Genomic DNA, 57,309 nt, shown 5'->3' with positions numbered 1-57,309 from the left:
GGAGGAAGATGCGCTGCGCGACCGCCTCGCCCTCGGGGTGCGCGACGTGGACGCCGGGCGCCGTGCGGAGCAGGTCGGCGGCGCTCGCGTGCGGCGCGGCGGTGAGCGCCGCGCGGCCGATCCGGAAGTCGCTCGTCGCGCGCCGCGGCGGGTTCGGGCGGCCCTGCACGTGGATCTCGATCGGCTTGCCGGGCTCGGCCACGGCGTGCGGGCCCGCGACGCCCCCGGCGAACTCCACCGGCTTCGGCGCCGGCGGCGCGGGCGGCGGGGGCGCCGCCGGAGCGTCGGGCGTCGCGGGCGCCGGCTCGGGCGGCGCCTCGTGGGGGCCGGGCGCGAAATGGAACGGCACCCGGATCCGCGCCCGCACCGGCGCGCCGCCGCGCATCGCCGGCGAGAAGCGCCACCGCCGCACGGCGCTCATGGCCGCCTCGTCGAAGCCGGCGCCGCCGGACTCGGCCACGGCCGCGTCGCTGACAGTGCCGTCCTTCTCGACCGTGACGAACAGCGTGACCGTCGTGTCGACGCCCTCGGCGAGCCGCTCGGGCGGGTACACCGGGTCCACGTGCTCGAGGATCTGCGGCGCCACGGCCGCGTCGGGCGGCGGCTCGGGCTGCGCGAGCGCCGCCGGCGCGGCCAGCGCGGCGAGCGCGTGGGTCGACAGGCAGCAGGCGAAGAGCCAGCGGGGCGCGCGCATGGGCACTTGAGCCCCAGGCGACTACCACGGCGCACAGCGGCGCCGCAAGCGACGCCCCGCTGCGCCCGGCGCCTCGGAGCGGGCGCGAGCGACGGCGACGGATGCGCACGGAAGAGGCCGCGAACGACGGCGACACGACGGCGGCGAAACGGCGGACGAATCGCGCAGGGCGCGCGTGTGCGAGCGACGGCGACGGACGCGCGACGGACGCGCGCGGCGCGCCGGCGGTGCAGCGGCGGCCTCCCCGCGGGGCGCCGGCCCGTGTATCGTCTCGTCATGGCGAATGAGGCGCTCGTTCAGGCGGTCAAGTCCATCGTCACCCACGCGCGTGGGGGCAATCTCGACGCTGCCTACCGGGGTTACCGCGATCTCTTCCAGAAGCCGGAGTTTCTCAAGCACCGGCCCGAGGACCAGCGGCAGGTCCTGCGGCTCATGATCCTCGCCAAGGGCGTCCCGTCGACGCCGACCGAGGCGATGATCGAGGCCCACCGCGCCGCGGTGCCCGCGTTGACCGAGCTCGTCTCGATCCACGGCGATCCCGGCGATCACGAGCTCCTCGGGCTCTGCCACGTGGTGCTCGGCAACCTCGAGAGCGCCGACAAGATCTTCCGCGCCGGCCTCGCGATCGAGCGCGAGCGCAACCCGCAGAGCGATCTTTGCGGCACGCTGATGAAGCGCATCTCGCTGCTCTAGCCCCTGGCGGCGTCCGTCCTGTTAGGATGCCCCCTGGGCGCCGGCACTGCGCGCCGTCGGGGAGTCCATGTACGTCATTGCGGTCGCGAGCCAGAAGGGCGGCGTGGGGAAGACCACGATATCCCTCAACCTGGGGCTCGCCCTTGCGCGCGCGGGTCACCGCGCGCTGATCCTCGAGCTCGACGCCCAGGGGAGCCTCGGGCTGTCGCTGGGGCTCGCCGACCGCGCGCGACCGGGCGTGGCGGAGCTGCTCACGGGCGCCGAGCGCCTCGAGTCGGTGCTGCTCCGGACGCGCGATCCGCAGCTCCAGGTGCTCACGGTCGGCCGGGTCGACCCCACGACGGTCCCGGGCTTCGAGGACGCGCTCGCCCGCGGGCCCGTGCTCCCGAGCGTGCTCGCGAGGATCGCGCCGGATTTCGACCTCGTGGTCGTGGACTGCCCCGCGGGGCTCGGCAAGGTCACGACGCGCGCGCTCGAGGTCGCGACGCACGCGCTCCTGCCGCTCCAGGCCGAGCCGCTCGCGCTCCGGTCGGTCGGCCAGCTGCTCGCGGTGATCGATCGCGTCCGCGCCGAGAAGAACCCGCGGCTCTCGCTGCTCGGCATGGTGCTGTCGATGTTCGATCGGCAGGCGCCCGCGTCGCTCGACGTCGCCGAGGCGCTCTGGACCCGGTTCCCCGACGGGATCATCCTCGATACCGTCATCCCGCGCGACGAGGCGTTCCTCGAGGCGTCCCTGCGCGGGGCGCCGCTCCTGCTCATGCAGAAGCGGCCTCCGCCGCTCGCGCGCGTCTTCGACCAGCTCGCGAACGACGTGCTGGTTCGCCTGGAGCCCACCTCGCCGGACGATGACGATGGCCCGATCTCGCTCCTCCTTTGACCTCGACGGCGCCGTCCTCACCGCGGCGGCGCTCGTCAAGCAGCCGAAGCCGCGGAAGCGGCAGGCGCCGCCTTTCGCCCCCGCGGGCGCGCCGCTCGTGTCGTTCGACTCGCGGCCGCCGCCGACCGCGCGCGCGGACGTGGAGCCGGTGTCCGCGGCGCCGCTGTCGCCGTCGTTCGAGGAGCTCGCGCCGTCGAGCGACCTCTCGCCGATGTCGAGCGTGGGCGCCGGCGGCGCGCTCGGCCTGCGCAGCGCGCTGCCCCCGTCGGCCGACGACGGCGACGCGCGGCAGGCGCTCGACCTGCCGTCGCCCGCCTCGTCGGCGTCGTTCGTGGCGGCGCGCGAGCCGCTCGCGGACCGGCTCGACCTCGCCGTCGAGGCGCTCGCGGCGGGGCGCGCGGCGCCGCGCTTCCCGGACCTCGCCGCGGCGGGCGGGCCGCTCGCGCGCTGCGAGAAGGTGGTCGAGTGGATCGCCGAGGCGACCGGCGCCACCGACGTCTTCCTCGCGGACGCGGCCGGCCTCCCGTTCGCCGGCGCGATCCGCGACACCGAGGCGCGGCTCGCCGCCTCGGGCCTCATCGCGTCGGCGATCGGCTCGCTCGTGGCGGCGCTGCCGGGCGCGCCGTCGCAGCGGTTCGAGCTGTGCGTCGGCGACGGGCCGTTCTTCCAGCTCATCGGGTTCCAGGCGCGCTCGGCCGCGTACATCGTCGGCCTGATGCGCGCGGTCCCGCTCATGCCGCGCGAGGCGCACGCCGTCCGCATCGCGTGCCGGCACGCGCTCGACGCCGCGGTCGGGGTCGTCGGGTGAGCGAGGAGTACGGCGAGGCCTCGCTCGACCGTGAGGTCGCGGCCGTCGCGGGCGCGCTGGACGACGACGATCCGCTCGCGCCGATCGCGCTCGACAGCATCGGCTACGGCGTCGACGGCCTCGACGCGATCGTCGTGTTCCACCTCAGCGACGCGCGCGTCCACGCCCTGTTCGTCCGCGAGGGCGCGGCCCTCTCGCCGGGCGACGTCGCCGCGGGGCTCCGCGACGCGTACCTCGGGAGCCAGCTCGCCGCGCAGCGGCTCGTCCCGGAGCGCGAGGCGTCGGCCCGCTCGAGCCGCGGCCGCGGCGCGCGGTCGTCGAGCAAGCCGCCGGGCTCGCACGGCCGCGGGGAGGAGCTGCCGGACCCGGTGGTCACCCTGGAGCTGAGCGGCCGGACCGTCCTCTTGCGCCGCGTCCGCGCGTGCGTGGTCGCGAGCCTGTTCGACGCCACGATGCCGCTCGGCATGGCGCGGCTCGTGGCGCAGCGGCTGGCCGCGTCGCTCGCGCCCGAGCTGCCGCTCGAGGAGCCGCCCGAGGAGATGCTGAGCGACCCGCCGGGGCTGTTCGAGGAGGCGCTCAGCGCGGACACGGTGGACGATCTCGTGCGGGGCGTCGCGCGCTCCGCCCCGCCGCGGGGCTCGTCGAGCATCCCGGCGCGCCGGACCGGGGGGACGCCGCCGCCGGCGGACCCGCCGTCGGCCGAGGCCGCGCGGATCGAGCGGCTGCTCGCGCTGCTCGAGGCTCGCGCGCCGGAGCCGCACGTCGCGCGGCTGCGGCTCGCCCTGCGCGCGGGGCTGACGCCGCTCGCGCTCGATCACCCTGGCGAGCTGGGTGCGGAGGCGACGGTGCTCATCGAGACGGCGGTGGCGGACATCCTGGGCCTGGAGCGCGCCGCGCTGCGGAGGCTCCTGTGACGGCGCTCCGGCGCGGCCTGCGGGGCCGCATCGACGGGCCGCTCGGCGATCTGCTCGGGCCGATCGCGCCGCACTGCCTGCTCCACGTGGCGGACCAGCTGGTGATCGCGCACTCGCACCACTTCGCGCTCTTCCTGGAGCAGACGATCTTCGACGCGCTCGGCGGCGAGAGCCGCGGCGTGCGCCGGCAGGCGGCGTTCGAGGCGGCGCACGCGCTGCTCGGCCCGCTGTACGCGGCGCGCCACGGCGCCTCGCCGGAGGAGAAGCTCGAGCTCGCGGCCGAGCTGTTCGCGGCGATGGGGCAGGGGCGCCTGCGCTTCGAGCTGAGCGCCGAGGGCGGCGCGGTGCAGGCGGAGGCGCTCTTCCACGGCACGAGCTTCCACGCGAAGTACGGCGGTCGGATCCAGAACCGGCTGGCCGTGGACGCGTTCGCGTCTGGCTACTGTTCGGCGGCGGCGAGCCTCGCGTTCCCGTCGGACTGGGGTCGGCTCGACGCCGAGGAGGTGACGTGCGTCGCGCGGGGCGATGCGGCCTGCACCTTCCTGCTGGCGCGGCGCTCGGAGCGGCCGCGCTTCGGCGAGGCGCTGACGCGCAAGGTGGTCGAGTCGGCGCGGGTGAGCTGGGAGCCCGAGAGCGGCCCCGAGGCGCGGGCGCAGCGCACGGGGGACGCGATGCTGGAGGAGCTCGGGGCGCAGCGGTCGGACGAGCGCGGGCTCATCTCGGCGTACGGCGTGAACCTGGCGCTCTTGCCGGTGGGGTACATCGATCAGAAGACGTTCGACACGGTGCACCTCATCGAGCGGCGGTCTCCGGAGCTGGTCCCGGTGTTCGAGGCGCTGGTGCGGGAGGCGGCGCAGACGGGCGCGTTCCATCTGCTCGGGGGGATGCTCGCGTCGGCGTCGTTCGAGGCGATGTGCGGTCCGGTGGGCCGGGATCAGCACGGGCGCCTGGAGCAGCTGCTCGGGCTCGCCCGCGCGCTCGGGTGGGGGGCGCTCTCCGCGCCCGAGTTCCAGCCGGGCCGGGTGCTGGTGTTGCGGGCGCCGATCACGCACGAGAGCGCGTATTACGCGATGAAGCACGGGTCCACGGCGCGGCCGCGGCTCCTGTTCCAGCAGGGGACGGCGCTCGCGATCATGCAGCTGCTGCACCGCGTGGATTTCGGGACGGAGCGGCCGATCGACGCGGAGACGTACGGGGGGTTGTTCAAGATCGGGACGCGGTTCCGGGTGCAGGAGACGAAGTCGCCGCTGCGGGGGGACGACGCGTGCGAGGTGCGGGTGGAGGCGATCGAGGACCGGTGGTGATGGCGGCTCGCGCGGCGCGCGGCGCTGGCTGAATGGAGCAGAGGACGTCGCGCCTCGGCGGGCTGGAGCGGTATTTCGCTGGGACTGAGACACCGTCCTCCGTCTCTCGTCCCCGTCTGCCGTCTCCGTCTTCCGTCTCCGTCTCTCGTCTTTGCTCTTCCGTGCGCGTGCGCGCTGATTCCGGGGAATCGCGCCTGCGCACGCGCACGAAGGACGCGCACGAAGACGGAAGACGGGGACGAGAGACGGGGACGAGAGACGGAAGACGGTGAACGGTGTCTCGGTCGCAGCCGAGAACCGCTCTGGAACACCGCTCTCGATGACCGACCGAGAAATGAAACGCCAAGAACGCCACGATAGAGAACAAGATCTCGGCGTCCCTGGTGCCTTGGCGGCTCGACTTTCTGCTCCGTTGTATGCCGCCCGGGCCGCGTCGTCCCGGCAGAGCGCTCCGGCGCGCGCGCCCGCAGCGGCTGCGGAGCAAGGACGCGCGCGGGCGCGCGTCGACCCGATATGCTATACGCGCCATTGAAGATGAGCCTTGCTGTGTCAGGTCTTCCTCTATCGCTAGCCTTCCTTCTCTCGGCGCTCGCGCTCGCCGCGTGCACCGCGACCCCCGAGATCATCGGGAAAACCATCGACCTCTCCGGGACGGGGGGCGGCTCCTCCGGGACCGGCCTGGGCGGCGACTTCTCGCCGGCCGGCGGCGGCTCCTTCCCGGGCGCGTCCTCCTCGAGCGGCGGGCAAGCCGGCTGCGCGCCGCGGCTCGAAGGGGTGGTGCGCGATTTCAAGGCCTTCGACACGCCCGGCGGGCACCCGGACTTCGAGCACTTCGAGGGCACGGGGTTGCCGGGGCTCGTCGAGCCCGTGCTCGGCCCTGACCAGAAGCCGGTGTACGCCCACGCGGGGGCCACGGAGTACACGACCGGGCCCGAGTACTTCGATCAATGGTTCCGGGACGTCCCGAGGGTCAACCGTTCGATCCGGTTCGTCGTCCCCCTCGACGTGAGCGATGGCGAGTTTCGTCTCTTCTCCAGCAGGGAGTTCTTCCCCATCGACGGCAAAGGCTGGGGCAACCAGGACAGGGACCATAATTACGGCTTCACGTTCGAGCTCCACATGAATTTCAGGTACAGGGGCGGGGACGACTTCATCTTCGGCGGCGACGACGACATCTGGGTGTTCATCAACAATCAGCTGGTGATGGATCTCGGCGGGGTCCACGGCGCCATGTTCGACACCCTCGATCTCGACGCGATGGCCGAGGATCTCGGCCTCGATCTCGGGAAGGACTACCCGCTCGACATCTTCTTCGCGGAGCGCCGCAGCGGCGGATCGACGTTCATGATCTCGACGCTCAAGTACACGAACTGCGAGCCGATCATCCTGTAGCGGCAGGGCCGCCGCCGGCAGCACCGGAGCACCTCGGCGAGATCGATCTCGCCGAGCGGCGGCGCGGGGCTGGGCTCCTCGTCCCTCCGTGCACGCGCCCAGCGCGGCGTCGGGTGACGCTGGCCCCCGGCGATGTGGTAGATTGCGCCGCCTGCACGTCCGATCCGCGGAAGCGTTCCGAACGCAGAGCACGTCGACGCGAGGCTGGAAGGAAGCAGATGACGCCGATCCTCTTCAGAAACGTGACGGTCGTGGACGGCACGGGCGCGCCGCCGTATCGCGGTGAGGTCCTGATCGAGGGCAACCGGATCCAGGCGATCTCCCGGACGGCGGGGGCGCTGTCCGCGCCCGGCGCCGAGGTGATCGACGGCGGAGGCGCTGCCCTGATGCCGGGCATGGTCGAGGCCCACGCGCACCCGAGCTTCGCCAACACGTCGGACCTCGCGTCGCTCGGCGATATCCCGCCGGAGGAGCACACGCTGCTCACGATGAAGCACGCGCGCGTGCTCCTGGATCACGGCTTCACGAGCATCCTGAGCGCCGCGTCGGCGAAGCCGCGGCTCGACGTCGTGATCCGCAACGCCATCAACGCCGGGGAGATCCCGGGGCCGCGCATGCTCGCCGCCTCGCCGGAGATGACGGTCACCGGCGGCCTCGGCGACGTCCGGCTCCACCACCTCCACCGCGAGAGCTTCGCGCTCATCGCCGACGGACCGGACGAGTTCCGCCGGGCCGCGCGCCATTTCGTCCGCGAGGGGGTCGATACCCTCAAGATCAACCCCTCGGGCGACGAGTTCGTGCCGAGCGCCAGGGCGATGCACACCGTCATGAACGAGGCCGAGGTGGCCGCCGTCTGCGAGGTGGCGCGCTCGCGCGGCAAGCGCGTCGCCGGCCACGCGCGCAGCGCCGAGAGCGTGAAGATGTGCCTGCGCAACGGCGTCGAGATCCTCTATCACGCGACCCTCTCGGACGCCGAGGCGCTCGACATGCTCGAGGCCGCGAAGGACAGGATCTTCGTCGCGCCGACGCTCGGCATCACCTACACGTCGCTCCACGAGGCGAAGGATTACGGCGTCACGCCTCCCCCGGACGTGGCGCGCGCGCTCGAGGTCGAGCTCTCGCTCGGCTGCGAGAACATGAAGGCGCTGCGCCGGCGCGGGGTCCGCATCCTGCCGGGCGGCGATTACGGCTTCACCTGGAACCCGATCGGCCGGAACGCGCGCGATCTCCAGCACTTCGTCGACCTGCTCGGCTATACGCCGATGGACGCGATCGTCGCGGCGACCCGGCTCGGGGCGCAGCTCATGATGATGGGCGACGAGCTCGGGCAGGTCAGGGAGGGGTTCCTCGCCGATCTGCTGCTCGTCGACGGGGATCCGTCGAAGGACGTTCGAATCCTGCAGGACAGCGGCCGGCTGCTCGCGATCATGAAGGACGGCCAGCTCCACAAGCGACCGCCCGCCGCGCGGGGCGCTTACGCGATCGCGGCGGAGTGACCGCCCGCCGGCGCCGCGCGGCGGTCCGGCTCCCCGGCGGGCGGCGCGGCGCTCGCTCGCGCCGCCGGTGGGCTCAGTGGGCGGCCGCCTGTCGTTGCGGCCTCGCGTTCCACACGCGCGTCGCCAGCGCGAAGCCGACGAGGGCGACGGGGAGCATGGCGACGGGCCATGGCATCCAGTTCCCCGGGTCCTTCGCCGCGTCGCCCGAGGGCAGGATGCTGGCGTAGAGGAACGACTGCGCCGCCGTGCCCAGATAGACGAAGCCGTCGATGATGCCTGTCGCGACGCCGGCGTTCTTCTTTCCGCCGAAGTCCATGCTCGCGGTCCCGGAGAGCATGCCGTGGACGCCGATCACGCACAGGGACATGAACACGACGGTCCACCCCGCGATGGGCAGGCTCAGCGTGAAGATGACGATCACCGCGCCGATCACGAGCCCTGCGTACAGCACGGAGGCCACGGGGCCGCGGCGCGACTCGAACACGTGGTCCGAGATGAAGCCGGCGAAGACGCCGCCCAGGATGCCGGCGATGCAGAGGAGCACGCCCCAGTGCGTCGACACGAAGCCCTTGAGGCCGGTCTTGTCGGCGAAGATGAGGTACCACTTCATGACGGCGTTGCGGAGGAAGCCGCTGCAGAACTCGATGGCGACGATGATCCAGATGACTCTTTGCGAGAACATGCGCCGCGCGACCTCGATCGCGCCGAGGCGCTCGCCGGTGTCGCCCGAGGAAGCGTCGGCCGTATCGAAGTCCTGGAAGCCCGCCTGGCCAGGCGTGTCGCGGATGACGAAGAAGTCGAGCACGAGGAAGCCGAGCAGCAGCAGGGCGGGGACGTAGAAGACCCACGGCATCGGCAGGTGTTTGGCGATGAATCGACTCCAGTCGTAGGCGAAATAGAGCCCCAGCGAGATAAGGATACCGAAGACGCCGCCGAGCATCCCGCGCTCGCGGACGTGGAACCAGGGCGCGTTCACCTTGACGATGGATACGGCGCCGAAGCTCTGGAAGTACATGTTGCCGGCGAAGAGCGCGGTCATGGCGGTGACGGCCGCGTCGTGGCCGAGCTGTCCATCCTGGGCGAGGCGGACGGCGCCCCCCATGAGCAGGTTCATGAGCGCGGAGCCGCCCGCGGCGAGCAGGATGGTGGCGCGCCCGCCCCACCGGTCGGTGAGCGGCCCGTTCAGCAGGAAGGCGACCCCGTAGACGGTCGAGCCCCAGCCGTCGATGTTCCCGAACTCCTGCTTGCTGACGAGCTGCATCGCGTCGAGCGCGGACGCGTTGGCGGAGAAGTTGTACCGCCCCATGTAGAGGAAGGCGTAGGTGAGCCCGAGCGGAAACCAGTTGAAGAGCCGCCGGCGCTTGAACTCCTCCGAGTGTCCGAGGTCGATCTTCGGCAGCCGCCGCATGACGACCGCGATGGCCGCGAGCAGCAGAAGGATCGGCAGCAGCTGATTGAGCCAAGCAGGCATGGATCGCCCTCCGGCCGCCGACGATAACGGCCCCCCGCACCAGCGGCTACGCCTTCGCGCCCGCCCGCTTCACCGAGAGCCGCCGCACGAACAGCCGTCGCTCTCCAGCAAACCACCACTCTCCAGCAAGCCGCCGCGCAGCGCCTCCTTGGCGGCCTCGAGCCGCCGGAGGGGGCAGGGAGCGCGTGCGGCGCGCGTGGGGACGGGCCGATGTCTGAGCACGCGCCCTGGGCCTTACCCGCAGGGTAAGGTTCAGGGCGCGTGCGAGTCCGGCGGGGCCCCGCGCGCGCCGCACGCGCTCCCTGCCCCCTCCGGCGGCCCCTGCGGTTCAGATCCCCGCTGCCCCCCGGATCACCCCCCGCGCCCGCGGAAAATCGCGTGCCGGAAGTAGTTGATCTGGCTCTTGGCGAACTCCTTGGCCGCGTCCAGCCGGTCCCCGTCGCGCGACGAGCTCCGGATCAGGAGCTCCCCGTTCTCGTAGAGCTCCCGCGTCTTGCTCCGCTGGAGCTTCCCGCTCGACGTCTTCGGCAGCACGCCTGCCCCGACCGCCACCACGTCGTCGACCGTGAGCCCCATGGCCTGCTGCACCACGCGGCGCACCTCGCCTCTCAGCGATTGCTTCTCCTGCTCGTCCGACGCCGTCGTCTCGAACACGATGACCACCCGCTCGCGGTCGTTGTGCGGCTTCATCGTCCCGAACGCGATCACGTTCCCCTTCCGGACCCCGGCGACGCGGCTCGCCTCCCACTCGAGATCCTGCGGGTAGTAGTTGCGCCCGTTGACGATGATGACCTCCTTCGAGCGCCCGCAGATATAGACCTTGCCCTCCGCGAGGTACCCGAGATCGCCCGTCCGCAGCCAGCCGCCCGCGAACGCCTCCTTCGTCAGGTCCGGCTCGTTGAAGTACCCGGGCATCACGCTCGGCCCCCGCAGCCGCAGCTCCCCGACCTCGCGGTCGCCGAGCGGGCGCGCGCTCTCCGCGTCGTCCGACGCGAACACCGCGATCTCGTGCCCCTCGAACGCCGACCCGCACTGCACGAGCGACGACGCCCCGTCGCTCTCGGCCGGCACGGGCACCGCCTTGCCCTCCTTCCAGAGCGTCTCGCCGTCCACCGCGTCGGTCTGCAGCCCGGTCCCGAGCGCGCTGAACGACACCGCCAGCGTGCTCTCGGCCATGCCGTACGAGCAGACGAACGCCTTCTCGTCGAACCCGACCGGCGCGAACTTCTCGGCGAACGCGCGCAGGTTGTCCGCCCGGATCGGCTCGGCGCCGCAGCCGGCGACCCGCCACGTCGACAGGTCGAGCCCCGCCATCTCCTGCTCCCGGATCCGCTTCACGCAGAGCGCGTAGGCGAAGTTCGGCCCGAACGACACGTTGCCCCGGTGGCGCGTGATCGTCTCCAGCCAGCGCACCGGCCGCTTCAGGAACAGGAGCGGGGGCAGGAACGTCACCGTGTTCACGTGGTAGAGCGGCGCGATCACGAAGCCGATGAGCCCCATGTCGTGGTAGAGCGGCAGCCACGACACGCCGGTGTCCACCGACTCGCGCACCGCCAGCCCGAGCTCCACGATCGCCCGCACGTTCGCGGCCAGGTTCGCGTGCGTGAGCACCACGCCCTTCGGCCGCGACGTCGAGCCGCTCGTGAACTGCAGGAAGCACACGTCGTCGAGCTCGACCTTCACCGGCTTGAGCTCCTCGCGCGAGCCCCGGATGCCCTCCACCGCCACGATCTGCTGGAGCTCCGGCGCCTGCGCCTGGATCGTGCCGAGCATGCGCTTGATCTCGCCGCTCGTGAGCAGGACCTTGGCCCCGCTCTTCGCGACGATGTGCAGCGTGTTCTCGAGGTAGCCGGTCAGCTTGCCGAGGCCCGTCGGCGGGTAGATGGGCACCGGGATGACGCCCGCGCGGATCGCGCCCAGGAAGGCGAAGATGAAGTCGGCGTTGTCCGGCAGGATCAACGCGACGCGATCGCCCTTCTCCAGCCCGAGCGCCTGGAGCGCGCCGCCGATGCGCGCGCTCGCCCGCTCGATGCCGCCGTGCGTGAAGAACGGCTCGTTCTCGCTCGACTCCTCGATGAAGCGATAGCCCGTCTTCGTGCTCGCCGCTGCGTCCTCGATCGCCTGTGCGACCGTCCGCGCTTTCCAAACAGCCGTCATCCCGAGAGCCTTCCTTCGTTCTTGAGCCGGAGCTCGATGGCCTTGACGACGTCGGCGACCGTGTCGACCTCGCGCAACATGTCGTCGGGGATCGAGAGGTCGAACTTATCCTCCATATCCGCGACGATCTCCATCACCCCGAGCGAGTCGAGGCTGAGATCGGCGACGAGATGGCTCGACTCCTCGATCTTCACCTCGCCGGCCGTGTGTCCCTCCAGGAGCTGGATGATCTCTGCCCGCAATGTCTCCCGTGTCCACGTCATCATACGGTCCTACCCCAACTGCGGCGTGGCGAGGAGGGGCTTGCTCGGCCGCGGCGTCGCCCCGCCGCGGCGTTGCCCGGCCGCGGGGTCGCGCGACCGCGACGTTACTCGGCCGCAGGCGCTCGCGCGCCCCTGAACGGACGATCGCTCCGTGCATCATGGACGGGCGGCGTCGATGATCTCTCGCAGCCGATTGAGCCCCTCGAGCGCCCGCGCGCCATACCACATGAGGTCCTTGCCATCGCATCGGATCACGCGGCCGCGGCGAGCGGCGGGGATGTCGAGGGAACGAAATATTTCTGCGTCGGCGTCGGTGAAGGCGTGCGGCTCGTCGGGCAGCAGCACGATCTCCGGGGCGCGGGCGACGACCTCGTCGAGGGTGACGCGGGGGTAGCGGACGTCGCGGCCCTGGACGCGCTCGGGCGGGAGCGGCGGCGCCTTGCCCAGGTCGGCCGCGAGCGGGTAGCGCCGGGGCCGATCCGCGAAGACGTTCTGGGCGCCGGCGAGGTCGAGCATGTCGGAGATGAAGGTGTCGCCGTGCACGGTCATCAGCGGGTCCATCCAGATCGGGACGAAGGCGCGGAGCGGCGGGCGATCGCGGCGCAGCGCCTCGGCCGCGGCGTGGGCGCGGTAGGCGGCCGCGACCTGCTCGCGCGCGGCGGGCGGCGGCTCCAGCGGGTCCTGGGCGCCGCCCTCCGGCGCGGCCGGCGCGGCCTTCACGCCGTGCCCGAGCAGGCGTGCCAGCCGGGCGAGGTGCGCCACGCCGTCGGCGACCCGCCTCGGGAACGAGACGAGCACGCGCAGGCCCGCCGCGTCGAGGCGCTCGATGTCGCGCTGGTTGTTCTCCTCCTGGTTCGCGACGACGACCTCGGGCTCGAGCGCGACGATGCGCTCGACGTCGGCGTCCTTGGTGCCGCCGACGAGCTCGATGCCCTCGACGTCCCCCGCGGGCGCGACGCAGTAGCGGGTGCGGCCGACGAGGCGGCCCTGGGCGCCGAGCCGGACGAGCGAGTAGGTGTCGCTCGGCACGAGCGAGACGATGCGCCGCGGGGGCGTGCGCCACTCGTGCCGGCGCCCCCGGTCGTCGACGATGCGGATGAACGATCCGGCAAAGGGCTGTCCCCAGCCTGCGCTGAACGTCATGCGCCGGATGTAGCCCGCCGCCGCGCGCGCTGCACGCGATCGGCGAGGCAGGCTGCGCCGGGGGCACGGGCGAGCGCAATCAGGGCAGGGGAGCTGCGGGCTAGCTGAGCAAAAAACCTATAAGATTCCAATGGTTGGTTCCTTGCGTGGGCTCCCTCTGGGCCTGCGCGGCCGTCCCCGGTGCCCGGGGGCGCCCGCTTAGTTGGCCCGTCCGCGCGATGTCTGCGAGGAGGGGCCGTGCAGATCGATCGCCTCGATGTGCGTCGCGGAGGCACGCTCCCGTACCCGCCTTCCGGCCTGCCTCCGCTCGCCGGCGGCGCCGGCCGCGAGGAGCGCCCGCTGCGCCGGGCGGCGCCCCGCAGCGGGCGGCCGTTGCCGTGCCGGATCGGCCGCTACACCCTGTTCGACCACATCGGCCAGGGCGGGATGGCCGATCTCTACCTGGCGCGGGTGCGCACCGATCTCGGCGCCGCGCGCCTCGTCGCCATCAAGGAGGTCGCCCCGAAGTTCGCGCACGATCCGCGCTTCGTGGAGATGCTCGCGAGCGAGGCCAGGCTCGCCGCGGGGCTGCGCCACGCGTCCATCGTGCAGGTCGAGGACCTCGGCCGCGAGGACGGCGCGCTGTACATCGCGATGGAGTACGTCGAGGGGTTCGACCTGCGCGAGCTGCTCCGCCGCTGCGCGCGCCAGAAGGTGAAGCTCCCGGTGGCGTTCTCGCTCCTGATCGTCGCCGAGGCGCTGCAGGCGCTCGCCTACGCGCACCGGAAGGGCGTCGTGCACCGCGACGTCTCGCCGTCGAACGTGCTCCTGAGCTTCGAGGGCGAGATCAAGCTTTGCGACTTCGGCATCGCCCGCGCGCACGAGCGCTGCGGCGGGACGCTGGACGAGGCGCTGCAGGGCAAGGCCGGCTACATGAGCCCGGAGCAGGCGCGCGGCGAGGCGCTCGACGCGCGCTCCGACCTCTTCGCGGCGGGCATCCTGCTGTGGGAGCTGCTCGCCGGCCGGCGGATGTACAGCGCGGGCCCCGGGGCGGCCCTCTCCAAGGACGAGGCGCGCGTCGAGCTGCTCGAGCTCGCGCGGCGCGCGGAGATCCCGCCGCTCGCGGAGCGCGGGCTCCCCGACGAGGCGGCGCTCCACGCGATCGTGGCGCGGGCGCTCGCCGAGTCGCCCGAGGATCGCTACCCGAGCGCGGCGGCGATGCTGCGGGACATCGCCGCTTACGCGGCGGCGGCCGAGCTGACGGCGAGCCCGCTGCGCTTCGGGGCGTGGCTGCGCGACAACTTCGGCATGGAGATGGTCGCGGCCCGCCGGGCGCGCGAGCGCGCGGTGCGCGCGCTGGAGCTCGGTCCGCCCGCGGTGCTCGAGCCGGTCGCGACGGCGGCCGCCTCGCCGCGCGCGATGGACGCCGGCGCGGCGCTCGCGCGGGAGGCGGCGGCGCCCGCGGCGAGGCACGAGGCGGCGGCGAAGGAGGCGGTAGCTCCCGCGGCGAGCGAAGCCGCCGCGCAGCTCGCCAGGGCGGCGGGCGCGCAGGGCGCGGCGCTCGCCGCGGTCGAGCCGCCGTCGCCCTGGGTCAAGCCGCGGCGCCCGCTCGCACCCCCGGAGCGGCAGGGGCTCGCGCCGCTGCTCCTGCACGGCGCGCTGCTGTTCGCCCTCGCCGCGCTCTGCATCGCGGCCTGCTACCTCGCGGCGCGATAGCTCCGTGGGTCAGACATCCTGCCAGGAATCTGACTTGCGAGAGGCGCGGGAGGAGAGAGAGCTCAACGCAAAGGCGCCAAGGCGCAAAGACGTAAAAATGCATGAAATCTGCTCTTTTTTGCGCCTTTGCGCCTCTGCGCCTTTGCGTTGAATCTCTCCCCGATCCCCGCTCGGCGCGCCGTCGCGGTCAACCGACGTCGGCGATCGGCGCCTCGGGCACGGGCACCTGCGACTCCGGCTTCCGCTCGCACGCGTCGTGGCTGACGCCGACGCCGTAGCGGTAGATCAGCTCGCCTCCCAGCCAGCCGCTCGCGCCCGCGAGGCCGAACCCCGCGGTCGACAGCGCGATCCCGAGCGGCCGCAGCCCGATCGCGCGCGAGGCGAGCGAGGCGCCGTACACGCCCGCGATCGCCAGGTTCATGGCGCCGTGGACGAACCCGATCCGCTTCGCCGAGCCGAGCGTGGTGCTCCAGTCGGCGAGCCCCGCCAGGGCGGCCACGAGCGCCCCGCCGAGGCCGATGGCCGTGCTCGCGTCCGCCCCCCGGTGGAGCCGCCGCCCGCGGCGGCCGATGCCCGCGAAGTCGAGCACGAGCCCGCAGGACCACGCGCCGATGGGGATGGTCACCAGCACCGGATGCAGCGGGTGCCCGAGGAACTTGCCGTGGAGCACCTTCGCGACCACGGGCGCTCGCCTCAGCACGGACCGGATGCCGTGCTGAAGCGGGTCGGCGATCCGGTCGATCCAGTCCTGCCCCTCGATTCCCCCCAAGACCGCGGTTCCGATCATGTTCCCTCCTCGCAGGCGCCTCATCGCGCACATTTCCAGCGCATGGCGCCCGCCCGCCGGCCCTCCAGCGGTGAGCCCCTGACCCGGCTCCCGAGCAATCGGCGGACCCCACGGGAGCGGCTCGGGCGTTCCCACCCCCTCACGCGGTGCGTGCCGGTGCGACGCGCGGACACGCCGGCGGAATTCGCTTCTGCAATGGTGAATTGCTGAAATTTCAGATTCGAAATCCAGGAACGCCTCATCTCAGACGAAATACGTTCGGATCGAGAACAGCAGAGATGGCACGGACGGTGCTCTCTGTCCGGGCAGCGCTGCCGGCGCGGCCTTCCCCCCCCCGAGGCCCCGGCGGCGCTTTTTTTGCCCGCTTTTCGGGACCGCGGGACTGGACGGGCGCACCGTGCGCGCCCGTCTCGTGCATTCCTCGTCCTGAGCGGCGTTCTCTGGTATCTCGCCCGTGCCGCGCCGAGCGCGGCCTCCCGGAGCGATGCCCCTCCTCGCCGACGTCGCGGTGCCCGTCCCGCTCTCGCAGGCCTTCACCTACGAGGTGCCGGCCGCGCTCGCCGGCGAGGTGCGGCCGGGGGCGCGCGTGCTCTGCGAGTTCCACCGGCGCAAGCTGCTCGGCGTCGTGCTCGCCGTCAGCGAGCGCAGCGCGGCCATCGACCCGTCCAAGATCAAGCCGCTCGCGGCCCTCGTCGACGCGCGCCCGGCGCTGCCGGCGGAGCTGCTCTCGTTCCTGCAGGAGCTCGCCGCGTACTACTTCGCGCCGATCGGGGAGGTGCTCCGCCTCGCGCTGCCGGCGATCGAGCGCGAGCAGGTGCGGGCGCTCAAGGCGCAGGGCGAGCTCGACGGCATGCTCGATCTCGGCCGGGCCAAGCAGGTGGGCGGCCGCAAGGTGGCGTACGCCAGCGCGACGGACGTGGTCGAGGAGCCGGGCACGCTCCGCGGGCAGGCCGCCGCGGTGCTCGCGCTGCTCCGGGCGAACGGCGAGCAGCCGGTCGCGCGGCTCGAGGAGCGCTACGGCAACGCGCGCAGCGCCCTGAAGAAGCTCGCCGAGCGGGGCCTCGTCGCCCTCGACGAGCGCGAGCCGCCGCGCGACCCGTTCTTCCGCCTGCCCGAGGAGCGCGACGTGCCCCCCGAGCTGAACCCGGCGCAGGCCGAGGCCGCGGCGCGGATCGACGCGGCGCTCGCGGCGCTGTCCGCGCCCGGAAGCGCGGCGCCGTCCGTGCCCGGAAGCGCGGCGCCGTCCGCGCCCGCAGACGCGGAGGCGCGCGGGGCCGCCCCGCGCGAGGCGCGGCCCGCCGGGCCGAGCGCGTTCCTCCTCTTCGGCGTGACCGGCTCCGGCAAGACCGAGGTGTACCTGCGCGCCATCAAGAGCTGCCTCGACCGCGGCCGCGGCGCGCTCGTGATGGTGCCGGAGATCGCCCTCACTCCGCAGCTCGTCGCCCGCTTCCGCGCCCGCTTCGGCGACGAGCTCGCCGTGCTGCACAGCGGGCTGAGCGACGCCGACCGCCACGCGATGTGGGCGAGCCTCCACGGCGGCAAGGTGCGCGTCGCCATCGGGGCGCGCTCCGCCCTGTTCGCGCCCGTGCCGGATCTCGGGCTCATCCTCGTCGACGAGGAGCACGACGGCTCGTTCAAGCAGGAGGAGGGCGTGCGCTACCACGCGCGCGACATGGCGCTGCTCCGCGCCCACCGCGCCGGGGCGGTGTGCGTGCTCGGCTCCGCGACGCCCTCCATCGAGTCGGTCGCGCTGGTGCGCCGCGGCAAGCTCGCCGAGCTGCGCCTGCCGGACCGCGCGCACCGTGAGGCCAGCCTCCCGGAGGTCACCCTGGTCGATCTCCGCCGCTTCGGCGCCGGCCCCTCGGGCGACCCGCTGATCTCGCTGCCGCTGCACCGCGCGCTCGAGCGGACGCTCGCGGCGAAGGAGCAGGCGATCCTGTTCCTGAACCGGCGCGGCTTCGCGCCGAGCGTCGTCTGCGGCTCGTGCGGGAACCTGACGACGTGCTCGGCGTGCTCGGTCGCGCTGACCTACCACCGCGGGCGGCGCCGCGACGCGCGCCCGCAAGCGCCGGGGGGCGCGCCTGCGCCGGGCGCGCCCGCGCCGGGGCCGGCGGCGCCGCTCGACGAGCGGCCGCAGGGCGGGCTCCTGCGCTGCCATTACTGCGACTACGCGGGGCCGCTGCCGGAGCGCTGCGCGTCGTGCGGCTCGCGGACCCTGCTGCTCGAGGGCCTCGGCACCGAGCGGCTCGAGGCCACGATCGCCGCCTCGTTCCCGGAGGCGCGCGTGGCCCGCCTCGACCGCGACGTCGCGGGCAAGGACCGCTCGCAGGCGATCCTCGCGAGGATGCGCGAGGGCAAGATCGACATCCTGGTCGGCACGCAGATGGTCACGAAGGGCCACGATCTGCCCAACGTGACCCTGGTCGGCGTGGTGAACGCCGACGCCGCGCTGGGGCTGCCGGATTTCCGGGCGGCCGAGCGCGGCTTCCAGCTGCTCGTGCAGGTGGCCGGGCGCGCGGGGCGGCGCGACCGCCCGGGCCGGGTGCTCATCCAGACGCGCAACCCCGAGCACCCGGCGATCGCGTTCGCCGCGGCGCACGACGTGCCGGGCTTCCTCCAGCGGGAGATCCGCGACCGCGAGGAGGTGGGCTACCCGCCGGCCACGCGCCTCGCGCTGATCCGGATCGACGCGGTCGACGAGGGCGTGGGCCGCGGCGCCGCGGCGAAGCTCGCGGCCCACGCGCGCACGTGTCCGGACGGGCTCGCGCGGCGCGTCGAGGTGCTCGGGCCGTCGGCGGCGCCGATCGCGCGGCTGCGCGGGCGGTACCGGTTCCGGGTGCTCCTCCGGGCGCGCGAGCGCGGGCCGCTCCGGGGGACGCTCGCGGCGCTCACCGGGCTGATGCGCGACGGGATCGACCGGAACGCGCGGGTGATCATCGACGTGGATCCGGTCGCGATGCTGTGACCGGCGCGCCGCGCGCGGCCCCGCGCGGCGCGGCGCTGCCAGGCGACCGCCACCGCCGCGCCCGCTGCGCGCTACCCCGGCGCGGCGAGCGCGGCGAGCTCGCCGCGGCACGCGCTCGAGAGCCGCTCGAACTCCGCGCCCAGCCAGTCGAGGAACGCCGCGTCCCACGACGGCCCTTCCGGCCGGGAGGCGATCGCCTCGGCGAGCTCGCGGTCCCAGCGGCCGTACACCTCGCGGAGGAGCGCGTGCGCCCGGCGGCTCGCGGCCGAGGCCGGGTCGGCCTGGCCGTCGACGCGCTCGGCGAAGGCGTCCTCGCAGAGGAAGTAATTGCAGGTCGCCGCCCGCCGATCGGCGGGGATCGTGCAGCCGCGCGCGCCGTGATAGACGCACTTCGAGCGCCGCGGGGCCGCGGGGCCCTCCCGCTTGCGCACGCGCCGGAGCGCGAGCCCGCGGCTCGCGGGGAGCAGGTTGCCGGCGGCGATCTGCTCGAGCAGCCAGCCGCGGCCGGAGAGGGAGACGATGCGCCCGATGTCCGTCCAGTCGAGCTCGGGCGGGCTGACGCAGCACCCCGCGGGGCCTTGCGGGCACTGGCCGCACAGCGTCGAGTGCAGCCGGGTGTGCTCTCCTGAAAGCTCCAGACGGATCATCGATGCCCTCGCCGTCCCCCGAGGGGCCGAGACGGGCGCTCGGGATAGCGCACCTCGGGGACCACGGCTCGCCAGGAATGACAGAAGCGCCCCGCGGTCGCAACGGGCGCTGGCCGAGCGGAGACCCGGCGCGGCGCACGTGAGCTCGGCGCCGGACCCGCGCGGCGGCCCGGCGCGGACCCGCGGCGGCCCGGCGCGAATCCGCTCGAGCCGAGCGCGAGCCCGGCGCCAAGCTCACGTGCGCCGCGCGTCCGTCGACGTCGACATGGTGTTCGAAAAGAGCGAGAACGCGCACTCCCGGGCGCTCGTGGAGGAGCTGAATCAGTTATAGTAAGTAACGGGGCATCGACGCGCGGTCGCGGAGGGCGAGACGCGGAGGGTGAGAGAAAGATGCGATCGTCCTTTTCTGGCCGCGGCGGGAGTTGATAGGCTGCGCCGGCCATGGGCGATGCGCTTCCCAAAGAGGTCGGTCGGGCCATTCGCGTGCTCCGGCTGCTGCACGGCCTCAGCTACGCCGAATTCGCCGAGAAGGCGCGCCTCTCTGCGACGTACCTGCGGCAGGTGGAGCGCGGAGAGCGCGATCTCGGGCTCGGCGCGCTGGCGCTCATCGCACAGGGGCTCAACTGCGATGCTCGTCTCCTCCTGCCCGGCGACGGGCGGAGCCCGGTCTCCGCCGTCGTCGCCGATCGCTTCGACCGCGCGCCCGAGGCGCTCCAGGAGGCGCTCCTTTTTCTGCTGATCGAGCCGGACGACTCGCCGAAGAAGCAGGCCATCCTCGCCCTCATCAACGATGATCCGGAGCGCGGCCGTCCGCGCTCCCGGCCGCGGCCCGAGGAGCGCGGCTCGCGCGGCTCCTCCCCCCCGTCGTCGAGCCGGAAGCCCGGGCGATGAGCCCCTGCGCGGTCACGGCCGCGCGGACGAGATGAGGACGAGCATCGGCGGCGAGCGGGGCGCCAGCAAGCCGCTGCTCTGAAGGTCTATCCCGTCCATCGCCGCGAGCCGCTGCGCGGCCAGGAGCTGAAACGCCGCGAGCGCGCGCGTGCGCCGCTTGTACGCCGTGGAGAGGGGGATTCCCGACTGGCTCGCGAAATCCGCCATCGGGACACCCTCGATGTCGTGGGCCACGAGGACCGCGCCGAGCTCGGCGTCGAGCTCCCGGAGGATCGAGAGCGCAAACAGACGATCGCACTCCGAGATGATCTGCTCCTCGGCTGACGGCTCCTCGAGCTCCGCGTCGAAGTCGTCCGGCAACGGCTCCTCCACGCGGCGCCTCGCGCGCTCCGCGTAGTGGGACGCGGTGTGGACCGCGATCCGGTTGAGCCAGCGGTCGGGCGGGCCGCGCGCGGGGTCGTAGTTCGCGAAGCTCTCGTGCGCCGCGAGCATCACGTTCTGGGCGACGTCCCGGCGATCTCGGCGCGGCACCCCCAGGAGACGCAGCCAGCGCCGTACGAGCACGATCGTTTTCTTGTTGAAGAGCCGCCAGTAAGCCCCTTCCCTGTCGTTCGGCGGCATTCCACCGTCGCTCCCATGCCCTGTGCCCGGCATTGCGTAACGATCGTTATCACAAGAAACCAAACTTGCAAAACGCGACCGAAGCGATCCCAGGCAGATTTTCGCTCTTTCGGGTGCTTTTGGGTGGGATAGTGTGGGTGCAGGTGGGCGCCGCGTCCGGGGATCGCTCTCCTGCATATTGCGTAGATACAGGCCGAATCGTTCGGAAAAGCGTCGCTCGACGATGGTTCCCGGGATGTAACGATCGTTCATCGTCCGGCTCCGGCGGCGGGAACCGTGCGTCGCGCCCGTCGCGCCGGCCGCGCTCGTTCAGCGGGCCGGCGCCGCGCGCTCCCGGTGGGCCCAGGGCGGACGCGGCCGGGCGCGCGCCTTCGGAGCCGGCCGAGGCCCGCTTTCCCCGCTGGACGCCACGGCACCGCGCCGGTAACAGGCGGGCTCGATGCACACGCTCCACCGAAGGATGCCGGCCCCGCGGCGGGCGGTCGCGCCCCGCCGGGGGCATGTCGCGAGCGCGCGCGCGGGCTCTGGCGAGGCGCCCATCCCCCATGTCGGCTGACGCGGAGGGGGCGGCGCGCCGCGGCGAGGCGGCTGCGGCAGGCGACGCGGGGGAGGCCCCGGCGCCGCGCCCGCGGGTCGCCTACTTCGGGCGGCCGGGGACGTTCAGCCACGAGGTGGCGTCGCGGCGCTTCGGCGCGAGCGCGGACCTCACGCCCCGGCGCACCATCTCGGAGGTGTTCGACGCCGTGGCCGGCGGCGCGGCGGCGTACGGCATCGTGCCGATCGAGAACGCGGTGGGCGGCCCGATCTACGACACCGTAGATCAGCTGATCCGCCGCGAGGGCACGGGCGCGGCGCTCGTCGTGTGCGAGGAGCTCTCGCTGCACGTCACGCTGTCGCTCCTCGGCAGGCCGGGCGCGGCGCCGAAGCGCATCTATTCGCACTTCGTCCCGCTCAAGCACTGCGGCGACTGGCTGCGCGCGAACTACCCCGACGCGCAGATCCTCGAGGCGGAGAGCACCGCCGAGGCGGTCGAGCGCGCGGCGCAGGACGGCGAGGCCTGGGCGATCGGCAACAAGGGCGCGGCGGCGATCTACGGGCTCGAGATCCTCGTGCCGAAGCTCGGCGTGAAGGGCGAGAACATCACGCGCTTCTTCATCGTCGGCAGGGCCGCCGAGCCGCCGCCCTCGGGCGGGCGGACGCTGCTCCTCTTCGGGCTCGACCACCGCCCCGGCGCGCTGGTGGCGGCGCTGTCCGCGCTCGGGAGACACCATATCAACCTCACGCGCATCGTCTCGCGCGCGCTGCCGGACAGCCCCGAGGAGTACCTCTTCCTCGTCGAGTGCGAGGGCAGCACGGAGGAGCCCGCGTTCAGGGACGCCCTCGCGCAGCTCGAGCAGCACGCGACGGGCGTGCGCTCGCTCGGCTCGTTCCGCGTCAGCCAGAAGTACGAATAGCCGCGTAGGCGCCCCCACCGGCGGGCGGAACAACGCCGCTCGGAAGCTGGAAATATCCTCGCGCAGGGTGGCCTGCGTGACTCCTCTGCTCTTTTCGATAGCCAGTTGCGCCTCGCCTGGGACTAGAACGCTCGCCGCGAGCGATCTTGCGTTCATCGACAGGCGAGGTGACATGAATCTACGTTGGCAATGGCTCTTCGTGGTTGTGCCGGCGCTCATGGGTTCTCTGGAAGCGTGTGACATGGGCCCATGGAGGCTGGCGCCGCCCGGCGACGGCGACGGCGACGGCGACCTGCGCGGCGGGATGGAGCCGAAGCGGAACCCCGCCGGCGCGCGCTGCGGCTGTGATGCGGATTGCGACGGCGACGCGGCCGTCTGCATGCTGGGCATCTGCATGCAGCGCGCGGAGGGGCGGTGCGCGGCGCCGAACGGCGAGGAGGGCTGCGCGCCCGGCTCGCGCTGCTTCAACACCGACATCCTGGCGGACACGGGGGTGTGTTATCCCGTCTACGATCCCGAGACCTGCGAGGGCGTGGAGAACCGTCACGGCCTCTGCTCGCCTCGGCGCGGCGACGGGTGCAACGCGGCCTGCGGCGCGGCGTGCGCGGAGGACACGGTGGGCCCCGGGCGCGTGGGCGCGGCCTGCGACGCGGACGAGGCGTGCTCGCTGCCCGGCGCGACCTGCTACCGCGACGCGGACCCGGCGGAGCCGAACGGCTGGGTCGAGGGATACTGCCTCGCGTTCGACTGCGAGAGCGACGACCAGTGCGGGCCGGAGGCGGGCTGCTTCCCTGCGGCCGAGGGCGGCGCGCCCGTGTGCATGAACACCTGCGGCAGCGATCTCGACTGCCGGCCTGGTTATGTGTGCCACGTCCTCGACGAGGCGCACGGGTCCGCGTGCTTCGCGGGCTGCGACGCCGCCGCGACCTGCCCGGACGGCGCGACCTGCCTCGGAGAGCTCTGCGTGTCGGACGAGGTCGCGTGCTCGCCGGACGTCCCGTCCGGCTGGTGCCCGGGAGGCAGCCACTGCGACGACGGCGCGTGCCGTAAGGACGCCTTCGCCTGCGCGTCGGAGGGCGACGCGCTGGAGCCCAACGACGACGCGGGAGCGGCGGTGAGCGCGCCCGTGGGCGTCACGAAGGAGCTCACCCTGTGCGAGGGGGACGAGGACTGGTTCAGGATCGTGGTGCCGGAGCGGACCATCGTCCGCGTGGGCATCCGGTTCCGCCACGCCGCGGGGGACATCGATCTCGTGGCGTATGACGGCGCGGGCCGCCTGCTCGGCTCGCGCTACGGCGAGCAGTACCCGTACTCGTACCGCGATCAGGAGACGAACACCGAGTTCTACGGGTTCTACTCCGAGCGAGGCGGCGCCGAGTACCTCGTCCGCGTCGTCGGCTACGACGGCGGGCAGAACGCCTATGATCTCGACGTGACCTCGTATCCTTATGTCGACGGCCCGAGCTGCGTGGGCGCCGGCTTCTCGTTCGGCGAGTGCGCCGGCTTCGGCGACGGCGGCGGCGGGCTCTTGCCGTTCCCGTTCCCGGATCCCGACGACTCGGTCGTCGGCGGCGGTTACGTCTGGGAGACCTTCAGCAACTACCGCTTCGCGCGGCGCGAGCTCATCATGCTCGTCCGCGACGCGCTGGCCGAGACGCTGCGGGCGTTCCCTGGCACGGCGCCGCTCTCGCTGATCGACGTCTGCCAGATGAACGGCGTCACGCCCGGATACGACGTCGACGACCCGCGCCACCCCGAGTCGACGCACGATCAGGGGGGCAACATCGACATCGCGTATTTCCAGACGGACGGGTCGAACGACGGGCAGATCATCTGCGGGGACGGGTCGAAGCACGAGGACGGGTACTGCTCGTCGGCGGCGAAGCGGAAGCACATCGTCGATCTCGAGCGGCAGGCGTTCTTCATGGCCAGGCTGTTCCGCTCGGCGCGCACGCGCGTCGTCGGGGTGGACAAGATCATCGCGCCGTTCCTCTCGAAGACCGCCGAGAAGCTGAACGCCCTCCCGAACAGCGATCCGAGGAAGATCACCAACGGCGAGCTCGCGAGCTTCTCGGACCGGATGGCGTACGGCGAGGGGTGGCCGTATCACCATCATCACATCCACCTCAGCATGGACTGGTGGCCGAGGCGGGCCGCGGGCGACGGTGGTCAGGCGGGCGCGTCGTTCGCGGCGCCCCTTGCCATCCACCGTTCGCCCGGGCTCACGGGCGAGCAGCGGATGGCGTGGCCTCCGCGCCCCGGCGCGGTGAAGCGGTGAGCCGCTAGACGAGAAGAACAACCACAGAGGCGCAGAGGGCACAGAGGAGAGAGGAAATATCTAATCCTCTCTTCCTCTGTGCCCTCTTGCGCGTCTGTGGCTCGATCCTCTCTTTTCTTCCCGTGTCTCGCCGCTGGCGAACGACCCGTTCTTCGGCGGCCAGGCTCCCGCTCAGGGCACGACCGTGATCCGGTCGAGCGCGGGCGGCGAGACGGGCGAGCGCGCCGCGAAGTAGTCCCGCAGGGCGTCCAGATCGAGGGCGCCGCCGAGGCGATCGGCGCCGTCGTTGAGCACGGTGAAGCCGTCGCCGCCGGTGGCCAGGAAGCTGTTCACCGTCACGCGGTAGGTCCGCGCCGCCTCGATCGGGACGCCGCCGATCCGGATCGAGGCGATGTCGACCTTCACGCCGATGGGCGCGCTCTGGCTGTACGTGTACGTGAAGCCGTCCGACACCTGCAGGATCAGGCTCCGCTGCGTGCCGGCCGAGTCCACCCGGAACTGCTGCTCCAGCAGCCGGTCGATCTGCTCGCCCGTGAGGGTCATCACGACCAGGCTGTTGCCGAAGGGCTGCACGGTGAAGATCTCACCGAACGTGACCACCCCGTCCGTGAGCTCGGTCGGCGAGGCGGTGTAGGTCAGGTCGGTGCGGACGCCGCCCGGGTTCATCAGCGCGACCTCGGCCCCGCCTTTGCTCGCCTCGCGCGTGGCGGCCAGCTGGGCGTCGGCGATGACCGCGCCCATCGCGAACAGCCCCGCGCCCATGGCCGGGACCGCGCGGTCGAGCGTCGCCGTGATGGTGCCGACCTGCACGTTGGCCAGCGGCGCCGAGAGGTCCTTGTAGCGCGTCACCAGGTCCGCCACGGCCCCGTTGGGCGTGTCGTGCGTCACGACGACGTTGTTCGCCGTCTTGGCGGTCACCTCGCCCGTGGTCCTGCTGATCTCCAGATCGATGTCCGTCACCAGCCGCCCGAACGACGCCGCGCTCGTCACGATCTTGTCGCCGAGGAGGCAGTTGTACGCCTGGTGCGTGTGCCCGGTGACGAGCACATCCACGGCGGGGTCGACGTTCGTGGCGATCTCGATGATGGGGCCGGAGATGTCGGGGCACTCGTTGAAGTGGCCTGTCGGGAGCCCTCCCTCGTGGAGCACCACCACGATTGCTTCGATGCCCTGCGCCTGGAGCTCAGGGACGATGTCGTTCACCGTGTCGACCTCGTCCATGAACGAGAGCCCCGCGACGCCGACCGGCGTCACGATCGACGGGGTGCCCTCGAGCGTCATGCCGATGAAGGCGATCTTCACGCCGTCGAACTCGCGGACGTCGTAGCGCGGGAAGAGCGTCCTGCCGGTCGTCGTGTCCACGACGACGTTGGCGGCGAGGAACTTGAAACTCGCGCCGGCGAAGAACGTGCCATCGGTGCAGCCGTCGACCGGGCTGCACCCGCCGTACTGCATCCGGAGGAGCTCCGCGGTGCCTTTGTCGAACTCGTGGTTGCCGACGCCGTTGATGTCGAGTCCGAGGAGGTTCATGGCCTCGATGGTGGGCTCGTCGTGGAACAGCGCCGACACGAGCGGGCTCGCGCCGATGAGATCGCCGGCCGAGACCACCACGGTGTTCGGGTTGGTGGCGCGGAGCGCGGCGATGCGCGAGGCGAAGTAGGCGGCGCCGCCCGCGTTCACCTGCGTTGTATCGGGCAAGGTGATCCTGCCGCTGCTGCCCGGGGGGTGCTCCAGGTTGCCGTGGAAGTCGTTGAAGGCGAGGATCTGCACGCTCACGGTGTCGCCGCCGCTGGTGCCGCCTGCGCCGCCGGTGCCGCCGCCCTGTCCGCCGGTGCCGCCGCCCTGTCCGCCGGTGCCGCCGCCCTGTCCGCCGGTGCCGCCGCCCTGTCCGCCGGTGCCGGTGGCGCCCCCGGTCCCTGAACCACCGCCGCCCGAGCCGGTACCCGTGGCGCTGCCGGTGCTGCCGGACGCATCGCTGGGGCCGATCGGCTCGTCGTCGCCGCAGCCCGCGCCGGCGAGCGGGGGCACGCACAGCAGGGCGCCAAGGAGCGTGACCCGCCACGCCCGCGCGCATCTCCCCAGGACTCCGGAAGCACCGCTCGCTCTCATCTCCGCTCCTCCGCTCCGCCGCGCTCGCCGCACCAGGCTCTCACATGCTGGGTTCGCGTGGAAACAGCCGTGTGAACGCACCGCAGCGGGCTCATGGCTGGCCGCGGCCGCGGCTCCAGAACGCGACGACGTCCTCCGGCCGCTCGCGCTCGCGCAGGACCCGGATCTCGTCGCCGTCGACGCCGAGCACCGCCGGAATGCCGCGGCTGCAGTGGCGAGACCACATGCTCAGCGTGTACGCGCCCGTGTCGCCGATGAGCACGAGATCCCCGGGCGACAGGTCCGGCAGCGGGAGGTCGCGGGCCAGCACGTCGCCGCCGAAGCACAGCGGGCCGCCGAGGGTGCACGCCGAAAGCGGCCCCTCCTTCGCCGCGGCGTCGGGGTCGAGCGCCACGAAGTCGTGGTGCCAGTCGTCCGGGTGATAGGCGCGGCGCAGCAAGAAATCGGCCCCGAGGTGCAGGATCGCGGTGCGCCCGGCCGAGTCTGTCTTCACGTACTCCACGCGCGAGACGGCGAAGCCGCAGCCCGCCTGGACCCAGCGCCCGAACTCGGTGATCAGCGTGGTCCCGCCCTCGAAGAGCGTCGGCACCTCGCGGCGCAGCGCGGCCGCGTAGTCCTCCAGCGCCGGCGGGCGGTCCGTGCTCCGGTAGGCGACCGGCAGCCCGCCGCCGATATCCATGACGGAGGCGGCGCCCGACCCCCGCGCGCGCCGGATCTCCTGGCGCAGCGCCTCGACGCGGCGGATCCCGTCGATCAGCTGCGCCTGCGCGCACCCCTGCGAGCCGACGTGCACGTGCAGCCCGGCGAGCCACGGGTACCGCGCGAAGGCGGCGCGCACCGCGTCGGCCTGCTCGAGGGGGACCCCGAACTTGGAGCGCCGGTCCGCCACGCTGGTGAGGGCGATGCTGGACGCCCCGACCTGCGGGTTGATGCGCAGCCCAATGCGGCCGGCGGCTGCCTCGGGCCGGACGAGCGCGTCGATGCGCTCCAGCTCGTCGAGGTTGTCGGCGTTGAGCCGCACGCCCAGGCGGAGGGCCTCCGCGATCTCGGCGCGCGTCTTGGCGGGGGAGTCGTAGACGATGCGCCCGGGCGGGCAGCCGGCGGCCAGCGAGAGCCTCACCTCCTCGAGCGAGGCCGCCTCGAGCCCCGCGCCGCAGTCGACCGCCGCGCGCAGGACCTCCACGAGCGGGTTCGCCTTGATCGCCACCGCGTGGAGGGCGCCCGGCGGGAACGCCGCGCCGATCCGCCCGATCCGCGCCCGCATGCGCCCGAGGTCGTGGAACAGGACCGCAGGCTCCACCTCCATCCCGCGGCGCCGCGCCTCGCGGAACGCGCGCGCCATGCTCGCTGGCTCCAGCCGATCCGTGTCGCTCATGGCACCTCTCTACCGCAGTCTGCCAGCCGGGAGCGCGATTGTCCGCCCCGCGCGACGTCCCGCGGCGCCGCCCGCGTGCGGCGAACAGGAGGGTTGCCTCGTTTCCAGGATGTCACGAGACGCTCGGCACCCTGGGGCCGGGCGCCTCCCGGGCAGACCCAGGGAGAGCCCGAGTCGGCCTCGGGGGCGGCGGCCCACCGCCCCGGGCACCGCCGGGAGTCCTGTGCGCTCAGGCGCGGTCGACGACGATGTTGAGAATGCCGGTGACCAGGCCGGGGGTGTAATGCATCCTCGGCATCACCGGGCTGTCCCCCGGCGGGTCGAGGCTGGACGCCGGGATGTTCGTCGACCGCCCTGCATACGCCGGCTCGGCCTGAGCCACCTGCCGGCTGAGCTCGGCATCGAAGTAGAGCTGCGTGGTGATCAGCCGGGTCGTCTGGCCGTTGATGCGAGCGACCAGGTGAACGTGGAGGGGGCGCGCCCCATCCCACCCGGGCCAGATCGACGTGAAGCCCACGATCCCGTTGCGGTCGGTGAGCTGGACGCCGCGGCAGAAGCGGTCCAGGTGCTCCGGCGCGCGCTCGAAGGCTCCCGTGTACGGCGTGGAAGGATCCTGGTTGTTGGGGCCGCTGTAACGGCCGTCGGCGTCGCAGTGCCAGATGTACACCTCGGCGTCGGGGATCGGCTCGCCGTCATTCCGGCCGTCGAGCAGGCGGAGATAGAGCCGGAACTCGCAGCCGCGGTGACCGTCGCGGAGATCGCTGCGGAACAGGTTGATGTCGTTCGGGATCTCGCTGTCGTCGATGAAGAACGGCGCCTCGATGTCGGTGGCGGTCAGGTCGCATCTCGCGCCGTTCGCGAAGATCGAAGGATCGATCGCGTCGGCGCCCCCCGCGCCCACGCCGCCGACGCCCGCGCCGCCGCCTCCGGTGCCCGCGCTGCTCGTGCTCGCGCCTCCGGTGCCCGCGCTGCTCGTGCTCGCGCTGCGCGTGCTCGCGCGGCCCGTGCCGGCGCCTCCGCGGCCGGCGCCTCCGCGGCCGAAGCCCGCGTCGTTGGACCCCTCGTCGCCCCACGACACGATCACGGGCGAGGTGCCGGCGAGCGCCCCGAGCTTCATGAGGACCTGCCACCGGTCGACGACCTCGCCAGGCCGATCACGAGTCACGGTATTCTTTTTGTCACGCATAAGTTAGTCTCCTTGGGTAAGTCGGTGACCTGCTTGGGAGCGCTGGTGGGCATCGGGCCGGCGCCTCCGCGGGTGGTGCGGAGGCGAGGGGGATCTCGGCGCTTGCCGCTCGCGTGGCCGATTCAGAGGGCGCGGGGGCGCCTCCCGCCGTTGTTCCCCGACGAGGGGCTCTCTCTCGGTCCCACGAAGACACGTTGCTCGTCTGGAGAGATTTTACGGAAGGCTCGCAGCGCACGCGCCACATCGGGCGAGGGCGCCCAGGCGCGGGGTCATCGGTCCTGTTCTCGTCGAGAACAGCCGTGCCGCGCTCTACGTCGGAGTCACGGCGATCTGCATCTGGGCGACCACGATGTCCCCTTCCATCCACGCCTTGGCGCGAAGGCCGCTGTTGCCCGCCTCGTCGGCCTTGATGGCGCCTGCGTATGCCGTCGCCAGATTGCCCATGGTGCGCGCCTTGTACGGCTCGTACTGGGTATGAACGGAGTCGGTGAAGGCGGGATCGAAGTAGAACTGCGTCGTGAAAATGTGATCTCCACCCTGGTAATTGACGCGGCCCCTCGACGTCGAGCCCTTCTTGAAGCAGACGAAGTGGATGTGGACATCGCGGCCGTTGTACCAGCCGGGGAAGATGCTTCGGAACGAGACGACACCGTTTGCGTCCGTCGTCTGCACGCCGCGACAGAAGCGTTCCGTGGTGTCGAGGTTGTTCTGATTCGGCCTGCCCGCGTACGGCGAGTCGGGTTTCTGCTCGTTGGCAGAGCCCCTGGCCCCGAAGCCGCTGTAGAACCCCTGGCCGTCCGTGTGCCAGATGTAGACGTCCACGTCCGGCACGCCCACGCCCTTGCCATCGCAGTCGGGCTTGCTCAGGTCGAGCACGCGCAGGTGGAGATGCATCTCCACGCCGGGCGCTGCGCTCTCGTTGTAGCGACCACGAATGTCCTGTCGGATCAGGGAGATGTCGTCGTTCTTCTCGAGCTCGTGAATGAAGAAGGGGCCCTGACCGGCGCCGTCCGTCTTGTTCTGCGCCCTGCACATCGGCACGTCGTCGAACGGCGGCGGTATGAGGCTGTCGCCGCCGCCGCCGCCGCCCATGCCTCCCACGCCCGCGCCCTCGCCGCCCGCGCCTTCGCCGCCCGCGCCCCCGGTGCCCACGCTCGTGCTCGCGCTGGTGGTGCTCGCGCCGGTGGTGCTCGCGCTGGTGGTGCTCGCGCCGCTCCCGCCGGTGCCCCCGGAGCCGCCGGCGCCGCCGCCGCCTCCGGTCTCCGAGCCGGTCGACCCCTCGTCCCCGCACGCGCCGAGCACGGGCACGGTGATGGCGAACGCGCCGAGCTTGATGAGCACCTGCCGCCGGTCGACGACCCCGCCGAGCAGATCACGAGCCGCGGGTTCTTTTTTCTCGCTCATACAGAAGTCTCCTTGACCTAAGTTATGTCCTGACCGTCAATCGCTCTCGTTGAGCTGGCGCGACGCGCAGAGGAGCACGGTCCCCAATGCGCTGGACCGCCATTGGGAATACCGTTGCGCTATTTTGTTGTCAATTGGAACTATTTCTTTTTGAGCGACGCGAGAGCTGAATTTGCACTGGTGCTGAGGTCGATTCGAATCGAGGGTCGACCGGCAGGATCGGGCCGAGCGCCCGAGGGCGTTCTGCTCGGCCTGTCGAGCGCTGTCCGGTCCTTGCCGGCCGTGACGGCGCGTGTCTCGTCTATGGCGCCGACCAGGAGAGGGTCGGCGGGCTGGCGCTCTCGTCCCATTGTTCCGTCGTCACGTCCTTTCCGAGCAGGAATCTCTCCGCGAAGCCGAGGATCGCGTTCGCCTCGCGGGTCGTCATCACACCATGACTGTGGTCGTCCGCGACCCAGCCGATGTGATCCTCGATGCCAAGAGCCTCGAAGACCTCTCTTGCGGCCCAGATCACCTGGTAGGGGCCGCCATTTCTGTTGTTGTTCCAGCCGTCGGACTTCCCCTCCTGCACGATGATCGGGCGGGGCGCGACGAGGGCCACGATCGAGTGAGCGTCGAACGGCAGGGTCGTGGTCTTGCCGCTGAACGTGGCCCCGAAGCCGTCGCCGAACCACTGCGGGGCCTCGCCGTTGATCTGGCTGAGCGTCTGCACGTTGGATTTGCCCTCGGCCGCTCGCCAGCTGCCGACGCCGCCGGCGCCCGACCTCGCCGTTCAGCGTGCCTGTGACGTTCTCGGGGGACGGCGGGTAGGGGCCGTATTGGAAATGCTGAATAAGCTGGCTGAGCTCCGCGCGGCGGCATCGCCAGTCCGCTGCGGTGGTCATTCGTGTGCCATCGAGGAACGTGAACGGGTCCGGGTGCTCCGCGATGGGGGGCAGGGAGGAGACCTGGGGAACGACCGGATCGGTGCAGGAAGGCTCGCTGCCGCCGGCGCTGGCGGATGCCGCGGTCGTCCCGCCGCCGCTGCCTGCGGCGGCCGAGGGGCCGCCGGAGCTCGCGGAGGCGTCGGCGCCGCCCGCCTCGCCGAGGCCGCCGCCAGCGTCGTCTGCCCCGCCAGCGTCCTCGCCGTCGCAGCCCGCGAGGAGCAGCACGGCAGCCGTGGCGAAGAAGTTCAATACGCTGGTGCGCACCCGATTCTCCCGTGTGACTTAGACGAATTCCCGGAGGGGGCCGCCGTGATCACGCGGGTGCTCGAGGAGAAGCCGGATAAGCCACCTCCTGTTCGGGTCACGATGATGCGTTGCGTTATGATGCGGAGCGACCCGGACCCACGGGCCCGCGAGGCGGGTGGGAGGCCGGGGGAAGGGCGGGATGACGGCTGCCAGCGGGCGCACCCGGACGCCCTGGTGTCGGGAACATGACGACCGCTTTTGCTTTTGCTGTTTCTGTTGTACCTAGGCGCCCCGAGAGCCCCCGCAGAGGCCCCGTATGATCCGCATCCTTCTCATCGACGACTCCGCCGCGATGCGGGCCCACATGAGGGCCGCGCTCGAGCGGGCGCCCGAGCTCGGGCAGGCGGCGGAGGTCGCGGAGACGGCGAGCGGGTTCGAGGCCCTCCGGCTGATGCACCGCGGCGCGTACGACGCGGTGATCATCGACATCAACCTGCCGGACATCGACGGGCTGGAGCTCATCCGGTTCATCCGGCAGAGCCGGCACCACCGCGACGTCGCCCTCGTCGTCGTCTCCGCCCTGTCGTCGGCGCGCGAGCGCGAGCGCGCCTTCCGCCTCGGCGCCCACGCGTTCGTCGCCAAGCCGTTCTCTCCCGACACCCTCGCGGCCGCCGTCCGGCGGGGCGTCGCGTCGAGCCAGCTGCGCCTGCGCGTCGCCACGTAGCCGGGCGCGGCCTCCCCGCGCCGAGGCTTCCGGCGCGCCTCCCCGAGCTGGTAGGGTGCGCGGCCATGACGCTCCGCCCCATCTTCCGCCGCCTTGCCGCGCCGCTCGCGCTGCTCGCGGCGACCGCCTGCTCTGCCTCGTCTCCCCCGCCTCCCGCCGAGCCGCCGCCCGGCGCCGCCGCCCCGGCGCCCGCGCCGTCCGGCGCCGCGGACAGCCCGACCGGGCTGCTTTCGGAGGAGGACTTCAAGGCGCTCCACCAGCTCCGGTCGGACAAGGCCCCGCCCGCGCGCGGGCAGACGGTCGACGTGGCCGGGACGAAGGCGTACCTGAGCCTGCCGAAGGACGCGAAGCCGCCGATCCCGGGCCTCGTGGTCATCCACGAGTGGTGGGGCCTCAACGAGCACATCAAGCACTGGACCGACCGCCTCGCGGAGGACGGGTACGCCGCCCTCGCCGTGGACATGTACGGCGGCAAGGTCGCGACCACGCCCGACGACGCGATGGCGGCGATGAAGGCCGTCGACGAGGCGAAGGGCCTCGAGGTCGTGCGCGCCGCGCACCGCTTCCTCTCGACCGACGCGCGCATCTCGGCGCCGCGCACCGGCTCGATCGGGTGGTGCTTCGGCGGCGCCTGGTCGCTCAAGCTCGCCCTGAACGAGCCGGATCTCGACGCCGCCGTCATCTACTACGGCCGGCTCGTCACCGACCCCGCGCAGCTCAAGGCGATCAAGGCGCCGGTGCTCGGCGTCTTCGGCAACCAGGACAAGGGCATCCCGCCCGAGGTCGTCAACGAGTTCGACAAGGCGCTCCACGACGCGGGCGTCGAGCACCAGGTGCTCCGGTACGACGCCGACCACGCCTTCGCGAACCCCTCGGGAGAGCGGTACGACACGAAGGCCGCGGCGGACGCCTGGGAGAAGGTGCGGCAGTTCCTCGCCGCGAAGCTGAAGGGCGGCTAGCCCTCCGAGGGCGCGGCGGCAGCGCGCTCAGCGACCCTTCAGCCGCTCGATCTCCGCGCGCGCCTGCTCGAGCTGCCGCTCCGCCTCCTCGCGCAGGCGCTGTTCCTCCTCGCGCAGGCGCCGCTCTCGGTCGAGCTCGGCCGCGAGCTCCTCGGCCAGGCGTTGCGCTTCTTCCTGGCGAGCGATGACCTGATCGAGCATGCCGCCGAGGCGCACGATCATCTCGTCGGCATCCTCGAGGGGGGCATTGCCCGCAAAGAAGCGGAGACGGGAGCCGTCGAGCAGCAGATCGAGGCCGAGCACCTCGGAGACGAACCGGCCAGCCTGGGGCACGATCCGCTGGTACACGCGCGGACGCGAAGGGTCGCCCTCCTGGGCCGCCGGCAGCCTGTAGGCGTGCAGGCGCAGGCGGGAGCGATCGAAGAGGAAGTACTCGCGGACGCCGAGCCGGGCGTAGCGCTCGACGTTGTCCTCATGATCCTTGGCACGATTGCCGGCCACGTGGACCTCGAGCACGAAATCGATGCCCTTGCCCTCCACATCGACGACCCACTTCATGCGCTCGTGGGGCTCCACGTCGAGGACGGCGAGCACGTCGGGCGCGAAGCGCGGCTCGCCGGGGTAGAAGACGGCGAGCTCGGACGAGAGGTAGATCTTGCGGCCGATCCGGCGGAAGAAGCCGTCGAGGGCGTCCAGCGCGTCGCGCTTGGCCTTGCGGTGCGCGTCTCCCTCGGGCGGCATGAGATCGAGCGGGACGTCGGCGGGGAGCATGTCCACGACGCGGGCGCGCTCGGCCGGGGTCATGCGCGACCACTGCTCGCTCGTCGGTGCGCGCGGATCTGCTGCATCGAAGACGTAGCCGGTGGTGGGGAGCGCCTGAGCCATGAGCGAAGCCTACCCGATGCAACAGCCCTCCGCGAGGCTCCCGGCGCCGCTTCCGCCGCGAGAAGAGCGCATTACGTGCGGGCGTCCTCCGTCATTCGATTCCAGGAGCGGCCGCCCGTCATTCCGTCATCGGAGCTCGCGGAGCGCCGCGATGAGCTCCGACAGCGACGTCGCGTCGCTCCGATCGAGCGCCAGCGAGCCCTCGGCGAGCGCCTCGGCGAGCGCGCGCGAGCCCCCGGCCTCCGGCGCGGCGGCGGCCACGGCCGACTCGGCGCGCGCGATCTCCGTCACGAGCGCGCCGAGCGCCGCCGGGTCGATCGCCGCGGCCCTCGCCGCCGCGGAGAGCGCGCCCGCGGCGCTCTCGACCTGCTCCACCGACGCGCGCGTCGAGGCGTGGAGCTCCGACAGGCGCAGCCGCTCGAGCAGCGCCCCGTACGCGGACTCCATCGCGGCGAGCTCGCCGAGCGCGACGGACGCCGGGCCCTCCGCCGCGCCCGCGCCGGCCCCGCCGCGCGCGCCGCCCGCCGCGCGCCGCTCCGCGATCGACGCGACCTCGACGCGCGCCGCCCGCACCTCGCCCAGGAACGCCTCGATCGACGCCGCCGCCGGCGCGATCGCGCCCGCGCCCAGGGTCGCGAGCGCCTGCATGGCCTCGCGCGGCCGCCGCCGCAGGAGCCGGCGGAGCGGCGCATTGCAGGCGATCCGCAGCGCCGCGGCCTCCGCGGCGGCGAGCACCCGCTGGCCCATCGACACCCTCGTCGCGGCCTCGTCGCACGCCCGCGCGAGGTCCTCGGCGAGCGCGCTCGCCTCCTTCGCCTGCGGCCCGTCCTCTGCGCCGCGCTCCTCCCCGTCGCCGCCCGCGCCGCGCGCCGCGTCGCGCCTCGCCTCGAGCGCGGCGCGCGCGTCCTCCAGCGCGCCGACCGCGGCGCGCAGCCGCTCCACGGCGGCGTCGGCCGCCGCCGTCTCGGCGGCGAGGTCGTCGCCCTCGACGTAGGCGCGCTGGCTCGCCGCGAGCAGCCGGCGCCGCTCGTCGCCCGCCTGCAGCGCCGCGGCGCTCCGCCGGGCCCGCGCCGCCCCGAGCGCCGCCGCGCCGGCCGCGCCGAACGTCCACGCGCACGCCGCGGTCGCCCCGAGCGCCGCCGCCGCGGCGATCCCCACCGCGGCCGTCGGCAGGGCCGCGCCCGCGCCGGAGCCCACGCGCAGCCCGATCATCCCGGCCACCAGCGCGCAAGCCGCCACGCCCGTGCCGATCGCGCGCGCTCCGCGCCGCGGGGGCGCGGCCGCGAGCGCGGTCACGCCGATGTAGGCCGCCGACCCGAGCGCCACGACCAGCAGGACGAGCGACAGCGGCGAGGTCAGCGTGACGAGCAGCCAGCCGAGCAGCGAGACGTCGATCATGGCAGCGCGCCGCTCGCCAGCACCACCTCCCGATCCCGCGCGCCGACCGACCCCGGCGCGCTCGCGACCCGGAACGACGCCCCGTCCCACACGATCGTCGTCACCACGAAGCGCACGTCCCTGCCCGGCGGATCGCTGCGGAACCGCACGCGCCACTCGAGGCGCGCGAGCTCGGACGCGGGCAGCTGCACCGCCGCGAGCCCGACCGCCGGCGCGAAGAGGCCGTCGCCGAGCGCCGCGTCCACCTGGCCGTCGCGGGCCGCGAGCGCGAGCTCCGCCGCGTAGTCCTCCCAGAGCACGACGCGCAGCGCCCCCGGGCCGCTGAAGAGCTGCAGCTCCTTCAGCTTGCGGGCGAGGCTCTCGGCCTCGGCGCCCGCCGCGGGGGCGGCGACGCCGTCGCCTGCGAGCAGCCGGCCGATGCGCGCCGCCGACAGGAGCCGCGCCCACGCACGCGGATCGTCGGGCCCCGGCGTGCCCTCCGCGGCGGCGACCTTGCGCTGGATGCGGAGCGCCTCGTCGACGCGCCCGCTCCCCGCGGCCGCCGCGGCGAGCCGCAGCCAGCCCCGGGGCTCGGCCGGCGCGAGGTCCGTGAGGGTCGTGTACTGGCGGTACGCGGCCGCGTACCAGCCGTGCCGGAGGTAGACGTCGCCGAGCAGCTCGCGCGACGCGGGGCTCGTCGGATCGAACTCGACGACCTCCGAGTAGGTGCGGAGCGCGTCCGACGCGAAGCCGCTCGCGGCGAGCACGTCGCCGAGCTCCAGCGCCAGCGCCGGGCTCATGAAGCCGCGGTCGCGCAGCCTCCGCCCGTAGGCGAGCGCCTCGTCCTTCCGGCCCGCCTCGGCGAGCAGGCGCACCCGCCGGATCTCCCCCTCCGGATCGTCCGGCCGCTCGGTGAGCGCCTGCCGCAGCAGCGCGAGCCGGTCCTCGACCGCCGGCAGCGCGGCGAGCCGCTCGTCGAGGAGCGCCCAGCTCGCCTTCGGATCGACGCCGCCGAAGAGCGTGCGCCGCACCGCCGCGGAGATCGCGGGATCCACGCTCCGCCGGAGGAGCGCGTGCGCGACGAACCGCTGCGCCTCGGGCTCGCCGGCGAAGCGCGCGAGCAGCGCCTCGGCGCCGCCCTCGGTCGATACCTTCGCCTGGAGGAGCGAGAGCAGCGCGGCGCGCGAGCGCCAGTCCGGCAGCTCGCAGGTCGAGAGCGCGCCCTCGTAGCGCGCGATGAGCTGCTCGGCCGCCGTGGCGCGGGCGAGGCGCTTCGACCATACGACGATGCGCTCGGCGAGCGGCCGCCGCGCGGTGTCGCTGCACGGCGCCATCGCGACCGGCGGGGGCTTGAGCGTCCCGATCGGACGTGGCCTCGGCGCGATCGCCGGCGCCGGCCTGGCCGCGGCGCCCAGCGGCGCGGCGCCCGCGGCCGGGGCGACCGGCCCGCCGCCGCGCGGCGGGGCGCTCGACTTGTTCGCGCCGACCATGCCGAACGCCGCGTGCTCGCTGGCCGCCTGGGGCGCCGCGGACGAGGGCCGCGCGCGGATGGAGGTCGTGCGTCTCGCCGTGGCGTCCTGCTCCAGGGGCTCGGGCGGCAGCGCCGCCTCCTCCGCGTGCGCCGCGGTCGCCGGGGGCGGGGCCGGCAGAGCAGCCGCGGGCGAGGCGAGGTCCGCCCTCGGGGCTTCATCCCGCGTCGCGTTCTCTGCCATCGCCGGCGCCGGCGCCATCATCGGCGCCGCCGCCGCCTTCTGCGCGTAGCCGCCCTCCTTCCCCGCGCTCTCGTCGTAGCTCGGCTCGCTCTTCGCGCACCCGAAGGCGACCCCGGCGGCGGCCGGCGCGAGCAGCGCCGCGAGCTCGCGCTCCCGCTCGGGCGTGAGCGCCGTCAGCCGCTCGCCCCGGAGCGGCGAGCGCCGCCGCTGGATGCCCTGGTTCAGGTACGCCTGCTCGCTCTCCAGCGCCAGCGTGCTCGTGAACGGCGTGATCAGCCCGTAATCGAGCCCGAGCTCGACCACCTTGCCCCGGTGCGCCTCGATGTCGTCGCCGTCCGCGAGCAGCCGCCGCATCTTCTCGGCCGCCCAGAAGCGCGGCACCAGCGCCGCCCCGACGCCCCGGTCGATCTCGATCGGGTGCTCGCGGGCGTACTCCTTGCCGGCGAGCCGCCCCTTCACGACCGCCTTCGCGGGCAGCGCGTGGTGCGTGCGCGCGAGCAGCACGACCTCCTCGCCGCGCGACACCTTGCCGCTCGCGGTGAGCATCGGCTCGTCGAGCCCGGCGCCGAGGTCGATCGAGAGGTCGGTGATGGTCGGCGTCTTGATCGCGCCGGCGAGGCGCAGCACCTCGGACGTCGAGCCCTCGACCTCGTCGATCCGGAACGCCTGTCCGCCCCCGGCGCGCGCGAGCTCGCGGAGCAGCGCGTGGTTCGCGTTCTCGCCGACGCCGACGGTGAAGAAGCGCGCGCGCGAGTCGGTGAGCGAGCGGCGCAGCCGATCGGCGAGGCGCGCGCCCGTCACCTCGCCGCTCGTCGCGAGCCCGTCGCCGATGTAGATGACGGCCGGCTGCTCCTTGCCGTGCACGCGCCCGAGCGCCGACTCGAACAGCGCGCCGAGGTCGGTCGCGCCCCCGGTCGCGTGCTCGGCCAGCCGCGTGAGCGCCGCGGAGATCTCCTTGTCCGACGCCTCGGCCAGCCCGTCCTTCGGGTGCAGGACCGCGGGGGCCGAGTCGAGCGCGATCAGCGCGAACCGGTCCGACGGCGACATCGTCCGCAGGATCGCCTCGGCCGCGGCCGCCTTCTGCTGCCGCGCCGTCTCGTCGGCCGACGCCGACGTGTCCACCACGACGACGAGGTCGGCGGGGAGCTCCTTGAGCTCGGCCCAGTCCACGTCGGGCACGTACCGCGCCATCACGTAGTCGGCGCGGTCCTCGCCCGCGGCGAAGCGCGACACGCGCAGCGGCGCCGGCTTCGCCTTGACGGCGGCCTCGAGCTGGAAGTCCGCGCGCGGCTCGTACCCGCTCCGCCGCATGCTCACCCGTCGCCCGCCGTCCTCGATCACCGCGTCCGCGAGGGTCGCGATCTGCATGCCCTGGCCGGCCTGGCCGAGGTCGACCGACAGGGAGAACTCGCCGATCTGGACCGGCTCGCTCGAGCGCATCGGGTACACGTAGGTGAGCTTCCCGGCCGGCGCGCCGAGCATCTCCACGTAGCGCAGCACCACGCGCCGCGAGCCGCTCGCGGGCACCGGGAAGATGCGGGCGCGGTAGCTGCGCCCGTCGACCCACTCGAGCAGGGCCGGCTCGTGGCCGCTCTGCACCGCGGCCTGGTACCGCTGGGCCGCCTCCTTCCGCTCGATGACCTCCCCCTCGACGAGCACGCCGTTCGTCTCGACCGCGAACGAGCTCACGAGCGCGCGCTCGGGCACGGTGAACCAGTACCAGCCCTCGACCTGTCGCCCGCCCGGGTTCGAGAAGGTCTGGTCCACCTCGGTCTCGGCGATGCCGTCGCGCACGACGGCGCGCACGGCCTGCCGGCTGATCTCGAGCGTGCGCGCCTGCGCCCCGGGGGCGCCCTGCAGGTCGACGCCGTAGATCCGGCCGGAGCCGCTGCCCTCGCCCGCGAGGGGCCGGTGGTCGCCCATGCCGCCGGTCCAGTCCTCCCAGTAGGCGAGCGGCGCGACCTTGGGCGCGGCGCCGCCGGCGACGGTGGCCTGTTCGCCTGCGTGCACCTCGACGCGCCCGCCGGGGGCGGTGACCACGGCGAGCCCGCGGGCCACGTACACGCTCACGGCGTCGCCGGCGCGCTTCATCGACAGGCCGGCGTCGGACGCCGTGACCCGGACCTCCCCGAGCGCGTGCGAGAGCTCGCCGCGCCCCTCGGGCGGGGCGTCGAGCCACACCTCGCCCTGGGCGATCGAGAGCCCCTCGGCGCCGAGCGCCACCTCCGAGTCCGCGCGGAGGAACACCGCGGAGCCGTCGGCGAGCCGCACGAGGGCCCGCGCGCCCTTTCCGGTCGCGAGCTCGGCCCCGACCGGGAGGGGGACGCCGGACACCACCGTGGACTTCCGGTCGTCCTGCTCCAGCGTGACCTCACCCGAGGAGAGCTCGAGCCGGGCGCCGATGGCGCTGGCCTTCACGGGCGCCTTCTCCTGGGTCAGGACGAGCGCGGTCACGCTCGCGGCGAGCACGAGCGCGCCGGCCGCGAGCCGGAAGCGCAGGCCGCGCCTCTTTCGTGCCAGCTCGATGCTCGCCTCTGGCGCGCCATGTTCTGCCGGCGTCGCGGCCGGCTCCCTCTGTTCATGCGACGACATCCGAGACCTCCTCGCCGCGGTGGCCCTCGCCCCCGGAGCCAAGCGCGGGGCCGCATGCAGACGTCCCATGCCCCGCCGCGATCTGCCGAAGCGATCGCGTCGGTCATCGTAACGGGAAACGGCGCAGGAAGCGTAGCCCCCTCCCGGAGCCTGGCGGCGCGCGGAGGGTCCGCCGGGCGGAGGCCTGCTGCGGGGACGGGCGGGGAGCGGCCAGGGGCACCTGCAGAAGAACAGAAGAAGAGAGTTTAACGCCAAGGCGCCAAGGCGCAAAGGCGCAACGGGAGAGAGAAGAAGAGAGGAATGATATATTTTTTTTCTTCTTGCGCTTTTGCGCCTTGGCGTTGATTCTCTCTCTGCTCTCCTCCCGCCGCTCGGCGCTTCAGGTCACCTCCTGCCCCCCGGATCAGGGCTAGCGAGCTCTTTCAGCCGGCCCCGGCCCGGTCCATACCATGATGGAACAGGCCGCCTGGGCCGGGCGCACGTCCGAGCGAACGCCGAACGTTGGTTTCTGGGAATCCATCCCATCCTAGGAGGGGGCGATGACAGGACTGCTTCCGGGAATCCGGAGGTTCATCGGCTACGTGTCCCTTGTCTCCCGGCGTCGGCTGCGCAGGGCGCCCGATTTGCCGGGCGCGCGCTTCCGCGCGGCGGTGGTCAGGACGGTGGATGGGGACACGCTCCACGTACGCGACGAGCGGGGCGTGGACCATCCGATCCGCATGCTCTCGATCGATACGCCGGAGACGCACTTCCTCGGCGCCTCCCAGGGCCATTGGGCCGAGGCGGCGGCCGCGCGGCTCGCCGAGCTGCTCCCCGAAGGCGCCGAGGTCGAGATCCAGACCGATGAACAGCCGTGCGACGCATACGGCCGCGTGCTCGCCTATGTGCTGTCCGGCGGCCGGATCATCAACCGGCAGCTCCTCGAGGAGGGCCTGGCGGTGACGTACACCGTCGCCCCGAACCTGCGCCACGCGCAGGATTTCTCGGAGGCCGCGCGGCGCAGCTTCACCGAGCGGCGCGGCATGTTCAGCGATCCCGACCTCCTCCTCCCGTACGAGTTCCGGTGGAGCATGAGAGGTCAGTCGAGCGCGAAGCTCGTCGGCAGCCTGTCCCGAGGCGAGGTGTTCGACCTGTCGGAGCGCGAGCGCGTGCCGTGCTGGGATCGGGTGTTCTTCTTCGACGCTCGGGACGTCCGAGCGCCCTTTGTCCGCATCGCGACCGACGGGCGCGCGCGCGGCGGTTGATCGGGACGTCCTCCACGCGCGACCTGCCCCCCTGTCCAGGTCGTCTCAACGTCAGCGAGCCACCATGCCACGCCGTGTGGCAAAATGTCTCGTCCTGCGAGGCTCCTGCGCGCGACGACCCGCGCTCCTGAACCCGGGGGCGCGGCGGTCTCCGGCGGCTCGGCGGAGGGACGGCTCCCGATCCGCACGAGGAAGCAGATGTCTCCCTCACCCGACGCCGCGCTCCGCGCCTGGTCGGGAGCCGCGCGCATGGCGGACGCGGCCTTGGCACAGGAGTCGCCTGCGGGCGGAATTGCTCATGCGCCTGGCCTGCGAGCCCGGCGAGTCGCCATCTCGTGTGAGCCGGACGGGAGCTCGGCGCGTCCGAGAGCGGGGCGCCCGGTCGGTCGTCCCCTGTCGATGTATTCCTGCGAAGGAGCGCTTCTATGCCTGTGAAGAGAATGGATATCTCGTGCCTGGTCGCGTGCACCGCGGCGCTCTCGCTCGGCCTCGTGAACTGCGGCTCGGCGCCGGGCGCGCGGCCCGAAGATCCGACCGGCCCGCGGGACGCGCCCCCCGCGACGGCCGGGACGATCGCGCCCGCGGGCCCGCGGGCGCCCATGAACGCGAACCCTCCGCCCGGCCCCGAGACGCCGCGCACGAGCTACCTGCCGGTGGAGGACAAGGAGCCGTTCGCGGCCATGGTCGCCCGCATGAAGGCCGACAAGCCCGCGGTGGAGAAGCGCCATCAGGCCCTGCTCGATGAGCGGTACGACCTCTCGAACCGCGCCGCGCAGGGGGTCACCATGTCGCGCGGCAAGCCCGTCCAGGCCGGCGTGCGCGTGAAGCTCCCGAAGGGGACGACGTGGGAAGCGCTGGCCGCGCTCTCGCCCGACGCCATCCGGGAGCAGGGGCTCTGGCCGCGGGGCTTCCTGCCGCTGCCGCACGCGAACCACCCGGAAGGCGGCATGGTCTTCCCGAAGTTCCACATCGACGAGCTGAAGCGCCAGACGGGGCGCGACCTCACGCGCTTCGATCTCGACTTCGACCTGCCGGATCACCTCATCTCCGAGTTCCCGGCGCCCATCTACCTCACCACCCGGCCCGACCTCGGCGACGTCTCCAAGGGGCAGCTCGTCACGATCGACAACTTCTACGAGCTCTTCAACGGCATCCTGACGCCGAAGCAGCTCGAGGGGCTCCGGCTCCTCGTCACGCCGTTCCCGCAGATGCAGTTCAACGCGACCGCGGACCGGCGCTCGGAGAAGGCGAGCCTCGGCGTCGCCTGCTTCGATTGCCACGCGAACGGCCACACGAACAACGCATTTCACCTCGTGGGCGACACGAGGCCGCAGGAGTTCCGGCACCGGGTCGACACCCCCACCTTGCGCGGCGTGAACATCCAGCGCCTCTTCGGCTCGCAGCGCGCGCTCAAGACCGTCGAGGACTTCACCGAGTTCGAGCAGCGGGCGGCGTACTTCGACGGCGACATCGTCATCGCCGTCAAGAAGGGGATCAACATCCTGGACCGCGGGCACCAGGTCCACGCGATGGCCGAGTTCCAGGAGATCCTCGACTTCCCCCCGGCGCCGAAGCTCGGCGTGGACGGCCGCCTCGACCCCGCCAAGGCCACGCCCGAGGAGCTGCGCGGCGAGCAGGTCTTCCACGGCAAGGGCCGGTGCGGGACGTGCCACGTGGCGCCGTACTACACCGACAACCTGATGCACAACCTGCGGGCGGAGCGCTTCTTCAAGCCCGAGCTCATCAACGGCCGGATGGCCACCGCCGACGGCCCCATCAAGACGTTCCCGCTGCGCGGCATCAAGGACAGCCCGCCGTACCTGCACGACGGGCGCCTGCTCACGCTGGAGGACACCGTGGAGTTCTTCAACCTCGTCCTCGGCACGAAGCTGACGGCCCAGGAGAAGGCCGACCTCACGGCGTTCCTGCGGGTCCTCTAGCCCGTCCTGGCGGCCCGTCTCCTGCGCTTGACCAGGAGCGGGAGGCTCTCGAGGACGTCGACCCGATCCGCGATCATCAGCAAGAGCCAGTGCGAGACCTTGTGATCCGGGACCTCGTAGGCCAGGCGGCGCAGCGCGCCGCTGGCGCCTCTCGGCGGCAAGGCCGCGCTGAACACCGGCGTCGGCCGGGCGAGCCCCGGGTGCCTGAGCACCCGGCCCTCGACCGGCTGCTGCTCGGGCTCTATCCAGTGCGCCCACGAGAGCAGGTGCGGCGGCGCCTCCCTCGGGACGCCGGGCCTGTCCTCCGGGCACAGATCGACTCCCCAGTACGGCAGCTCCTTCGGCCGCATGAACTCGGCTTCCATGGTCGCCTCCTCCTCCCCGGTGACAGCGCTCATTTCGCGCCCGACGGGATGAGCACGCATTTGATGATCCCGTCGGTCCTCGCCGCGAACAGGCGGTACATCTCCGCGGCCGCCTCCAGCGGGACGCGGTGGGTGATGAGCGCCCTCGGGTCGATGTTCCCCTTGCGGATGTGCTGGACCAACCGAGGCATGTAGCGCTTCACGTCGCACTGCCCGGACTTGATCGTCAGGCCCTTGTTCACGACCGCGCCCACGTCGACCAGGTTCCACGGCGGCCCGTAGACGCCGATGATGGAGACCCTCCCGCCGCGGCGGACCGACTGGATCGCCCAGTTGAGGGCGACGGGCGAGCCGGCCTGGAGCATGAGCGTCTTGCCCAGCAGGCCGTGCAGCGTCGAGCCGCTCGCCTCGAGGCCGACCGCCTCGATGCAGACATCCGGCCCGCGGCCGTCGGTCATGTCCCGGAGGACGGACACGACATCGGGGACCTTGGTGAAATCGAGCGTCTCTGCCTGGTTGTACCGGCGCGCGAACTCGAGGCGGTAATCGATCGCGTCGACGGCGATGACCCGCCGGGCGCCGAGGAGCCAGGCGCACCGCTGGGCCACGAGGCCGACGGGCCCGCAGCCGAAGACGGCCACCGTGTCGGCGGGGGTGATGTCGCCCATCTCCGCGGCCTGGTACCCCGTGGGGATGATGTCCGAGAGGAAGAGCGCGTCCTCGTCCGAGAGGTCGTCGGGGATCTTCATGGGGCCGACGTCGGCGAACGGGACGCGAACGCGCTCGGCCTGGCCGCCCTGGTAGCCGCCGGTCGTGTGCGAATAACCGAAGATCCCGCCCGCGATCGTGGTGAGCGGGTTCGTGTTCTCGCAGGCGGAGGTGCGCTCTCGCTGGCAGAAGAAGCAGGTCCCGCAGGCGATGTTGAACGGCACCACGACGCGGTCGCCGCGCTGGAGGGTCTGCACGGAGGGCCCGACCTCCTCCACGACGCCGGTGAACTCATGGCCGAAGATGGTGCCGACGCGCGTGTCGGCGATGTAGCCGTGATAGAGGTGCAGATCAGAGCCGCAGATCGCGGCGCGGCTCACGCGGAGGACCACGTCGTTCGGATGTTGAATCCGAGGCTCCGGGTTTTCCTCGACGCGGACGCATCTCGGCCCATGGTATGTGACCGCCAGCATTCGCAGTACCTCCCGCCTGCTCGATGGGCGAAGCAAGGAGCGAACCCGGCGCGCGCGCTCGCGAGTGCAACCGGCGTAGACATCGGCCTTCCGCGGCTCGCCGGCCGGCGCCGCGGGAGAGCGGCTGTCCATCGTTTGCGGGAGCGCCGGCGCGCGGGCCGTTCTCCGCGGTCTCCTCGCGGCGCTGTAACCTCCGCCCGCCGGGGTCGTCGCCGAGCGCGCGCCCCTCAGGGGCGCTGCCGTTTCGGCTTCGCGGCGCGCCGCGCGGCGTGCGCCGTGCCAGGGGCCGCGCGAAGCGCGCTGCCGGGGCCGCTCCCCCTCGGCGCGACCGGGCGCGGTCCCACGTATCGCAGATTCGCACATCGATTGGCCAAGTTGCGCTATAAAATGCGCGAATGTGACCTGGCAGCCTCGCGCGGGGGAGCCCAAGATGCGCCGCGCGAGGGGTTCTTGAATGCACGGGGGACTGCGGCTTTTTTGGCGGGGTGCGCTGATGTTGAGCGCTGCGCTCGTCGGGGGCTCCGACGGCGTCGGCAGCGCGACGGACAGCCGCTCAGGCGCGCTCGGCGGCCAGAGCAGCGGAGTGGTCGGGCCGTGCACGGCGCGCTCGGAGAGCATCGGCGTGGAGGACGCCTCCCGGCTCGGCTTCTCGGCCAACGACGTGGTCTCCGCCGTCTCCGGCGCGCGCTCCGCCACGCTTTCGTGGGCGAAGGGCGGCAGCACGATTGTGACGGTCTCTGCGGGCGCGCCGCTCGCCGCGCGCTTCGTCCGCTTCACGAGGTCAGCGGTCGAGTCCACCACGGCGGGGGGCGATGGGCCGCCCGACGACCCGGCAGACCTCCGGGAGGCGGGCTGCCCCGGCGGCGCTCCGTTGCTGGAGATCGACGTCCCGCTGCGCTTCTCGACGGGCGACGGCGCCTTCGCCGACTCGTTCCCGGTCACGCTCCGGGCCGTGCGTCGCGACGCTGTCGCGTACATCCACGTGATCCATCCCTCCCGGATCCAGGGATCCTACCGGATCACCGACGTCGACCCCGCGGAGGTCGATGACGTGCGGCTCGTCCTCTTCGGCACGATCCGCGGCCGCGTCATCACCGGAAAGCTGCAAGGGCTCGCCCCGGGCAACCCGAACGGGACCGGAGAGGGCCCGGACGCGCACGGGCGAAGGCTCGACATCGCGGAGTTCTGATCGTCGCCGAGCTCGGCGGCCCCGGCCGGCGATCTCGGCACGATCGGGCGCCAGGATGGGTGCTCGCCCCTCGCCCGCGGGCAGCGCTCGAATGTGCCCGGAGAGAGTTCACATGAAGGCGGGAAGGCGGGAAGAACATCGATCTTTCTCCCCGCCTTCCCGCCTTCCCCCCTTCATGTTCAATTTTGAGCACTGCCCGCCCGCGCTCCCGCGCCTCACGCCGGCGGATCAGGCCGCCTCATCTCCGCGGAGGCCGTAGGCCGCCATCTTGCGCTTGAGCGTGTTCCGGTCGATGGCGAGCGCGCGCGCCGCGCGCGAGATGTTGCCCCGATGCACCTTGAGCGCGCGCCCGATCGCGGCGCGCTCGGCCGACGCCACCGCCTCCGCGAGCGGCGCGACCTCCTCGCCCTCGGCCTCCCCCTCCGGCCCCCGCGCGACCCCGCCCGCGCCGCCCGCCGGCCCCGCGGCCGCCGCGGTGATCTCCGGCGCGAGATCGCCGACGTCGACCGTGTGATCGCAGAACACCCCCCACCGGTGCACCTCGGCGCGCAGCTCGCGCACGTTGCCGGGCCAGGCGTGCTGGTACAGGCACCGGAGCGCGTCGCGCGTCACCTTGAGCCCGCGCCCCTTGCGCCGCGCCCGCACCTCGTCGAGGAACGCGTCGACGAGGATCTCGATATCCCCTCCGCGGGCGCGGAGCGGCGGAACGTCGATGATCGCGCCGCGGAGCCGGTAGTACAGATCCTCGCGGAACGTCCCCTGCTCGACCATCTTCGCCAGGTCGCGGTGCGTGGCCGCCACGACGCGCACGTCGATCTCGATCCGGGCCTCGCCGCCCACCCGGCGCAGCGTCCCGTCCTGGAGCACGCGCAAGAGCGAGGCCTGCACCCGCGGCGACAGCTCGCCGATCTCGTCGAGGAACAGCGTGCCGCCGTGCGCCTGCTCGAACACGCCGCGCCGCCGCCCCGCGGCCCCGGTGAAGGCGCCCGCCTCGTGGCCGAACAGCTCGCTCGCGAGCACGCCCTCGGCGAAGACGCCGCAGTTCTCCGCGACGAACGGGCCCCGGCCGCGCGGGCTGTGCTCGTGGATCGCCCTGGCCGCGAGCTCCTTGCCGGTCCCCGTCTCGCCGACGATCAGCGCCGGCACGTCGGTCGCGGCGACCCGGGCGATCCGGGCGCGGAGGGCGCGCATCGGCTCGCTCTCGCCGACGAGCACGGCGTCGCGGGTGCGCGCCTCGGCCCGCAGGCGCACGACCTCCTCGCGCAGCGCGCGGATCTCGGGGAAGCCCTCGATGTCCAGCCGGACCTCGCGCACCGGCCGCGGGTGCGGGTGCGGCACGAACGCCGCCGGGATCACCTGGAGCATGCGCGCGGGCAGGATCCCCGCCTGGACCAGGATGACCCAGAGCGTCTGCGCTTGCGGCGTGCCCGCCGAGAGCAGGACGTCCGTCGCCCACGCCGCCTCCGGAAAGGCGCGCTTGAGCTGCGCCGAGAGCTTGCCGAGCGCGCGGAAGAGCTTCGCGTGGTCCGACGGATCGTCGACGTCGACCACGCGGAGCTCGACGCGCGCGGCGCGCGCCCGCGCCCGCTCGACGAGCGCCCGCGACGGCGCCTCGCCGGCCGGGATGGTGAGGATCACGATCGCGTCGTAGCGGCTCTCCTCCTGGTCGAGGAGCCGCAGCACCGGCCCGCGATCGCCCTCCGCCCGGCGGCCGTGGTGCGCCGGCGCCGGCCCGAGCGTGCCCGCGTCCGACCAGGTGAGCAGGAGGCGATTCACCGGTGCATCGTACACCAGCAGTGGTGCGCCGTGCACCACATTATCTGGTGCATCGTGCACCAGGTTGAAGCGATCTGCCGGCGCAGGGGCGGGTCGCGCGCTGGCACGGGAGCCGCAAGGATCCGCCGCGTTCCCCCGCGCCGCCCGCCTCGGGCGCGCGTCCGCCACGGAGATCTCATGAAAGCGCCCGCCGACAGCGTCGTTCTCCCCGCCCACGCCCGCCTGGTCGCCCGCGACGACGTCTGGCTCGAGGGCAACGCCGTCCAGCAGCTCGCGCGCGTCGCCGCGCTGCCCGGCTGCGTCCGCGCCGTGGGCATGCCGGACCTGCACGCGGGGCGGGGCATCCCGATCGGCGCGGCGTTCGCCTTCGCGGACCGCGTCGTCCCGCAGCTCATCGGCGGGGATGCCGGGTGCGGCGTGCGGCTCGTCGCGACGTCGATCGGCCGCGTGTCGGCGGACGTCCTCGAGCGGCGCGTCCGGCAGGCGATGGAGGACGATCCGCTGGCCGACTGCGACCCGGCCGCCGTGTTCGAGCAGGTCTGGCGGCGCGGCGCGCGCGGTCTCGCCGAGGTCGACGGCGTGCCCGAGGCGCTCGCGCAGCTCGCGGCGGCGGAGCCGGAGGACGGCCTGCGCCCGAGCGGCGACGCCTCGCCGTACCGCGCGGGCTACGAGGGGGCGCTCGGCTCGGTCGGCGGCGGGAACCACTTCCTCGAGATCGCGCGCGTCGGCGCGCCGCGAGACCCTGCGGCGGCGGCGGCGCTCGGCCTCTCCGCCGGGGATCTCGTCGTCCTGGCCCACTCCGGCTCGCGCGGGCTCGGCGGCGCGCTCGGGCAGCGCTGGGGCGACGCGGTGCTCGAGGGCGACGCCGCCGAGCCGTACCTCGGCGAGCTCGCCGGCGCGTGCCGCTTCGCGCGGGCGAACCGGCTCCTGCTCGCCTACCGGATGCTGCGCGCGCTCGGCGCCGCGCGGGCGTCGAAGATCGCCGGCGGGCTCGACCTCACCCACAACGACGTCGCGCGGGAGACCGTGGGCGGCGAGCCGGCGTGGGTGCACCGGAAGGGGGCCGCGCCCGCGCGGGGCAGCGACTTCACCGTGGTGCTCGGGTCGCGCGGCGCGCCGTCGTGGGTGATGCGCTCGAGCGACGCGGAGGCCGGGCTGCGCTCGGTCGCGCACGGCGCGGGCCGCAAGATGGGGCGCAGCGAGGCGCGCGAGAAGATCGCGGCCCGGTACCGGCGGCGCGAGCTCGCCCGCACCGAGCTCGGGGGCCGCGTTGTGTGCGACGATCCGGCGCTGCTGCTCGAGGAGCACCCGGACGCGTACAAGCCGATCGCGCCGGTGATCGAGAGCCTCGTGGAGGCCGGCCTGGCGACGGCGGTCGCGCCGCTCGTCCCGGTGATCACGGTGAAGCGATGAGCCGGTCGTGGGTGCAGATCAGCGCGGGGCGGGGGCCGGTCGAGGTGCGGCGGTTCGTGGCGCGGCTGGCCGAGCGGATGGAGGCGCTCTGCGGGGAGCGCGGGCTCGCGGTGGTCGACGTGACGGTGCACGGCGACGAGGGCGCGCCGGCCTCGGTCGAGATCCTGGTGGAGGGCGACGCGCGGCGCTGGCTCGAGGGCGAGATCGGGACGCACGCGCTGATCGAGAGGAGCGCGGACCGGGGGCGGGCGGCGCGCAAGCGGTGGTTCGCGGGGGTGGCGATCCACCCCGCCGGGGCGGACGCGGGCGCCGGGGCGGGGGAGGGCGTGGATCTGCGGGATATCGAGATCTCGGCCTGCCTGGCGGGAGGGCCGGGGGGGCAGCACGTGAACAGGACGCGGTCGGCGGTGCGGGTCCACCACCGGCCGAGCGGGATCACGGTGCGCGTCGCCGACGAGCGCTCGCAGCGCGCGAACGTCCGCCGCGGGGTGGAGCGCATCGCGGAGCGGCTCGCGGAGCGCGCCGCGCGGCGCGCCGCAGAAGGGGAGGCCGCGCGCTGGAGCGAGCACGACCGGATCGTCCGGGGGGAGCCGGTGAGGACGTACCGGGTGGGGCGGAAGAGGGAGCTCGAGGTGGCGGGGGCGCGGTGAGGGGAGGCGAGCGCCCGCCTCGCAGGACGGCCAGGCCGGCGTGCGACATGCGGGCGCGCTGGCACCTCAGGTCCACCGTGGTCCGCAGCGCCTTGGTACCGCGGGTCGGAAATCCCGCCAGAAAAGCCGGTCGATGACGAGCCGTCGCCGGAAACAGTGGCGATTTTCATGGCTTCCGCCTGTTTCGCCGCCGAGGGCGGCTCCGGTGGGGCCCAACAGGGCGCCCTCCGCCGTCGCGTCGCCCGCGGTGAAGGGCCGCGGCATCACCAATCGGGGTCGGCGCCTGGCCCGGCGGCGCAGCGCCGCGGGATTCTCCTTCGCTCGCCGCCCTGTTGTCGGGCCCCTCGATGCGCTGCCGCCTGTTTCGGGATCGTGCCTGCGTGCCCGCACTCTGCCAGCCCAACGTTGAATTGACCTGCGGCGCGAAGCGCCGTCAGGTCCAATTCTGTGTTGGGCGGTGCCTGGTCGCGCATCATGGGATCAGACATCCCAGAGCCGCCTCTTGCCGGGCTGAGAGCCGCCGCTCGCCGCAGCAGCGGTCGTGGTCGCGCCGTACCTCTCCGCCATGGCGCCGCCAGGTCCCGCCGGCTTTCGTCCCGCAGAATTCCCCGCGGAGCACGAGCGGCCCGTGTTTCGCTCGCAGCCGCCGGGATGCTCACCCAAGCGGAGTCTCGGCCGCTGTCGGCGCGTCCAAGGGCCTCGCGGCCAGCGCCGCACGCCTACGCGCCTCGCGAACCGCATCAGACCGTGTTGTATGGCCTCCTTCAGGAGCACCTCGCGACCTTCGTCGCGCACGCAGCGCGCACCTACGCGGCCCCGCTCCCGAAGTACGCTGTCGCCGCCTTCGATGGCTACCTCGCCTGTGGCGATCTCGCGCGAGGTTTCGTCCGATGTCACTGCGATGGCTGCGGTCACGATGTGCTCGTCGCCTTCTCATGCAAGCTCCGCGGCCCCTGCCCCAGCTGCGCCTCGCGCCGGATGTGCAATGAGGCGGCGACGCTCGTCGATCGTATCTTGCCCAACGTGCCCGTCAGGCAGTGGGTCATGTCGCTTCCGTTTGAGCTGCGTGCGCTTGCGGCCAAAAGGTCCGACGTCCTCGCGGCGATGAAGCGCATCTTCGCGGAGGAGATCGCCCGCGTGACCACGCGGCTCGCGAGCATCGCCGGCGCACGGACGGGCTCGGTCGGGTTCCCTCAGAGATTCGGCTCGAGCTTGAACGTTCACGTTCATTTCCACACGCTGGCAATCGACGGCGTTTTCGAGAAGACCGCCATGGGCGTGCGCTTCCACGATGCGCCGCCGCCTTCAAAGGACGATGTCAGCGAGGTGGCGCGACGGGTGCGCGAGCGTGCGCTTCTTTGGCTACGGCGCCGCGGCTACCTCGACGAGCGCGCGGCCGAGGAGCACAGCAACGAGACCACCGAGCCCTCCGCGCTCGATGCGTGTACCCAGCTCGCACTCGCAGGTGGAGCGTATCTTGCGCGGCCTTTCGAGTCCGGCTCGCGGCTTTGATTCCTCCGCCGAAGATCCCGCTTGTAAGATACCATGGCGTGTTCGCGCCTCGCTCGTCGTGGCGCTCTCTCGTGACACCCAACCCTCCGGCCCGCGCCGCGAAGTCTGAGCCGTGCGCGGGGCACGCGCCTCTGCCCGCATCCCCCGCGCCCGCATCCCCCGCGCCCGCGTCGCCGTGCGCTCCGCCGGCGCTCTCTGCGAGGTCGCTCGCGCATGCCGAGCCCACGGTGCGAGTTGAGCCGACCCTGATCTCGGTCTTGCACTGGGGGCGGCTGCTCGAAGGGGAGTTGTTCGCAACGTCGCGCTACGTCGAGTGGGCCGTGCTCATGAAGCGTTCGTTCGGCTTCGATGCGCTCCGCTGCCCGAGATGCGAACGGAGGATGCGCGTGCTTTCCACGATCACCGACTCAGCGGTGGTGCGCCGCATCCTCGATCATCTGAACTTGCCCTCGCAGCCCCGAACGGCAGCACCCGCGCGCGATCCAACGTGGGAACCGATGGCGTTCGGGTTCGATACGGCGTAGGTGGGCACCCGGCCCGAGCCCGTCATGGCGAACGCACGTCGCGGTCGTCGAGCCAGAACTGCACCCAATGCACGGCGCGCGGTCCCTGCGACGGGGCGAGCGGGTGTTTGATGCGCGATAGACGGCTCGCCCGGCGCCGTTCCCGCGGGGCTTGACACGGGCGAGAGCTCTATGATTTCCTATCCGCGGGGCAACCCCTACGCGAGCTCGCTGGCGCTCTATGCCTGCCATGAGCCGGACAACGACGCGAACTCGCGCGCGCATCTCCGCGACTGCGCCGCCGGACACATCGACGAGGCGGATGGTACCACGGAAGCCGGGCTGCCCCTCCGGCACAGAAAGGCTCACTGCGGCACGCGCGATCTTCTGCGACGCGGCGAAACCACGCGATCTGCGGGATCCCTCAGCCTGGACCAACCTTTGCTGTCCGTGCCCTCAGGAGGTGATGCTCATGTCGAGGATCCTGGCGATGGTTTCAATTTGTCTTCTGGCGTCCGCCTGCGTCGATTCGACGACGGTGGGCCCGGGCGGTCCCACGAGCAGCTCCTCCGGCGGCGGCCAAGGGGGGGACGGCGGCTCCGGCCCGGGGCCCGGCGGCGGCGCGGTCGATTGCTCGGCGTTCGAGGACGACGAGCCCGGACCGCAGGTGACGTTCACGGTGACCAACAACCGCGCGACGCCCATCTATTACCACAACGCCCAGTGCTCCGACCGCTTCCGCGTGGCTCCGGAGGGTGGGCAACTCGGCAATGCGGAGCTCTCGAACATCGAGATGACCTGCGAGGAGGTCCAGACGGCAGAACACTGGCCGCTCGACTGCCACGACGCGACCGTGATCGAGATCGCGGCCGGACAGAGCGCGACGTTCGGTTGGACAGGCGTGCTGTACGAGCGCCAGCAGATGCCGAGCGCCTGCGCGGTACGGCCGGACAATCCATTCGTCGCGTTCTGCTCGCGCGCCGTCGCCGTGCAGCCCGGAGCGCTCGAGATCGCCATCGAGCTCTTCGGCGCGGCCAAGTGTGAACTAAGCAGCATATGCTCGTACCCCAGCGCTCCGTTTACTGTCAAGCAGGATTTCACGTACCCGGACGACACGGCGGTTGCGATCGCGATCGACTGACGTCGCCACCTCGCTCCTGCGGTCACGATGTGCTCGTCGCCTTCTCATGCAAGCTCCGCGGCCCCTGCCCCAGCTGCGTCTCGCGCCGGATGTGCAATGAGGCGGCGACGCTCGTCGATCGTATCTTGCCCAACGTGCCCGTCAGGCAGTGGGTCATGTCGCTTCCGTTTGAGCTGCGTGCGCTTGCGGCCGAAAGGTCCGACGTCCTCGCGGCGATGGAGCACATCTTCGCGGAGGAGATCGCCCGCGTGACCACGCGGCTCGCGAGCATCGCCGGCGCACGGAGGGATCACCGAGCAGGTGTGTTACCGAACTGGCTAGATGATGGTCCTGGGCCCTTTTTCGCTCGCGCTGGTTGATGGCCATCCGGTGCCCGGAGCCCCCGCCGGAGGCTCCGTTCGCCCATCGCCCGCACGGGACGGTCGCCGGAGCGCGGAGGGCGGGTCACGGGCGGCGTAGTCGCCGCGCCCCGGCGCGGGCACCCTTGACGCGCCTGAGCACTCCGGCAGCCACGGCCGCGGGATGGGCCGACCATCACGGCCGTGACCGGGAGCGCTCACCCCCGCGATGGCCATCGAACAGCCTGCGCGATCGAGCATCAACCATCGTGAGCGTCAACAGGTCTGTGCCTCCCGAGGGGGTGCGATCCGTCGTCTCGCTCTCCCCCAATCCCCAGGGAAGCGACGGATCGCTACGGTTCGCCCCCGCGGAAGAGTCCCGCCAGGATTCCTGAGGCGACGAGGCGGGCGCGGATGAAATGCGGCGTGATGGACGAAGAGCGCGCGCGCCAGCCCGGCGCTGGTGTCACCCATGGCGAGGAACAACGGCGAGCCGCTTGAGCGACAGCACATCTATCATGATCTGAACGTCCTGCAGGTGTCGCTTCGGATCGCCCGCGACAAGGGAATCCCCTTCGTCGACCTGATGGCCTCCAGCGCCGCGTGGGTGGACAACATCGGGCGAGCACAGGCCAGAGCCTTCTACGCGACCGGCGACGCCACGCATCCGAACGAGGAGGGGGCGAAGGCGCTCGCCGAGATCGTCGCCGAGGGCGTCCGGGCGCGAGCTCCGGGGCTCGCCGTGCGGCAGGCGCGTCGGACCTGCATCGAGGTGGATGGGCTCCAGGGAACCGGCGGCCGTGCGCTCGTCGCCGGGCCATTTTGGTTGACGCCGCCGTTGTGAACGCTCACAATCGCTCTCGAACGACCTTTCGCTTTGTCCAGGACAGGCCGTCACGCGCGCTCGTCCTCGGGCCCGATCCCGGCACGGCTCCGCTCGCCTGGTCATCGCGGACAAAGGTGCATGATCACTGCGCCGCGCAACAGGGTGGGCACTCCGTGGTCCGACATCGTCGCACGAAAGTCCGTGAGCTCCCGAGACGATCGGGATCAGGTTAAAACATGAGAGGCAAAGCCGGCCGAACCAGCTGTGGACCAGGATGTGCACGCCTCGCCGCTTGAGCACCGGAGCACCTCACGCTAGCGCCCATCGGCGCAGCAACTACGCGCGAAACCGAGGAGCGAGATGGCACGTTGGGGAAGCAGCTCGAGAGTACGATTCCTCGCGGCGTTCTTATGGACTTCCGGGTGCAGCGACCCGGTGAAGACAACCGGCGGAGACGCAGGATCCGACGCCGAGCCCCCCGCGTGCTCCGAGGGCGCCTGGGATCACGATGGCGATGGCGCGACGAGCTGCGTCGCATGGACAGGCTGCACCGCAGGCACCTTCGCGAGCGCCGAGGGCTCGCCTACGGCGGACCGGCGGTGCACGGCTTGCCCGGACGGCACCTTCAGCGACACGATGAACGCGCCGAGCTGCAGCATGCACACGCCCTGCGCGCCTGGGACGAGGCAGACCGCGGCCGGGACGAGCACCACGCCCGCGCGGTGTGACGCCTGCTCGCCGGGCACGTACTGCGCAGGCGGGGCCGCCGCGCCTGTCGACTGCGCGGACGGCACCTGGGACGACGACGCCGATCCCGCAACGACGTGCGTCGCGTGGACCGACTGCGTGCCAGGGGAGCGCGTCGGCACGGAGGGGAGCAGCACCACGGACCGCAGCTGCCTCAAGTGTACGAACGGCGAGCACTCGGCCTCGATGAACGCAAGCAGCTGCTCCCCGGGTGCCTGGGTGCTGAGCTACTTCGGGCCGAATCAGGACCTGTCGAGCGATTCGCTGCACCTCGCCTACAGCACCGACGGGCTTCACTGGTCGACCCTCGCCGATGGACAGCCTGCGTACCAGCTCACCGGGATGGGAACGAATCACATCCGAGATCCGTTCCTGTTCCGCAAGAACGATGGCACGTACGTCTATATCGCCACGGACTGGACGCTCTCGATAAACGACGCGAACTACTGGAACCACCCGAGCTCCAAGATCTTCGTGGCGGACTCGACCGACCTCATCACCTTCACGAATCCCCGGTTGATCACGCTCACGAACCTTCCGGGCCCCGGGGCCACCCCGATGCACGCCTGGGCCCCGGAGGCTTACTACGACCCCGATCGTAAGCTCTATGCGATCATCTGGTCCGGGAACGACACCACGGGCGCGAACCGCATCTACGTCAGCTACACCGAGGACTTCGTCACCATCGTCAACCCGACCCCCGACGTGCTCTTCGATCCGGGCTACAGCATCATCGACGCGACGATCACGCAATGGAATGACCGCAACTACCTCTTCTTCAAGGACGAGACGGACAGCAGCGGGAGCGCGCTCACAGGATCGGGCAAGGACATCCAGATCGCGCGCTCCTCGACGCTCGCGCTCGATCCGGCGACGTTCACGCGATGGAGTCCGGACTACATCACCCGGGGGTCGACCCAGAGCAGGAGACGAGCAACGGAGGGACCGTTTGTCATCAAGGATCCGCGGGAGAGCCGATGGTACCTGTTCGCCGACTACTACCTGAACGGCGGTGTGTTCGGGTGCTGGAGCACGACGGATCTCGACGCGGATCCGGGCTCTTGGACGGAGCTCCGGAGCGCGCAGTACCGCTTCCCGTCCGGCGTGCGCCACGCGAACGCGGTCCGAGTCACGCAGGCGGAGCTCGATGCGATCATCGCCCACTACTGAACATCCTGCCGGATCCGCAGCACCTACGGCGGGGCGAGCGTCTCGATATTTCACGGATGGTTAGAGTCACCCCTCATCATGCGCGCACCGAAATCTCCCCACCCAAAGGGCACTTCCCTCGCCGCGCCACGCGTTGCGCTCACGGCGGCAGCTTGCGCCTTCGCCGCATCGCTCGTGGTGATCGCGTGCTCGGACGGGCCCTCGGCCGACGCGCCGGACGCGTCGACCAATTCATTGCGGATCATGACGGCGGGCACGGCGCTCAGCACCTCGGAGTCCGGCGGGCGGGTGACCGTGAGCGTGGCGCTCGACGCCGCGCCGAGCGAGCCTGTCACGGTGCCGGTCTCGAGCTCGGACGCGACCGAAGGCTCCGTCTCCCCGGCGACCATCTCCTTCACGGCGGAGGATTGGAGCACCCCTCGAGAGATCACGGTCACGGGCGTTGACGATGCGGAGAGCGACGGGGATCAGAGCTTCCGCGTTCGCTTCGGGCCCTCGGTCTCTGCAGACCCAGCGTGCGACGGCCTCGTCGCGGAGTCCGCTGACATCACGAACACGGACGACGACGGTCCAAGGACGGCAGCGATCGTCGTCAGCGACCCGTCGGGGACCCTCGCCGAGCGCGGCGCGCCCGTGACGTTCACCGTGCGCCTCGCGTCGCAGCCGAGCGCGCCCGTGACGATCGCCCTCAGCGTCAGCGACACGACCGAGGCGACGCTGAGCCTTGCGGGCCTGACGTTCACGGAGGCGGACTGGAACGCGGCGCAGACCGTGACCTTGAGCAGCGTCGATGACTGGCAGGCCGACGGAGCTCAGCCCGTACGCGTCGCCTTCGGCTCACCGGCCAGCGAAGACCCCGAGTATGCGGCCCTCGCCGCCCCCGCTGTTCTCGAGCTCTCCAACCTCGACGACGACGTCGGAGGCGGTTACCATATTCGCACCACGCACACCGAGGGCGCCCCGCTCTATGTCGCGCATTCCTATTATCACGCGATGATCACCAACCTCGACGACAGAGCGAACAACCAGGTTCCTGACGACTTCCAGTGGAAAGTGGTGCCCGGCCTCGCGAACCCGGACGATCCGACGCTGGTGTCGTTCGAGTCTGTGGGTTTCGGCGGTCGCTACCTGCACGTCGACAGCGCGAACTCGACCCGGTACCCGCTGCAGGACGAGACGTCCAACCGGGCTGGCGGGCTCTGGCAGACCCCACCCGAACAGAGGAGTCACCTCCTGTGGCTCGACGTGCTCACGGATACCACCACGTTC

General features: G+C 72.4%; 45 protein-coding genes and 1 pseudogene (2 of these 46 cut by a window edge). 26 read left to right on the top strand and 20 right to left on the bottom strand.

Annotated elements, in window-relative coordinates; all coding sequences use genetic code 11:
• Window positions 1-694: the 5' end (the start) of a TonB family protein gene (locus WMF33_RS39860; RefSeq protein WP_437333499.1), read on the bottom strand. The gene continues 1,922 nt to the left of window position 1, outside the view; 694 of the gene's 2,616 nt are visible here — the first part of the coding sequence; the start codon lies at window positions 692-694; its stop codon lies off the left edge, out of view.
• Window positions 695-970: 276 nt separating this feature from the next.
• Between WMF33_RS39860 and WMF33_RS39855 the strand changes: the two genes are divergently transcribed.
• The 7 genes from WMF33_RS39855 (at window position 971) to WMF33_RS39825 (ending at window position 8,178) form a co-directional block, all read left to right on the top strand.
• Window positions 971-1,387, top strand: coding sequence for a hypothetical protein (locus tag WMF33_RS39855; protein WP_129579198.1), 417 nt, complete (start codon window positions 971-973; stop codon window positions 1,385-1,387).
• A gap of 67 nt (window positions 1,388-1,454) precedes the next feature.
• A complete protein-coding gene (locus WMF33_RS39850; RefSeq protein WP_020740128.1) occupies window positions 1,455-2,264 on the top strand; it encodes a ParA family protein in 810 nt (269 codons plus the stop codon).
• Window positions 2,239-3,072 (top strand): hypothetical protein, encoded by an 834-nt coding sequence (locus WMF33_RS39845; protein ID WP_437333498.1) that lies wholly within the window; start codon window positions 2,239-2,241, stop codon window positions 3,070-3,072. The genes WMF33_RS39850 and WMF33_RS39845 overlap by 26 nt, the downstream gene beginning before the upstream one ends.
• Complete coding sequence (locus tag WMF33_RS39840) at window positions 3,069-3,986, top strand: hypothetical protein (protein ID WP_437333497.1); 918 nt, start codon at window positions 3,069-3,071, stop codon at window positions 3,984-3,986. The genes WMF33_RS39845 and WMF33_RS39840 overlap by 4 nt, the downstream gene beginning before the upstream one ends.
• On the top strand, window positions 3,983-5,290 hold the full coding sequence (locus tag WMF33_RS39835) for a hypothetical protein (RefSeq protein WP_437333496.1): 1,308 nt from the start codon (window positions 3,983-3,985) through the stop codon (window positions 5,288-5,290). Before WMF33_RS39840 ends, WMF33_RS39835 begins: the two co-directional genes overlap by 4 nt.
• 534 nt (window positions 5,291-5,824) lie before the next feature.
• Window positions 5,825-6,682, top strand: a complete 858-nt coding sequence (locus tag WMF33_RS39830; RefSeq protein ID WP_437333495.1) for a fibro-slime domain-containing protein — start codon at window positions 5,825-5,827, stop codon at window positions 6,680-6,682.
• A gap of 218 nt (window positions 6,683-6,900) precedes the next feature.
• Window positions 6,901-8,178 (top strand): amidohydrolase family protein, encoded by a 1,278-nt coding sequence (locus WMF33_RS39825; RefSeq protein ID WP_437333494.1) that lies wholly within the window; start codon window positions 6,901-6,903, stop codon window positions 8,176-8,178.
• 73 nt (window positions 8,179-8,251) lie between these two features.
• On the opposite strand, the gene WMF33_RS39820 is transcribed toward WMF33_RS39825, so the two are convergent.
• The 4 genes from WMF33_RS39820 to WMF33_RS39805 all read right to left on the bottom strand — a co-directional run bounded on the left by WMF33_RS39820 (window position 8,252) and on the right by WMF33_RS39805 (window position 13,212).
• Window positions 8,252-9,649: an MFS transporter gene (locus WMF33_RS39820; protein ID WP_061629145.1), complete on the bottom strand. Its 1,398-nt coding sequence runs from the start codon at window positions 9,647-9,649 to the stop codon at window positions 8,252-8,254.
• Window positions 9,650-10,000: 351 nt separating this feature from the next.
• The gene (locus tag WMF33_RS39815) at window positions 10,001-11,806 is read right to left on the bottom strand and encodes a fatty acyl-AMP ligase (protein WP_437333493.1); all 1,806 of its coding nucleotides are present in this window, start codon (window positions 11,804-11,806) and stop codon (window positions 10,001-10,003) included.
• Window positions 11,803-12,069: an acyl carrier protein gene (locus WMF33_RS39810; RefSeq protein ID WP_012239660.1), complete on the bottom strand. Its 267-nt coding sequence runs from the start codon at window positions 12,067-12,069 to the stop codon at window positions 11,803-11,805. The genes WMF33_RS39815 and WMF33_RS39810 overlap by 4 nt, the downstream gene beginning before the upstream one ends.
• A gap of 156 nt (window positions 12,070-12,225) precedes the next feature.
• A complete protein-coding gene (locus WMF33_RS39805) occupies window positions 12,226-13,212 on the bottom strand; it encodes a helical backbone metal receptor (RefSeq protein WP_437333492.1) in 987 nt (328 codons plus the stop codon).
• A 237-nt stretch (window positions 13,213-13,449) separates the two neighbouring features.
• Between WMF33_RS39805 and WMF33_RS39800 the strand changes: the two genes are divergently transcribed.
• Window positions 13,450-14,907: a serine/threonine-protein kinase gene (locus WMF33_RS39800; RefSeq protein WP_437333491.1), complete on the top strand. Its 1,458-nt coding sequence runs from the start codon at window positions 13,450-13,452 to the stop codon at window positions 14,905-14,907.
• A 187-nt stretch (window positions 14,908-15,094) separates the two neighbouring features.
• Here the strand turns inward: WMF33_RS39800 and WMF33_RS39795 are convergent, their stop codons facing one another.
• Window positions 15,095-15,694 (bottom strand): DUF2231 domain-containing protein, encoded by a 600-nt coding sequence (locus WMF33_RS39795; protein WP_061622804.1) that lies wholly within the window; start codon window positions 15,692-15,694, stop codon window positions 15,095-15,097.
• Window positions 15,695-16,178: 484 nt separating this feature from the next.
• On the opposite strand from WMF33_RS39795, the gene priA reads away from it, so the two are divergent.
• Window positions 16,179-18,659: a replication restart helicase PriA gene (gene priA / locus WMF33_RS39790; protein ID WP_437333490.1), complete on the top strand. Its 2,481-nt coding sequence runs from the start codon at window positions 16,179-16,181 to the stop codon at window positions 18,657-18,659.
• Between the two features lie 71 nt (window positions 18,660-18,730).
• Here the strand turns inward: priA and WMF33_RS39785 are convergent, their stop codons facing one another.
• Complete coding sequence (locus WMF33_RS39785; protein ID WP_437333489.1) at window positions 18,731-19,306, bottom strand: hypothetical protein; 576 nt, start codon at window positions 19,304-19,306, stop codon at window positions 18,731-18,733.
• A gap of 441 nt (window positions 19,307-19,747) precedes the next feature.
• Here WMF33_RS39785 and WMF33_RS39780 point away from each other — a divergent pair, with 441 nt between their 5' ends.
• Window positions 19,748-20,197 carry a helix-turn-helix domain-containing protein gene (locus WMF33_RS39780; protein WP_061622109.1) on the top strand — a complete coding sequence of 150 codons (450 nt, stop codon included), beginning with the start codon at window positions 19,748-19,750 and terminating at the stop codon, window positions 20,195-20,197.
• Between the two features lie 12 nt (window positions 20,198-20,209).
• Here WMF33_RS39780 and WMF33_RS39775 read toward each other — a convergent pair whose 3' ends face one another.
• Window positions 20,210-20,818, bottom strand: coding sequence for an RNA polymerase sigma factor (locus tag WMF33_RS39775; RefSeq protein ID WP_061622108.1), 609 nt, complete (start codon window positions 20,816-20,818; stop codon window positions 20,210-20,212).
• 545 nt (window positions 20,819-21,363) lie between these two features.
• Here WMF33_RS39775 and WMF33_RS39770 point away from each other — a divergent pair.
• Window positions 21,364-22,272, top strand: a complete 909-nt coding sequence (locus WMF33_RS39770; RefSeq protein WP_061622107.1) for a prephenate dehydratase — start codon at window positions 21,364-21,366, stop codon at window positions 22,270-22,272.
• Between the two features lie 241 nt (window positions 22,273-22,513).
• Complete coding sequence (locus WMF33_RS39765) at window positions 22,514-24,550, top strand: hypothetical protein (protein WP_437333488.1); 2,037 nt, start codon at window positions 22,514-22,516, stop codon at window positions 24,548-24,550.
• A gap of 171 nt (window positions 24,551-24,721) precedes the next feature.
• Here WMF33_RS39765 and WMF33_RS39760 read toward each other — a convergent pair whose 3' ends face one another.
• The 5 genes and pseudogenes from WMF33_RS39760 to WMF33_RS39740 form a co-directional block, all read right to left on the bottom strand.
• On the bottom strand, window positions 24,722-26,659 hold the full coding sequence (locus WMF33_RS39760) for a bifunctional metallophosphatase/5'-nucleotidase (RefSeq protein WP_437333487.1): 1,938 nt from the start codon (window positions 26,657-26,659) through the stop codon (window positions 24,722-24,724).
• A gap of 91 nt (window positions 26,660-26,750) precedes the next feature.
• Entirely contained in the window at window positions 26,751-28,034 is a 1,284-nt protein-coding gene (locus WMF33_RS39755; protein ID WP_437333486.1) for a diaminopimelate decarboxylase, read from the bottom strand.
• 229 nt (window positions 28,035-28,263) lie between these two features.
• Window positions 28,264-29,199 carry a protocatechuate 3,4-dioxygenase gene (locus tag WMF33_RS39750; RefSeq protein WP_437333485.1) on the bottom strand — a complete coding sequence of 312 codons (936 nt, stop codon included), beginning with the start codon at window positions 29,197-29,199 and terminating at the stop codon, window positions 28,264-28,266.
• Between the two features lie 330 nt (window positions 29,200-29,529).
• The gene (locus tag WMF33_RS39745) at window positions 29,530-30,624 is read right to left on the bottom strand and encodes a hypothetical protein (RefSeq protein ID WP_437333484.1); all 1,095 of its coding nucleotides are present in this window, start codon (window positions 30,622-30,624) and stop codon (window positions 29,530-29,532) included.
• A gap of 301 nt (window positions 30,625-30,925) precedes the next feature.
• A pseudogene (locus WMF33_RS39740) lies at window positions 30,926-31,378 on the bottom strand (glucuronyl esterase domain-containing protein); the annotation flags it as partial.
• A gap of 734 nt (window positions 31,379-32,112) precedes the next feature.
• Here WMF33_RS39740 and WMF33_RS39735 point away from each other — a divergent pair.
• Together WMF33_RS39735 and WMF33_RS39730 are read left to right on the top strand one after the other, a co-directional pair.
• Window positions 32,113-32,520, top strand: a complete 408-nt coding sequence (locus WMF33_RS39735; RefSeq protein ID WP_061627803.1) for a response regulator — start codon at window positions 32,113-32,115, stop codon at window positions 32,518-32,520.
• A gap of 65 nt (window positions 32,521-32,585) precedes the next feature.
• A complete protein-coding gene (locus WMF33_RS39730; protein WP_437333483.1) occupies window positions 32,586-33,479 on the top strand; it encodes a dienelactone hydrolase family protein in 894 nt (297 codons plus the stop codon).
• A gap of 27 nt (window positions 33,480-33,506) precedes the next feature.
• Here WMF33_RS39730 and WMF33_RS39725 read toward each other — a convergent pair whose 3' ends face one another.
• The 3 genes from WMF33_RS39725 to WMF33_RS39715 form a co-directional block, all read right to left on the bottom strand.
• Window positions 33,507-34,364: a Uma2 family endonuclease gene (locus tag WMF33_RS39725; protein WP_437333482.1), complete on the bottom strand. Its 858-nt coding sequence runs from the start codon at window positions 34,362-34,364 to the stop codon at window positions 33,507-33,509.
• Window positions 34,365-34,490: 126 nt separating this feature from the next.
• A complete protein-coding gene (locus tag WMF33_RS39720; RefSeq protein ID WP_437333481.1) occupies window positions 34,491-35,762 on the bottom strand; it encodes a hypothetical protein in 1,272 nt (423 codons plus the stop codon).
• The gene (locus WMF33_RS39715) at window positions 35,759-40,045 is read right to left on the bottom strand and encodes a VIT domain-containing protein (protein WP_437333480.1); all 4,287 of its coding nucleotides are present in this window, start codon (window positions 40,043-40,045) and stop codon (window positions 35,759-35,761) included. Before WMF33_RS39715 ends, WMF33_RS39720 begins: the two co-directional genes overlap by 4 nt.
• 539 nt (window positions 40,046-40,584) lie before the next feature.
• Here WMF33_RS39715 and WMF33_RS39710 point away from each other — a divergent pair.
• Together WMF33_RS39710 and WMF33_RS39705 are read left to right on the top strand one after the other, a co-directional pair.
• Complete coding sequence (locus WMF33_RS39710; protein ID WP_437333479.1) at window positions 40,585-41,289, top strand: thermonuclease family protein; 705 nt, start codon at window positions 40,585-40,587, stop codon at window positions 41,287-41,289.
• Window positions 41,290-41,888: 599 nt separating this feature from the next.
• Window positions 41,889-43,229, top strand: coding sequence for a hypothetical protein (locus WMF33_RS39705; protein WP_061626931.1), 1,341 nt, complete (start codon window positions 41,889-41,891; stop codon window positions 43,227-43,229).
• Here the strand turns inward: WMF33_RS39705 and WMF33_RS39700 are convergent.
• Together WMF33_RS39700 and WMF33_RS39695 are read right to left on the bottom strand one after the other, a co-directional pair.
• A complete protein-coding gene (locus tag WMF33_RS39700; protein WP_437333478.1) occupies window positions 43,226-43,594 on the bottom strand; it encodes a hypothetical protein in 369 nt (122 codons plus the stop codon). The two genes, WMF33_RS39705 and WMF33_RS39700, sit on opposite strands and share 4 nt — an antisense overlap.
• Before the next feature lie 29 nt (window positions 43,595-43,623).
• Window positions 43,624-44,775 carry a zinc-dependent alcohol dehydrogenase gene (locus WMF33_RS39695; RefSeq protein WP_437333477.1) on the bottom strand — a complete coding sequence of 384 codons (1,152 nt, stop codon included), beginning with the start codon at window positions 44,773-44,775 and terminating at the stop codon, window positions 43,624-43,626.
• A 493-nt stretch (window positions 44,776-45,268) separates the two neighbouring features.
• Between WMF33_RS39695 and WMF33_RS39690 the strand changes: the two genes are divergently transcribed.
• Window positions 45,269-45,964 (top strand): hypothetical protein, encoded by a 696-nt coding sequence (locus WMF33_RS39690; RefSeq protein WP_437333476.1) that lies wholly within the window; start codon window positions 45,269-45,271, stop codon window positions 45,962-45,964.
• Window positions 45,965-46,192: 228 nt separating this feature from the next.
• On the opposite strand, the gene WMF33_RS39685 is transcribed toward WMF33_RS39690, so the two are convergent.
• Complete coding sequence (locus WMF33_RS39685) at window positions 46,193-47,740, bottom strand: sigma-54 interaction domain-containing protein (protein ID WP_437333475.1); 1,548 nt, start codon at window positions 47,738-47,740, stop codon at window positions 46,193-46,195.
• Window positions 47,741-47,917: 177 nt separating this feature from the next.
• On the opposite strand from WMF33_RS39685, the gene WMF33_RS39680 reads away from it, so the two are divergent.
• From WMF33_RS39680 to WMF33_RS39650, 7 genes are all read left to right on the top strand, one after another.
• Window positions 47,918-49,153: an RtcB family protein gene (locus WMF33_RS39680; protein WP_437333474.1), complete on the top strand. Its 1,236-nt coding sequence runs from the start codon at window positions 47,918-47,920 to the stop codon at window positions 49,151-49,153.
• Window positions 49,150-49,803, top strand: a complete 654-nt coding sequence (locus WMF33_RS39675) for a peptide chain release factor-like protein (RefSeq protein ID WP_437333473.1) — start codon at window positions 49,150-49,152, stop codon at window positions 49,801-49,803. The genes WMF33_RS39680 and WMF33_RS39675 overlap by 4 nt, the downstream gene beginning before the upstream one ends.
• Before the next feature lie 747 nt (window positions 49,804-50,550).
• The gene (locus WMF33_RS39670; protein WP_437333472.1) at window positions 50,551-51,315 is read left to right on the top strand and encodes a transposase zinc-binding domain-containing protein; all 765 of its coding nucleotides are present in this window, start codon (window positions 50,551-50,553) and stop codon (window positions 51,313-51,315) included.
• A 227-nt stretch (window positions 51,316-51,542) separates the two neighbouring features.
• Window positions 51,543-51,839 (top strand): hypothetical protein, encoded by a 297-nt coding sequence (locus tag WMF33_RS39665; protein ID WP_437333471.1) that lies wholly within the window; start codon window positions 51,543-51,545, stop codon window positions 51,837-51,839.
• Window positions 51,840-52,290: 451 nt separating this feature from the next.
• The gene (locus WMF33_RS39660; RefSeq protein WP_437333470.1) at window positions 52,291-52,959 is read left to right on the top strand and encodes a hypothetical protein; all 669 of its coding nucleotides are present in this window, start codon (window positions 52,291-52,293) and stop codon (window positions 52,957-52,959) included.
• Window positions 52,875-53,318: a transposase zinc-binding domain-containing protein gene (locus WMF33_RS39655; protein WP_437333469.1), complete on the top strand. Its 444-nt coding sequence runs from the start codon at window positions 52,875-52,877 to the stop codon at window positions 53,316-53,318. The genes WMF33_RS39660 and WMF33_RS39655 overlap by 85 nt, the downstream gene beginning before the upstream one ends.
• 451 nt (window positions 53,319-53,769) lie before the next feature.
• Entirely contained in the window at window positions 53,770-54,141 is a 372-nt protein-coding gene (locus tag WMF33_RS39650; protein ID WP_437333468.1) for a hypothetical protein, read from the top strand.
• A gap of 485 nt (window positions 54,142-54,626) precedes the next feature.
• Here WMF33_RS39650 and WMF33_RS39645 read toward each other — a convergent pair whose 3' ends face one another.
• On the bottom strand, window positions 54,627-54,782 hold the full coding sequence (locus WMF33_RS39645) for a hypothetical protein (RefSeq protein WP_437333467.1): 156 nt from the start codon (window positions 54,780-54,782) through the stop codon (window positions 54,627-54,629).
• Between WMF33_RS39645 and WMF33_RS39640 the strand changes: the two genes are divergently transcribed.
• Both WMF33_RS39640 and WMF33_RS39635 read left to right on the top strand, forming a co-directional pair.
• The gene (locus WMF33_RS39640) at window positions 54,781-56,040 is read left to right on the top strand and encodes a hypothetical protein (protein ID WP_437333466.1); all 1,260 of its coding nucleotides are present in this window, start codon (window positions 54,781-54,783) and stop codon (window positions 56,038-56,040) included. The genes WMF33_RS39645 and WMF33_RS39640 overlap by 2 nt on opposite strands.
• A gap of 177 nt (window positions 56,041-56,217) precedes the next feature.
• On the top strand, window positions 56,218-57,309 hold the start of the coding sequence (locus WMF33_RS39635) for a family 43 glycosylhydrolase (RefSeq protein ID WP_437333465.1). The gene runs 1,119 nt beyond the window's last position; only the first 1,092 of its 2,211 coding nucleotides appear in the window; it begins with the start codon at window positions 56,218-56,220; its stop codon lies off the right edge, out of view.

Source organism: Sorangium sp. So ce394, assembly GCF_051474665.1.
GTDB lineage: Bacteria > Myxococcota_A > Polyangia > Polyangiales > Polyangiaceae > Sorangium > Sorangium cellulosum_D.
This window is presented reverse-complemented; position numbering and strand designations above follow the sequence as displayed.

Bases quoted from the DNA above. Each gene is read 5' to 3' on its own strand.
- WMF33_RS39855 (WP_129579198.1), top strand. From the start codon at position 971: ATGGCGAATGAGGCGCTCGTTCAGGCGGTCAAGTCCATCGTCACCCAC.
- WMF33_RS39705 (WP_061626931.1), top strand. From the start codon at position 41,889: ATGAACGCGAACCCTCCGCCCGGCCCCGAGACGCCGCGCACGAGCTAC.
- WMF33_RS39695 (WP_437333477.1), bottom strand. From the start codon at position 44,775: ATGCTGGCGGTCACATACCATGGGCCGAGATGCGTCCGCGTCGAGGAA.
- WMF33_RS39675 (WP_437333473.1), top strand. From the start codon at position 49,150: ATGAGCCGGTCGTGGGTGCAGATCAGCGCGGGGCGGGGGCCGGTCGAG.
- WMF33_RS39770 (WP_061622107.1), top strand. From the start codon at position 21,364: ATGTCGGCTGACGCGGAGGGGGCGGCGCGCCGCGGCGAGGCGGCTGCG.
- priA (WP_437333490.1), top strand. From the start codon at position 16,179: ATGCCCCTCCTCGCCGACGTCGCGGTGCCCGTCCCGCTCTCGCAGGCC.
- WMF33_RS39715 (WP_437333480.1), bottom strand. From the start codon at position 40,045: ATGTCGTCGCATGAACAGAGGGAGCCGGCCGCGACGCCGGCAGAACAT.
- WMF33_RS39825 (WP_437333494.1), top strand. From the start codon at position 6,901: ATGACGCCGATCCTCTTCAGAAACGTGACGGTCGTGGACGGCACGGGC.
- WMF33_RS39680 (WP_437333474.1), top strand. From the start codon at position 47,918: ATGAAAGCGCCCGCCGACAGCGTCGTTCTCCCCGCCCACGCCCGCCTG.
- WMF33_RS39650 (WP_437333468.1), top strand. From the start codon at position 53,770: ATGGCGAGGAACAACGGCGAGCCGCTTGAGCGACAGCACATCTATCAT.
- WMF33_RS39760 (WP_437333487.1), bottom strand. From the start codon at position 26,659: ATGAGAGCGAGCGGTGCTTCCGGAGTCCTGGGGAGATGCGCGCGGGCG.
- WMF33_RS39735 (WP_061627803.1), top strand. From the start codon at position 32,113: ATGATCCGCATCCTTCTCATCGACGACTCCGCCGCGATGCGGGCCCAC.
- WMF33_RS39645 (WP_437333467.1), bottom strand. From the start codon at position 54,782: ATGCTGCAGCTCGGCGCGTTCATCGTGTCGCTGAAGGTGCCGTCCGGG.
- WMF33_RS39845 (WP_437333498.1), top strand. From the start codon at position 2,239: ATGGCCCGATCTCGCTCCTCCTTTGACCTCGACGGCGCCGTCCTCACC.
- WMF33_RS39780 (WP_061622109.1), top strand. From the start codon at position 19,748: ATGGGCGATGCGCTTCCCAAAGAGGTCGGTCGGGCCATTCGCGTGCTC.
- WMF33_RS39815 (WP_437333493.1), bottom strand. From the start codon at position 11,806: ATGACGGCTGTTTGGAAAGCGCGGACGGTCGCACAGGCGATCGAGGAC.
- WMF33_RS39830 (WP_437333495.1), top strand. From the start codon at position 5,825: ATGAGCCTTGCTGTGTCAGGTCTTCCTCTATCGCTAGCCTTCCTTCTC.
- WMF33_RS39850 (WP_020740128.1), top strand. From the start codon at position 1,455: ATGTACGTCATTGCGGTCGCGAGCCAGAAGGGCGGCGTGGGGAAGACC.
- WMF33_RS39660 (WP_437333470.1), top strand. From the start codon at position 52,291: ATGTCGAGGATCCTGGCGATGGTTTCAATTTGTCTTCTGGCGTCCGCC.
- WMF33_RS39640 (WP_437333466.1), top strand. From the start codon at position 54,781: ATGCACACGCCCTGCGCGCCTGGGACGAGGCAGACCGCGGCCGGGACG.
- WMF33_RS39745 (WP_437333484.1), bottom strand. From the start codon at position 30,624: ATGAGCGAGAAAAAAGAACCCGCGGCTCGTGATCTGCTCGGCGGGGTC.
- WMF33_RS39805 (WP_437333492.1), bottom strand. From the start codon at position 13,212: ATGACGTTCAGCGCAGGCTGGGGACAGCCCTTTGCCGGATCGTTCATC.
- WMF33_RS39720 (WP_437333481.1), bottom strand. From the start codon at position 35,762: ATGATCGACGTCTCGCTGCTCGGCTGGCTGCTCGTCACGCTGACCTCG.
- WMF33_RS39755 (WP_437333486.1), bottom strand. From the start codon at position 28,034: ATGAGCGACACGGATCGGCTGGAGCCAGCGAGCATGGCGCGCGCGTTC.
- WMF33_RS39730 (WP_437333483.1), top strand. From the start codon at position 32,586: ATGACGCTCCGCCCCATCTTCCGCCGCCTTGCCGCGCCGCTCGCGCTG.
- WMF33_RS39810 (WP_012239660.1), bottom strand. From the start codon at position 12,069: ATGACGTGGACACGGGAGACATTGCGGGCAGAGATCATCCAGCTCCTG.
- WMF33_RS39775 (WP_061622108.1), bottom strand. From the start codon at position 20,818: ATGCCGCCGAACGACAGGGAAGGGGCTTACTGGCGGCTCTTCAACAAG.
- WMF33_RS39820 (WP_061629145.1), bottom strand. From the start codon at position 9,649: ATGCCTGCTTGGCTCAATCAGCTGCTGCCGATCCTTCTGCTGCTCGCG.
- WMF33_RS39700 (WP_437333478.1), bottom strand. From the start codon at position 43,594: ATGGAAGCCGAGTTCATGCGGCCGAAGGAGCTGCCGTACTGGGGAGTC.
- WMF33_RS39785 (WP_437333489.1), bottom strand. From the start codon at position 19,306: ATGATCCGTCTGGAGCTTTCAGGAGAGCACACCCGGCTGCACTCGACG.
- WMF33_RS39725 (WP_437333482.1), bottom strand. From the start codon at position 34,364: ATGGCTCAGGCGCTCCCCACCACCGGCTACGTCTTCGATGCAGCAGAT.
- WMF33_RS39710 (WP_437333479.1), top strand. From the start codon at position 40,585: ATGACAGGACTGCTTCCGGGAATCCGGAGGTTCATCGGCTACGTGTCC.
- WMF33_RS39655 (WP_437333469.1), top strand. From the start codon at position 52,875: ATGCTCGTACCCCAGCGCTCCGTTTACTGTCAAGCAGGATTTCACGTA.
- WMF33_RS39690 (WP_437333476.1), top strand. From the start codon at position 45,269: ATGTTGAGCGCTGCGCTCGTCGGGGGCTCCGACGGCGTCGGCAGCGCG.
- WMF33_RS39795 (WP_061622804.1), bottom strand. From the start codon at position 15,694: ATGATCGGAACCGCGGTCTTGGGGGGAATCGAGGGGCAGGACTGGATC.
- WMF33_RS39765 (WP_437333488.1), top strand. From the start codon at position 22,514: ATGGGCCCATGGAGGCTGGCGCCGCCCGGCGACGGCGACGGCGACGGC.